Below are 57671 nucleotides of genomic sequence, written 5' to 3' on the forward strand. Positions count from 1 at the left end.
TCTGGGAAGACCACCACCATTGGCAAGCTGGCCGCCCAATATGTACTGGAGCACGGGCCGGATTCCCTGGCGTTGGTCACCACCGATCGCTACCGGGTGGCAGCCCATGAACAGCTGTTTGTGTTTGGCCGTATCCTCAATGTTCCGGTCCGGGTTGTGGACGAGAGTCATTCCCTGGATGACATTCTGGACGAATTGTCAGACCGGCACCTGGTTCTGATTGATACTGCCGGGCTGACCAGCTCGGATCGCGGTTATCAGGAACAGCTGGCGGAGTTGGCCCGGAGCGATCACAATATCCGTACCCATCTGGTCGTGTCTGCCACCAGCCAGCCGCGCATCATGAAATCCGTGTGGCATTGCTATAAGATGGCAAACCTTGCAGGCTGCGTCATGACCAAGATTGACGAAGCGCTGACACTGGGTGAGTCTTTGGGCTTTGTCATGGAAACTGGCCTGCCAGTGGCATGGTATACCGATGGCCAGAAGATTCCCGAAGACCTGCACCGGGCAGAGGCCATTCCTCTGGTGCGGTTGGGCGTAGAACGCCTGAAAACAATGCAGCACGGCCAGGCCGTTGCAGAAGGGGCCTGAGGCCCGGTGGTACAGCCGGTGCGCTGCCGTTTGTGCCCACACAAGAACGCAGTAAGAGACTGATAACAGTATGAGCAGACCACATCCGGTTCAGGTGATTGCGGTTACCGGCGGCAAGGGCGGTGTCGGCAAGAGTAATGTGTCCGTCAACCTCGGTATCGCGCTGGCCCAGAAAGGCCGGCGGGTGGTGTTGCTGGATGCAGACCTTGGCCTTGCCAATATCGACGTGCTGTTGGGCATTACCGCCAATCGCAATCTGCAGGATGTGCTCAGTGGCGAGTGCGACCTCAAGGACGTTCTGGTCAACGGCCCGGGTGGTATCAAGATTGTTCCCGCATCATCCGGCACCCAGCGCATGACCCAGTTGAGCCCGATGGAACATGCAGGGCTGATCAACGCCTTCAGCGAGCTGGGTGACCAGATTGATGTGCTGATTGTTGACACAGCAGCCGGTATTTCCGAGTCCGTCGTCAGCTTCCTGCGGGCCTCCCAGGAATTACTGCTGGTGGTGTGCGACGAGCCTACCTCGATTACTGACGCCTATGCCCTGATCAAACTGATGAATCGCGACTACGGCACCAACCGATTCCGTATTCTGGCGAATCAGGTGCGAAATGAGCAGGAAGGCCGGCATCTGTATGAAAAACTGACCCGTGTCACCGAGCGTTTCCTTGATGTAGCACTACAATATGTAGGTATCGTGCCTTACGACGAAGCCGTCAAAAAAGCCGTTCAGCGGCAGCGGGCCGTTCTGGATGCCTATCCACGGGCTAAGGCGTCGCTGGCGATCCGTGCCCTGGCAGAGAAAGTGGACAGCTGGCCGCTGCCATCATCGCCAAGAGGGCATCTGGAGTTTTTCGTGGAGCGGCTCGTCGAAGTCTGATCTGAATCCAGTCCTATAAGAAAACCGGATACATGACATTGGCGAAAAACCTGGGAATCTACCATCAGGCTGGCGCAAAAGGCCCCTCTCAGCTGATTGAGGAGCATGCGCCGCTGGTCAAGAAAATCGCCCTTCATCTGATGGCCCGTTTGCCGGCCTCGGTTCAGCTTGAAGACCTCATGCAGGCCGGCATGATTGGCCTGCTGGAAGCTGCACAACGCTATTCCACCGGCAAGGGTGCCACCTTCGAGACATACGCGGGTATTCGAATCAGAGGCGCCATGGTGGATGAAATCCGCAAGGGCGACTGGGTGCCGCGCTCTGTTCATCGCAATGCCCGCCGTATCGCGGCAGCCATCAAAACCGTGGAAGACCGCACCGGGCGCGAGGCCCAGGATGTCGATGTTGCCGAAGAGCTGGGCATTGACCTGTCGGAATATCATGCGTCCCTGGCAGACGCCAACAGTGGCCGACTTTTTAGCCTTGATGAGCTCAATGAATCCGGAGAGCTGCCGATAGAAGAAACAGAGGCCAGCGATAATCCCCTGGATGGCATTGCATCAAATGCATTCCAGAAAAGCCTGGCAGAGGCAATCGAAGAGCTTCCTGAGCGAGAAAAGCTGGTGTTGAGCCTCTACTACCAGGAAGAGCTCAACCTGAAGGAAATCGGCGCGGTGCTGGGCGTCAGCGAGAGCCGGGTCAGCCAGATTCATAGCCAGGCGGCCCTTCGTCTCAGGGGGCGGTTGTCCGATTGGCGGGAAGACGAGCCAGAATAAACCGGGCCGGCGCTGACCGCGCGGCGCGTAACTGTGTAGATTTTGGTAACCGGCGCTTTACAACGCGGCCAAACACCACACAATAAGCGGTTAAAGCAGCGGCCTGCTAGACTTTCAAAAGGCTTAATGAAATCCGGGTGTTACTGACTGGAGGTCCCATTGGACAAAAACATGAAAATTCTCATTGTGGATGACTTTTCCACAATGCGGCGAATCATCAAGAATCTGCTGCGTGATCTTGGCTTCACCAATACGGATGAAGCGGACGATGGCAACACTGCATTGCCCATGCTCAGGAGCGGCAAGTACGACTTCCTGGTGACCGACTGGAACATGCCTGGCATGTCGGGTTTTGATCTGCTCAAGGCGGTGCGGGCAGACGAGAACCTGAAGAACCTGCCGGTGCTGATGGTAACCGCGGAGGCCAAGCGTGACCAGATTGTGGCGGCGGCGCAGGCCGGCGTTAACGGGTACGTCGTCAAACCGTTTACCGCTGCCGTTCTCAAGGAAAAGATTGAGAAGATCTTCGAGCGAATCCAGTAACCAGAGGTCGGATGGCTGTCATGACTGACAAGAACGAGAACCATCAGGGCCTAGACCCGGAGGTAACCGAAAAGCTCCAGCAGCAGAGTTCGGAGTTGGCCCAGTGCATCAGTTCCGGTGACTACGCCCGGGCAATGTCGGTAATTAATGACCTCAGTGAGGTTCGCGACCAGAGCCTCTACCGGGAAGTGGGGCGGTTGACCCGAAGCCTGCATGAAGCTATCCGGAATTTTCAGATAGACGCCCGCAGTGCCGAGCAGAAAGAAGCCTTGTCCAAGATGTCCGATGCCTCGGATCGGCTGGCCTACGTTGTCCAGATGACCAGCCAGGCAGCCAACCGCACCATGGACCTGGTGGAAGAAAGCATGCCGGTGGCGCATACCATGCGCGACGAGGCAACGGCTCTGAGAGACGAATGGCAGCGGTTGCGCCGTCGTGACATGGAGCCGGCAGAATTCCGGGAGCTGTACGGTCGTATTGATCGCTTCTTTGCGGGCCTGGCCACAGATTCCGATACCCTGTACAGCAACCTGTCAGAAATCCTTCTGGCCCAGGACTTCCAGGATCTTACCGGGCAGGTTATCCAGAAAGTCACGGCTCTTGTGAAAGAAGTCGAAGAGAACCTGCTTGGCCTGGTGGTGATGGCCAGCCATGTGGACCAGCTCACCGGCACTGTGCACCAGATTGAAGAAAAAGAAGAATCGGCCGAAAAAGGGGTAGGGCCTCAGATCAAGGCTGAGGAGCGTGATGATGTAGTTTCGGGGCAGGATGACGTTGATGACCTGTTATCCAGTCTCGGTTTCTGAACGATTATAGAGGGTGACGCATGGCGTTTGATGCCGACGAAGAGATTCTGCAGGACTTCCTGGTTGAAGCCGGCGAGATTCTCGAAAAGCTGTCCGAACAGCTGGTAGATCTTGAGCAGCATCCGGATGACAGCAACCTGCTCAACGCCATCTTCCGTGGTTTCCACACGGTCAAGGGCGGTGCCGGGTTCCTGCAGCTCGAAGCGCTGGTCAACTGCTGTCACTCTGCGGAAAATGTGTTCGATATCCTCCGCAACCACAAGCGCAAGGTCACCTCCGAATTGATGGACGTGGTGCTGGAAGCTCTGGACCACGTCAACGCCATGTTTGATCAGGTTCGTAACCGTGAAGAGCCGACGCCGGCTCCGGACGAATTGATCGCTGCGCTGGATGAACTTGCCAAGCCGGAAGGCGACACGGCAGCGCCGGCACCGGCAACGCCAGAACCCGAACCTGCCGCCGGTGCGGGCAATGATTCCGGAGATATTACCGACGAAGAGTTTGAGCAACTGCTGGATGCCCTGGCCGATGAAAAAGGTGCAGAGCAACAGCCGGCGGCCGCACCGGAAAACACCTCCGCCAACGACGCCGGGTCAGACGGCGACGAGATCACCGACGACGAATTTGAAGCCCTGCTGGACCAGTTGCATGGTAAAGGCCAGTTTGCTGGCCCCCCGGTTGTTGATAACGACACCCCGCCGGAGCCGGAACCAGAAGAGCCGGCAAAATCATCCACTGGTGATGATCTGATCACCGATGACGAGTTTGAAAACCTGCTGGATGAGCTGCATGGCAAAGGCAAGAGCCCTGGTGCGGCCCCCGCAGCGGAGGCCAAACCTGAGCCTGCGGCCAAGCCTGAGCCAAAGAAGCCGGAACCAAAACAACCGGAACCCGCCAGGCAGGACGCCAAACCGGCAGCCCCCGCCGCCCCGGCAAGAGATGCGGCGCCCGCAGCCGAGACCACTGTGAGGGTGGATACCAAGCGCCTTGACGACATCATGAATATGGTGGGCGAACTGGTGTTGGTCCGTAATCGCCTGCAGCGCCTGGGCTCCGAGAGCGAAGATGAACATATGCACAAGGCGGTCGCCAACCTCGACGTGGTGACCACCGATTTGCAGGCGGCGGTCATGCAGACCCGTATGCAACCGATCAAAAAGGTATTCGGGCGCTTCCCACGGGTGGTACGAGACCTGGCCCGAGGGCTGAAGAAAGAAATCAACCTGGTGATGCACGGGGAAGAAACCGACCTGGACAAGAACCTGGTCGAAGCGCTGTCCGACCCGCTGGTTCACCTGGTAAGAAACTCCGTTGATCATGGCATTGAAATGCCGGATGTGCGGGAAAAGGCCGGTAAGCCCCGGGCAGGCACTGTGACCCTGTCAGCGGAACAAGAGGGGGATCATATCCTGCTTTCCATCTCTGACGACGGCGCGGGTATGAACCCTGATGTTCTGCGCCGAAAAGCGGTGGAGAAAGGACTGTACGACCAGGACGCCGCAGATCGACTGACTGATAACGAGTGTTTTAACCTGATTTTTGCCGCCGGTTTCTCGACCAAGGAACAGATATCCGATGTTTCTGGCCGGGGCGTGGGCATGGACGTGGTGAAAACCAAGATCGGCCAACTTAACGGCCAGATCAACATCGTGTCTGAACAGGGCAAGGGCACCAGCATTATTATCAAGGTGCCGCTCACCCTGGCGATCATGCCTACGCTGATGATCATGCTGGGCGATCAGTCCTTCGCCTTGCCCCTGGTGAACGTGGTTGAAATTTTCCATCTGGATCTGTCGAAAACGAACATCGTCGATGGCCGGGAATGCATTGTGGTACGCGACAAGGTATTCCCGCTGTTCCACATCAAGCGCTGGCTGGTACATGGCGCGGCTGGCCAGAAAGAGCCGGAAAACGCCCATGTGGTGATTGTGGCCATGGGTACAAAGCAGGTCGGGTTCGTGGTAGACCAGCTGATCGGCCAGGAAGAGGTGGTGATCAAGCCCCTGGGGCGGGCGTTACAGGGTACGCCCGGTATGGCCGGGGCCACCATCACCGGTGACGGCCGCATTGCCCTGATTATTGACGTACCCAGCCTTCTTCAACATTACGGTTAGCGGTACCGGGGCAGATAACATGCAGGATTGTTTAGGAGAAATGGATGACAGTTTCTGTCCTGGTCGTTGATGATTCAGGGTTCTTTCGCAAACGGCTGACGGAAATCCTCACGGCCTCGGGGCAAATTGAGGTTGTTGGTGCGGCAACCAATGGCCGTGAAGGGGTGGAGCTGGCTGAAAAGCTGCGCCCTGATGTGATTACCATGGACTACGAAATGCCCGTGATGGATGGTATTTCGGCGGTTCGTGAAATCATGAAAAAGCACCCGACCCCGGTGTTGATGTTCTCATCTCTGACGTATGAGGGTGCGCGGGTTACTCTGGATGCCCTGGAAGCGGGGGCAGTGGACTTCCTGCCCAAGAACTTCGAGGAAATTGCCCGGGATACCAGCCAACTTCAGAAAATCCTCATCGATCGGATTCTTGACGTGGCCGGCAGCAAGCCCAGCGGTCGTTCTGCGGCCCCGGCTGCACGCCCGGCAGCTCCGCGTCCCGGGGTTTCGCGCCCGGCTGCCCCGCAGCCTCCAGAGCGGCCCGCCAGACCGGTAACCCGCGACCGCTCAGCCCCGGCCCCAGTCCAGCCAGAGCCGACCCGCGAGCCGGAAACGCCAAGACGGCCCTCCCGGAAAGCCGCACCAAGACATTACAGCGTGGTTGCAATTGGCACTTCCACGGGAGGACCGGTTGCGTTACAGAAGGTCTTGACCGCGCTGCCGGCCTCTTTCCCGGCTCCCATTGTGCTGGTTCAGCACATGCCTGCCAGCTTTACCCCGGCTTTTGCCGAGCGCCTGAACAAACTTTGCCGTATTCAGGTCAAGCAGGCCGAGGATGGCGATATCCTGAAGCCTGGCCATGCCTTGTTGGCGCCTGGCGGCAAGCAGATGATGATCGAAAATCGTGGCGGTCAGGCGCGAGTCAGGATCCTGCCGGGTGACGAACGGCTGAATTACAAACCCTGTGTGGATGTCACTTTCGGTTCTCTCGCCCGCAGCTTCCCGGGGAAAACCCTGGGCGTCATCCTGACGGGAATGGGAGCAGACGGTAAGGAAGGCTGCCGGATGATGAAGCAGTCTGGCTCAGTGGTCTGGTCCCAGGATGAGAAATCCTCGGTCATCTACGGCATGCCCATGGCCGTTGCCAAGGCCGGATTGAGTGACGAAATCCTGCCGCTTGATGAAGTTGGCCCCCGGCTGGTTGAAGGCGTGAGCTGATGGATATCCTGAGCCTGCTGGGTATCATCCTTGCGTTTGTAGCCATCCTGGGTGGCAACCTGCTGGAAGGTGGTGCGGTCGGGTCCCTGTTCAACGGGCCCGCCGGGCTGATTGTGGTTGGGGGCACACTGGCGGCCACCATTCTGCAAACCTCCTGGCCCATGCTCAAGCGGGCCATGGCGCAGATTCGCTGGGTATTCGTACCGCCCTATATCAGCCTGGAAGATGGTATTGGCAAGGTCATCGACTGGAGCGTCAAGGCTCGTAAGCAGGGTTTGCTGGGCCTTGAAGGCCTGGCAGAGCGGGAGCCGGAGAAATTTGCCCGCAAGGGGCTGCAATTGCTGGTTGATGGCGCTGAGCCGGAAGCCATCCGCAGCATTATGGAAGTGGATCTGGAATCCCGTGAGCAGCGGGATCTTGAGGCGGCGCGTATCTATGAAGCCATGGGTGGTTATTCGCCGACGATCGGTATCATTGGGGCGGTCATGGGCCTGATTCAGGTGATGACCAACCTTGAAGACCCGCAGTCTCTGGGTAGCGGCATTGCCACCGCGTTTGTAGCCACCATCTACGGCGTGGCCCTGGCCAACCTGCTGTTTTTCCCTGTCGCCAACAAGTTGCGAAGTATCGTCAAGGAACGTACCCGCTACGAAGACATGATGATCGATGGCATCATCGCCATCGCTGAGGGTGAGAACCCGAAATCCATTGAACTGAGGCTGCGGGGCTTCCTGCAGTAATCAGGACGGACTAGCCTATGCGTCGGCGCAGACAACCCCAGGATGACCTGCACAATAAGGAGCGTTGGCTGATCTCCTATGCGGATTTCATCACGCTTCTGTTCGCTTTTTTTGTTGTCATGTACTCGGTGTCTTCCGTTAACGAGGGTAAATACAAAGTTCTGTCCGAAACCCTGACAGGCGTGTTTAACGCTCCCCAGCGCTCGGTGCAGCCTGTCCAGGTGGGCGACCAGCCAGTGCGGGTACCGACCAGTTCGCCGGAAGACGTCATTCCCCCACCGGTCGCCGAAGCGCCGCGCAATCCTCAACTGGATGCCGAAAGCCGCACACAAGCACTTCGAACCATGGCAGATCAACTGACCATGGAGTTTGATGAACTGATCAATCAGGGCGTGGTCAGCCTGGAAACCAATGAACAGTGGTTGGAACTCAACCTGCCAAACAGCATGTTGTTCAGTAGTGGCGACGCCGAGCCTCACTATGACGCATTCCAGGTGATTGAGAAGATCGCGACGGTGCTTCGTAACCGGGATAATGCCATCAAGGTGGAAGGGTTTACCGATAACCAGCCAATCAGAACCAGCCGGTTTCCATCCAATTGGGAGCTTTCCAGCGCCAGGGCATCGGCCGTGGCTCGTATGTTGATGATGGAAGGTGTAGAGCCCGAACGTCTGGCGGCGGTGGGTTACGGCCAGTACCAGCCGGTAGCGAGAAACGACACCGAAGAAGGGCGGCGCCGTAACCGGCGGGTTGTGCTTCTGATTTCCCGAGACGCCAGTATTCGTGGTGCCGTTCGCTGATCTGTCGGTGGCAGATGCGTATGGCCGAACTGGCACGCTTCCTGTATTACAGTCTTTTTATCATCCGGATCGGCAAAGGCTTGCCGCGTAAAACGGACAGCGGACAGTCAAGTTTCGGGCCCTCGTGCCGATAGGGTCAATAGCGGCCGGTATTTCTGTCGGGCATAGCCAAACTGGAGTGACAAGAGTGCGAATCTGGGCTGTAGCCAATCAAAAAGGTGGTGTAGGTAAGACAACCTCGGTGGTAGCCCTGGGCGGGTTGTTGGCCGAACGCGGCAAACGCGTGCTGGTGGTCGACCTGGACCCCCATGGCTCTCTGACCAGCTGGTTCGGGTATGACCCCGATTCGCTGGCACATAGCGTCTTCGATCTGTTCCAGCACCAGGGCAAGGTGCCGGAGGGCTTGCCTGCCCAGCTGATTACCGAGACCAGTTGTCCGAATCTGTCGTTGCTGCCGGCCAGCACAGCCCTGGCCACCCTTGAGCGACGGATGATTGGCGTGGAGGGGATGGGGTTGATTGTTTCCCGGGCCCTGGCGCAACTCTGGGATGACTTTGACTACGTGATACTGGACAACACCCCGTCGTTGGGCGTGTTGATGGTCAATGCCCTGGCGGCGGCCCAGCACCTGATCATTCCGGTACAGACCGAGTTCCTGGCGATCAAGGGCCTGGAGCGCATGCTGCACACCTTGCAAATGATCATGCGTTCCCAGAAGAACGAATTGGCGTACACCATTGTGCCCACGCTCTACGATCGCCGTACCCAGGCCTCAGTGAAGAGCCTGAATCTGTTGCGTAAAACCTACGGCGATAAGCTCTGGCGTTTTGCCATTCCGGTGGACACCAAGTTCCGGGATGCCAGCCAGGCCGGTGTTATTCCATCGGCACTGGATGCAGACACTCATGGCGTTCGAGCCTACCGGCACCTGCTTGACGATGTTCTGGCGTTAACCGCTACCGCGAAGGAGCGGCGGCATGGCTGACAAAAAAATGGCACAGCTGGCCACGCCTGATGCGGCGATCGCCAGCTACCTCGACGAACTTCTGCACACGGCAACCAGCAGTGCCCAGGTGCAAGAACCCGAAAAGGTTCAGCCTGCGCCGGAACCCAAGACCGAAACCAGAGCCAGAGTCCGGGAAAAAGCGGCCGAGATAGTGAAACGGGAGCCTGCCCCGGTTATCGAGAAGGCGCCGCCCGCGCCGCCGGTGTCCGCTGAGGTTGTGCTGCCTCAGGTGCAAGAGGTTCGGCAGCTGGAGGTCGCAGTGGCAACCACCCCGGAGCCGGTGCCAGCCAGCACGGAACCGCCGACCCGGCCAGAGTGGTCCCATGGGCCGTTTGAGTGCCTGATTTTTACGGTGGCGGGCCTGCAGCTTGCGGTACCCCTGGTCCTGCTTGGTGCCATTCATCGGATTGAAGAAGAAATCCGGCCCATTCCCGGCAGCCCCCGGTGGTACATGGGCATTCGCCCGGATCGTGACCATAATCTGCGGGTGGTCGACACCGCAGAATGGATTATGGCTGGGCGGGTTCCTGCCGGTGCCCGTGACAATTATCGGTTTGTGATCCGGCTGGATGACAGCGATTGGGGCCTGGCCTGTGACGATGTTGCCCAGTCGTTCACCCTCAAGCCAGATGAGGTTCGCTGGCGCACCGCGCGTAGCAAGCGGCCCTGGCTGGCGGGAACCGTGATTGATCACATGTGCGCGTTGATTGACGTCAGAACCATGGCGCATCTGTTGGTGAGAGCCGAGCGGGAGCACCATCTGGATTTGAGCTGAGTTGAGGTGACCGCACAGGCGGAAACTGTACAGATTGGTTACTGAAAGAAACCGTGCAAGGCTGGCACGGTTTGTGCCCTTAACTATAGTATTGGGCACTGATGATGAATTTTTGACGATCAGGTTGCCCGCCGGGCAGCCGAGAAGGAGAGAGCGCTATGGCATCCCCGAGCGGACAAGTAAATCAGGCCCAGGATGATCAGGTACTGCAGTACGTGACCTTCCGCCTGGATGATGAGACCTACGGCATCAACGTGATGCAGATCCAGGAAGTACTTCGGTATACCGAGATTGCTCCGGTACCGGGTGCCCCGGATTACGTGCTGGGCATCATCAACCTGCGGGGCAACGTGGTTACGGTTATTGACACCCGTCGGCGCTTCGGCCTGGCGGACGCAGAAGTGACGGATGCCACGCGAATTGTAGTGATGGAATCCTCCAGCCAGGTCATGGGTATTCTGGTGGATTCAGTGGCGGAGGTGGTCTATCTCAAGGCCAGTGAAATTGAAACTGCACCGAACGTGGGTAACGAGGAAAGTGCCAAGTTTATCCAGGGCGTGTGCAACAAGAATGGCGAGCTGATTATTCTCGTCGAGTTCGACAAAATGTTGTCAGGCCACGAGTGGGCTGAAATCGCATCGCTGTAAGGGCCTCTCCTTCCAGCGCTCCCGATGGACGTCTTCCGTGGTGACACACAAGGGAGACGTCTGTCATGAGTTATACCATTCCTTCCTGGCTCCCCTGGGGCCTGACTGCAGTCGCGATTGGCCTGGTCCTGGTTCAGGGTGTCATCCACGGGCGTCAGATCAGCGCATTGCGGGCTTCAACAAAACAGCGATGCGACACCCTGGGCCGTGAATTGCACGCTACGACCAGCGGCAGCATGGGCGTCGGCCAGCGCCTGGTGGCCTGCGAACGGCAACTGCACGAATTGCGTAATGCCCTGGATGAAATGCGCCAGAACGACCCACTGAGAATTTCCTACGACGAAGCAGCGCGCCTGGTTGATCTTGGTGCAGATATCGACGATCTTATGAATACGTGCGGAATATCCCGCCCCGAGGCCGAACTGGTGTCAGCACTGAAGAAACGTCAGGCGGCCTGATCCAAAGCTGTCACAGGCGCTGGTGGTCGTTTTGTAGGATGGCGGCAAACCGGTGTGCCTGGAAGGCCGGGCGGACATCGGTTTCAGCTTTGCCGATGCCATGCGAGCGTTGGTACGGGAAGAGCCGGATGTCATTCTGGTAGGCGAAATCCGGGGCCGGGAGACGGCTCTGGAAGTTATTCGGGCCTCCGGCCCCGAATATGGAACGCGAAAGCGAGTATTTCTGCAATCACCCGGTAAAGTTCTTCCGGGATTTCTTCGTTCAACGACAGTCTGGCGAGAATGCTGGCCAACTCGGCATTTTCATACAGCGGCACGCCGTGCTCCCTGGCGATGCGGATAATCTCTTCCGCCAGTTCCCAGGTCCCGGTTGCTGCGATAACCGGTGCCCGCTCGCCATCGTATTTCAGGGCGACGGCTGCCGGTATGGCTGTGTCAGTCTGTTTGTTCTTCATGCCTTGGTGTCCACCAGTCGGTGTTCCAGTCGGGTTTGTGTGCGCTGGGGGCTGCCGCGCCGGCAATCCAGGCCTTTTACCTCCAGCCCCAGGTCGGTCAGGCTCTGCCGAAGCAGCGGCAGTTCTTCGTGTACCTGGCGCAGGGTGCTCTGCTTTTCCGCCCACACCTGTGCACTGACCGATGGATACCGGAAAGAAACGTCGAAGTGAAGCGGCCCGGCTTCGTCCAGATCCATGGACAGCGCCAGCCGCCATTCACTGACAGTGGCATGACCGGTGGCTTTGGCAGACTCCTCGTCTCTTTCATATTGTTCCAGCCGCAGTTGAGCCGTTCGTGGTTCCTGATGCGGCGTCAGCCAGGGCAATTCGATCAGTAGCGTGTTGGTGGGTGTGCCGGGTTCGGCACCGGCCCTGGCAGTAAGCACCTGGCTATGGAGCTGATTGACGGTAATCCGGTTCAGCATGCCGGCCAGCAGTCGCAGGGCTTGTGCCACCGACAGCGGTTCGGCCGTGCTGGTTGATGAAGGGCCAGTGGTATTCGGGAATTGCAGAGGTGATTGAACCAGGTCGTGGCTGGCAAGCGGTGTCAGCCGATTGAAGTGTTCAGGCCCCTGGCCCTGTGCAGCCAGGAGTGCACCTGCAACCCGAGCCAGGGCCAGCTTCAGATCGGTCGGCGAACCCTGGGCCGGGCTGGAATGCAACAACCTGGATTCTGCGAAAACTCCACTTTCGGTTAGCCATTGCCGGACCTGTTGGGCAATACCATCGGTCTTGCCCACGCCGGGTGCCAGGGCATCCGAGCGGGGCAGGCTGGCAAGCAGGTTCTGCAGTTGTTGCTGGGCCAGGGCAGGCAAGGGCTGGGTGGCATTTCCGGCCGGTGGTTGGCCAGGTTGCAGCGCAGGCTTCAATCCACTGGTCAGACTTTGCAGCAGTTGCCCGAGCCCGGCCTGCAAATTCTGTTGCCAGGGCAGCCTCTGGGCCAGTGCCCGCGCAATACTGGCATCTGGGCCCGGGGCCAGTTTGCCAAGCAGTCGCAGCTCGTTGCCGGCCCGCATCACCTTGATCAGATCGCCTGCGGACAGGCCTGCGGAATCCGGGCCGGTCGACACCGCCAGGGCACGGCCACGCAACTCCAGAAGCAGCTCATGGCCACCACCTTTCTGTTGAATAATGTCGGCCACCCGGGCCAGGGCGGTTTCGTTATTGCTGAGCCGGAGTTGCATTAGCTGCTGCTGTGCAGATTTGAGCGGGTCTGCCCGGGGTACAGACGATGCGCCGTCCCGAAGTTCAGGGGTAGCCTGCCCGGAGGAGCCCCGGGCCGCTGGCGCGTCCGGTGTTTTGACTGGAGGTTGTCCGCCGTTCAGCTTCATTGTCATGGATTTGATGTCGGGCAAGAGTAATCCTGGAGCGCTTTCGTTATAATACGCCGCGCTGGCAACCAATGCCTTGAATTCATGTTGGCACCTGCGTGACCTTCGTCCATACACCTGATGCCTGTTGAGCATCCTTCGTCCTGAACGGGGCCCTGATGTCCGAGCCGTTGCTACAGGCGGTTGATCTCGAGTGTGAACGGGATGAGCGCCTGTTGTTCCAAAACCTGTCTTTCTCCATAGTGCCCGGTACGCTCACCCGTGTCGAGGGCCCCAATGGCTCAGGTAAAACAACCCTGTTACGTATTCTGGCGGGCCTGAATGGTGCCTGGTCCGGTGAGATTCGATGGTGCGGACAACCCCGAGGGCATGATCGCGAGTCGTTTCTCCGAAACACTCTGTATCTGGGTCATCGCCCCGGAATCAAGCCGTTGCTGACACCGCTGGAGAACCTGCGGGCATTGATGGCGGGCCGTCGCCCGGTCAATGATGAGGTTTTGGTACAAGCCCTGGCTGGCACTGGCCTGGCGGGGTATGAACATGTTCCCTGTCGCAATCTCTCGGCAGGCCAGCAGCGGCGGGTCGCGCTGGCCCGGTTGCTGATTGCTGACGAGCCCCTGTGGCTGCTGGACGAAGTATTTACCGCCATCGACGCGGATGGCGTTCAGGCGATCGAAACCCTGCTCAAGCAGCGAGCGGCAGAAGGCGGCGCCATTCTGGTCACCACCCATCATGACCTTCAGGTTGAGGGAATGGGGCGTATTACCCTGGGTGGGGGGCAGTGTGATGAATAGTTCGGCTCACCCTTTGATAAAACCGGTGGAACAGGGCGTTGGGCCGCTAAGTGCCATGGTGGCGGTGTTTGCTCGCGACGTAAGAGTGGCGTTCCGGCAACGCCAGGATCTGCTGAACCCCCTGCTGTTTTTTGTCATGGTTGTCACCCTGTTTCCACTCGGTGTCAGTCCTGAGGTGGGGTTTCTGAAACAGTCTGGTGCGGGCATTCTCTGGGTGGCAGCGTTGTTGTCAGTGTTGCTGTCTCTTGATCATCTGTTCCGGCACGACTTTGATGACGGCACTCTGGAACAACTGGTGCTGCAGCCACAGCCCCTGTTCCTGCTCATCCTGGCAAAAACACTGGCGCACTGGATGCTCACAGGCCTGCCGCTGGTGATATTGACCCCGGTTTTGGGTGTTATGGTGCATCTGGACGGGAACTCTGTTGCAATTCTGTGTCTAACGCTGCTGATCGGCACACCGGTGCTCAGCCTGATCGGTTCCATTGGTGCGGCATTAACACTTGGGCTGCGCTCTGCTGGCGTGCTCTTGTCATTACTGATTATTCCGCTGTACATTCCCGTGCTGATTTTCGGTACCGGCACGGTGGCGGCAGCGGCTGAGGGTGCGCCGGTGGCCGGTTACCTGGCCCTGATGGGGGCATTTCTGGTGCTGGCCCTGACGCTGGCCCCGTTCGCGTCTGCGGCAGCGCTACGGATCAGTATGTCCAACAGTTAAACGCCCCGGGCACGCCCGCTGGCAAAATGAACAGTAAGACGGTGACCAACTGATGTGGCAATGGTTTCACAAATTGGGTTCCCCAAAGTGGTTCTTCGGGATTGCGACCCGGTTTATGCCCTGGCTTCTGGCCGGTGGCTTGCTCCTGCTGGCGGCGGGGTTGGTTTGGGGGCTGGCATTTGCGCCGAAGGACTACTTACAGGGTAACAGCTACCGGATTATCTTCATTCATGTGCCCAGCTCCTTCCTGGCCCAGTCCATCTATGTCTCTATGGCGATCGCTGCGGTGGTGACTCTGGTATGGCGTATGAAACTGGCAGATGTGTTTGTTAAAGCCATAGCGCCGGTTGGGCTTGTGTTCACGTTCCTGTCGCTGTTTACCGGCGCTGTCTGGGGCAAGCCTACCTGGGGCACCTGGTGGGTGTGGGATGCCCGCCTGACCTCCATGCTGATACTGCTGTTCCTTTACGGTGGCGCCATTGCCCTGGACCGGGCCATTAACGATGAAAAGTCTGCTGCCCGTGCTGTTGCCGTTCTGCTTCTGGTGGGGGTCGTAAATATCCCGATTATCCAATACTCCGTGGAGTGGTGGAATACACTGCACCAGCCTTCTACGTTCAAGCTGACCGAAAAGCCCGCCATGCCCATGGAAATGTGGATGCCGTTGCTGCTCTCTGTGTTGGGCCTTTACCTGCTGTTCGGCTGGTTCGCCTGTATCAGAATGAAAACCGAGATCCTGATTCGGGAACAGAAAACCCGGTGGGTAAAAGACATGGTCCTGGCAGGAAGGAAATAACCGATGGCGTTTGATTCGTTCTCAGCATTTATGGCGATGGAAGGCCACGGACCCTACGTATGGGTATGTTATGCGGTCTTTGCCGTTCTGCTAGGTGGTTTGATGATCTGGTCAGTGAAGCGAAATCGAGTGGCCCTCGAGGACTGCCAGCGCAGGCATGAGACAGAAAGCCGGGCATCTGCCAGGGCACCGGGCAAAGCATCGGCCACCTTTACCCGAGTTGAAATTCCCCAAGACTGAAGAGCAGGTAATTCATGCATCCGATTCGTAAGAAGCGACTGACCATTGTGTTGTTCCTGTTGGCCGGGCTTGCCATCGCTGTTGGCCTGACCACCTATGCATTGCGCCAGAACATCAATCTGTTCTACGACCCCAGTGAAATCGCCGATGGCAAGGCGCCAGTGGATGTTCGCATTCGGGCTGGCGGCATGGTCGAAGAGGGCAGTGTGGTGCGCGATCCGGAAAGCCTGAAGGTGGAATTCCGGGTGACTGATTATTCCGCCTCGGTGGCCATGGAGTATGTTGGTATTTTGCCGGACCTGTTTGCTGAGGGGCAGGGCGTTGTTGCCATGGGTCGGATTAACGCGGATGGCCGGTTTGTTGCTGACCAGGTCCTGGCCAAGCACGATGAAACCTATATGCCGCCGGAAGTTGCCGAAGCCCTGGAGCGGGCGTCGAAGGGCAGGCACCAGGCTGCCGATGTAGAGAAAGCCGCGGAATCCACCGCTTACTAACCATTCACCCCGAACCCCTGTTGCTGGAGGAACCCGATGTATCCGGAACTCGGACAGCTTGCACTGATTATCGCGCTGCTGCTGGCAGTACTCCTTTCTGTTGTCCCGTTAGCCGGGGCATTGACTGGCCGTGACAGCCTGCAGGCGTTTGCCCGCCCGCTGTCGACCGGTATGTTTGTTTTTACCGGCCTGGCTTTTGCCGTTTTGACCCATGCGTTCATGGTGGATGACTTCTCGGTTGCCTATGTCGCCAACAACAGCAACAGCATGTTGCCCTGGTACTACAAGTTCAGTGCGGTTTGGGGGGGGCATGAGGGCTCCCTGCTGCTGTGGATTCTGATGCTGGCGGGCTGGACACTGGCCGTTGCGGTATTCAGCCGGAAGTTGCCGTCTACCATGGTGTCTCAGGTATTGTCGGTGATGGGCATGATCTGTGTCGGGTTCTTCCTGTTCATTATCGTTACCTCCAATCCGTTTGACCGACTTTTGCCGAACATTCCGGCTGATGGCAGCGATCTTAACCCGTTGCTGCAGGATATTGGTCTGATTCTTCACCCGCCCATGCTGTATATGGGATATGTGGGCTTCTCCGTTGCGTTTGCCTTTGCCATCGCGGCACTGATAAACGGTAAACTGGATGCCGCCTGGGCCCGCTGGTCCCGCCCGTGGACAACGGTGGCCTGGGCGTTCCTGACCCTGGGGATCGCATTGGGAAGCTGGTGGGCCTATTACGAGCTCGGCTGGGGCGGCTGGTGGTTCTGGGACCCGGTTGAAAATGCCTCTCTGCTACCCTGGTTGTCCGGCACGGCGCTGATGCATTCGCTGGCGGTCACCGAAAAGCGCGGCGTGTTCAAAAGCTGGACCGTGCTTCTGGCCATCGTGACCTTCTCGCTGAGCTTGCTGGGTGCTTTCCTGGTCCGCTCCGGTGTGCTGACTTCGGTCCATTCCTTTGCTAATGATCCCGAGCGGGGTACGTTCCTGTTGGCCTTGCTGGGCATCACTGTGGTTGCCAGTCTGACTCTCTATGCCTTCCGTGCACCGGTGGTGCACGTTCGCTCCCGCTATGGCTCACTGTCACGGGAAATCTTTCTGTTGTTGAATAACGTGTTGCTGGTAGCGGCAACCATGCTGGTGGCGATCGGTACCCTGTATCCGCTGGTGCTGGATTACCTGAACCTGGGCAAGCTGTCGATCGGTGAACCGTTCTTCAACGCCACGTTTAGCCCTATGGCTGTGGCCACTGGCCTGTTGTTGGGCGCCGGGATCTTCTCACGCTGGAAGCGCACCGACGGTGGCTGGTTGGCCCGTAAGCTGCTCTGGCCCCTGGCGGTCAGTGTGCTGGTTACCACCGCAGTGATGCTGGTGTATGGCGGCTTTGCCCCCTGGGCCTTTGCCGGCGTATTCACCGCGGTCTGGGTAACTATGGCCACGGCTTGGGATCTATGGGACAAGTCCGCATCGAAAATGGGCCGCTGGTACGGTCTGAAGCGCCAGTCCCGCAGCTATTACGGCATGGTCTTCGGGCACCTTGGCCTGGCAATGGTCATTGCAGGGGCCACCGTGGTGTCCAACTATGGCATCGAGCGGGATGTACGCATGGTGCCAGGTGGTTCCGCTGAGGTCGGCGACTACACCGTGGTGTTCAACTACATCGGTGAGCGCCAGGGGCCAAACTTCAGGGCTGAGTATGGTGAGTTCGATGTGTTCCTGGATGGCAAGCAGGTTGCCAGCCTACACCCCGAAAAGCGTCATTACCCGGTGGGCATGAGTGTGATGACCGAGGCGGCAATCGACGCCGGACTGTTCCGCGATGTCTTTATCGCCATCGGTGAGCGCATCAGCGATGAAGCCTGGGCCATCCGCCTTCAGTACAAGCCCCTGGTTCGCTGGTTGTGGCTTGGCTCTTTGGTCATGGCTATTGGTGGCTTCCTGGCCATTTCTGACAAGCGTTACCGTATTCGAGTCCGCTCAGAGGCCAATGACCCCGCATCGACTGGTGAAACCGGCGCTGCGGGCAGTAAGCCTGCGGAGGCCAACGCATGAGACGGGTAATGCTCTTCATGCCCCTGGTGGTTGCCCTGGTGGTGGGAATCTTGCTGGCCTCCGGCATTGGCAAGGATCCCTCGGAACTGGAGTCGGCCCTGATCGGCAAACCGGTACCGGAATTCAACCTGGAAAACCTGCGGGAGCCAGGGGAAATGCTGGACCAGTCCCTGTTCCGGGGTGACGTTTCCTTGCTGAACGTCTGGGCCGAATGGTGCCCGGCCTGCTGGGATGAGCATGAAGATCTGATGTGGCTGGCCAACGAAAAGGGGATTCGCATCATCGGGTTGAACTACAAGGACCAGAAAGAAAATGCGTTCCGTTTTCTTGGTCGCCTGGGCGACCCTTACCAGACCATTATTTTCGACCCACGGGGTACCCTTGGGTTTGATCTCGGGGTGTACGGCGCTCCGGAAACCTTCGTTATTGACGCCCAGGGAGTGGTTCGTTACCGCCACGTGGGCGTAGTCAACGAGCGGGTGTGGGAAGAGATCCTGTTACCTGTGATCAATCAGGCCAAGGGGAATAGCTGATGCGATTTATGCCTGTGATCCTGGCGGCACTGCTGGCGTTTGCACTCCCTGTCTACGCAGAGGCGCCACCCGAATTCTACGATTTCGATACCCAGGCTGAGGAGCAGCGCTTCAGAAACCTGATTGCTGAGTTGCGTTGTCCCAAGTGCCAGAACCAGAACATAGCGGATTCCAACGCGCCTATCTCCAAGGATATGCGTGACCAGGTCTACCTGATGATGCAGGCAGGTGCCACCAATGACGAGATTGTTGGCTCTCTGGTTGACCGCTTCGGTGAGTTCGTCAAATACAAACCACCGGTTGATCGTCGAACCATCATACTTTGGGCATTTCCTGCCATTGCGGTGATTGGTGGCCTGCTGATTGTTGCGGGTGTGGTGCTCAGGTCCCGGGGGCGGGATTCGAACGAGCCGCCGCTGAGCCCGGAGGAAAAAGCACGAGTCGAACAGATGCTGGCTGACAAGGATCAGTCGTCACGTAGCTGATTCCGGTAATACATTTTCAACTGTGATGATATCTCCATGACCGAAACATTCTGGATTGCCGCAACGGTACTCATTCTCCTGGCTTTGGCGTTTGTACTGTACCCGGTCTTTTTTCATCGTTCGAAAGCGAGACTGGAAACCGATCTGAGAAACCAGAATCTGCTTGCCTATCGCAGCCGGCTGAAAGAGCTGGATAACGAGCATGAGTCGGGTGTTCTCGATGACGAAACCTATGGACTGCTCAAAGACGAGCTGGCAGGTGCCATGCTGGATGACGTGCCGGAGAATGCGGTGCCGGAGAAACGCATTCCGGGGCGCCGAAGCGCGATGGTGGTGGGCTTGGCGACAGTCCTGTTGCTGCCTGCGGGTACGTTTCTGGCCTATGATCGCTGGGGAGCCATGGAGCAGCTTGAGCAGTACCTGACCATGCAGGAGATGAATGCGTCTGATGGTGAGCAGGTGGCCCGGGTATCGGAACTGGCCGAGCAGTTGCGCACCCGACTGGAGGCCAATCCGGATAATGCTGACGGTTGGGCTATGCTGGGCCAGACCTACATGCGCATCGAACGCTATGAAGATGCGGCCCGAGCGTTCCAACGGTTGGCGTCGGTTGTTGAAGAAGACCCGGCATCCAGCGCTGTCGCCCACGGTCTTGCCGCACAAGCTCTTTTCTTTACCACCCAGGGTGAGCTGACTCCGGAGGTTCTGGAATCTATTGAGGCGGCGCAATCGCTCAACCCGGATGAGGTGAACTCTTTGGGATTGCTTGGCATAAGCGCATTCAGCCAGCAGGACTATCGGGCGGCGATTGACTACTGGGAGCGGATTGTCGAGGTAGCGCCGGATCACCCGCAGATTGCCTCAATTCGCGGTGGCATTGACGAGTCCTACCGGCGCCTGGGGCAGCGGTCCCCAGCGTCAGAGCAACGCTCCGAACCAGAGGTGGCTAGTGGCCCGGGTGTTTCTTTGCGGGTATCGCTGGATGAAGATCTGCAGGACCAGGTCCCTGCCGATACTGCATTGTTCATTTTTGCCCGGTCAGCGGGTATCAGCCAGGGCGCACCGGTGGCGGTTGCCCGCCTGACCGCCGGCGCCTTGCCTGCAGATATCCGGCTGGATGATCGTTATGCAATGTCACCGGAAACCACCATTTCGGCCGAGCAGGACGTGGTGATTATTGCCCGGCTCAGCCGAACCGGCAGTGTCAATCCGCAGCCGGGCGACTGGCAGGGTAGGGTAGAGGCGCAGGTGCTGTCACCTGAGGCCCAAGGTGAGCCAGTGCAGCTGGTGATCAACCAGGAACTGACAAACTGAGTCAGTGAAACTGCTTCGGCTGGCCAGTCAGTGTGACAGGCCAGCCGGATACAGAGGCGGCAAACCTGCTGTGTCGGTCGGGACCGCCTGACGGTTTCTCAGGTCTTCCAGGCACCTGGTCAGCTCTTTGGTTACAAGGTCGCCATGGGATGGTGAATGATTGGAGAACAGCCTTTCCTGAAACCGCCCAACCGCTTTTGCCAGGCCCGGGTCCCCGCTAAAGTCGATGACATCCTCCACAGTGACAAAGCCCTGACCGGGAAATCGCAGTCTTGCCCATGTCACCATAAGCCCGGTGGTCTGGGCTGAGAGGCCATCAATGGCCGCCTTGAGCTTGGCGAAAGCCTGTCGTTCGCTTGCATCCTCCGGATGACTCTCGTGATGTGCTGGAGCCTGCCGCTTGCGGGAGTACCACCACAACCCCGCCGTGGCCAGCCACAAGCCTGCCAGAACGAGGCTGGAGATGAACCACGGTGACACCCCGGCAGCGCCAGATGGCGTAGTCACAGTTGCCTCCGGCAGCGAGTCCGGCGTTGGTCCGGACTCAGATAAGGGCGCGGCGACCACGGCGCTTCCACCGGCGATGGCGTAACGGCGTGTTGGCAATTCCGCGTATTCGAGCTCGTCGGTCTGGGTGTTCCACCAGGGGATACGGATTGCAGGCAGCACGGCTTCGCCAGATTGCACCGGCACCAGGGCAGCGACCTGCTGCAGGGTCGAGCGCAGGCCGTCTGTGGTGGTTTCCGTGTTTCTCAGTGGCTGTTCCGGGTAACTGCGGATGGCATCGGGTACCGCCTGGGGCAGTGCCGGCAGGGCTTCGGACGGCAGGCCAACGGCTTCCAGTGTCAGTTTTCGGTTCAGGTTGGTGCCCGCCTGAAGTTCACCGGAGGGTGGCAGTCCTTCATCGGTCAGGTTCAGTTGGCTGGCAGGTAGCCAGGTTTGATTGGCGGGATAGCTGTCGGGTACCGGCTTCACCCGTACGTCGAAAAGCTCCTGGCGGTCCCGCAGAAAGCGGAGCTGGCCGGAGGCGTCACGGGCTTGTCCTTCAAAACGAATGGGGGGTAGTGTCAGCTCACCCGGTTGTTGCGGGAAAATGGCGTAGCGTCGCTCTACCACCCGGTAGCGAATACCATCGCGGTAGCGAGCGTATTCCCGCTGTTTGCCCAGGGGCTCGATGATTGCGTCGGGATGTTCGGGCTCTGAAAGCTCGCCTCGAATCAGGTTTCCGGAAAAAAACAGCTGGATGGTCAGCACCAGCTGTTCCTGAACATACACCTCGGCTTTGTCCGCTGCCAGCTCAATAAAACTGTCCCTGGCCGCGGCGGGTTGATTGGGTGGGGTGCCGTCGGTCACTTCAACGGTGACAGGGGATGAGCTGGTGTCCTTGAAGGTCAACGCCGGGATGGTCAGGGTGCCGGTGCGGGTGGGCGCCAACTGGTAGGTCCAGGTAATCTCGCCAACCATGTCGTTATTGACCGTTTGCACGCTGTAACGCTGGTTCCGGGCAAGAATTTCGAAATCCGGTTCAACCTTCTCGATATCCGGTGATGGCAACTGAGAAAGATCGAAGTTGAACAGGTTGTTCAGGTTGATGTCGATTTTCATCGAGCCTTTGACCGTCAGTGTAAGGACTTCCCCCTGATACAGTTGGGTGCGGTCTGGCTCCACCGACAGGGTGTCTGCCAAGGCCGAAGAGGCTGTCAGCAACACGAGCAAGCCCAGACGGCTGATGGTTCTTAGAAAGCGTTTTACCATGGTGTGTCGCCCTCGTCCGGTGTGGTCTGACGTTGTTGGTGTTGCTGCAGGAATTTGCGCTGCAGTAGTCCGCCCGGGTTGTCTGGAATCCGTCTGAGCCATTGCTCCTGGCCTTGGGTGAGGGGCTGCTCAGAGATGGCTGCTGGTGCCTCGGCGGTCTGCTCGCCGGTGTCCTGCTCTGTGTTGTCAGACGGTTCCTGCGGCTCGCCCTCGGCTGTGTCCTGTTCGGGCTCTCCATCGCTTTGATCGGTGTCATCGGGCTGATCAGCATCTGGCTGCCGGGACTGGCCGGGGTCATTGCCCTGATCGTTCTGTTCCGATTCTGAACCTTCGCCCTGCTGTGAATCCTGGCTCTGGTCACCGGAACTGTCCTGCTGGTCCTGATTATCCTGGTTCTGATCGCCGTTCTGCGAACTTGAGTCCTGTTGTTGTTCCAGCAACTGCTTGACCAGCTCATGGTTGGCCCGGGCATCTTCGAAGTCGGGATGATCATCCAGGGCCTGTTGGTAGGCATCAAGAGCCTGCTTCAATTGTCCGGCTCTGGCCAGGGCATTGCCTCTGTTGTAATGGCCAACAGCGCCCGGTTGGTCTGCGAAGGCCTGGGCGGCGTCATCGAATCTGCCATCCCGGTACAGGGCGGAGCCCCGCCAGCCTGGTTTCTGAAGCAGATCAGCGGCCCGCGCCGGGTTCTGCTCGATCAACTCCGGACCTCTCTGGTCCTCTCGCTGCCAGAACCCGCCCCAGTCAAATGCCATTGCCGGGCGGGGAGTCAGGGCCAGTGGCAGTATGGCCATTGCGCAGACGGCAAACGCCCCTTTACGCCAGCCCAGCAGTAACAGGGGCAGTGCAAGCCACAACAACCAATAACCATCATCCTGCCAGCGGTTAACGGTCAGACCATCCTCACCCCGGGACCAGTCATCACTAACCTCGGGTTGCAATCGCAGTTGCCGGATGTCGGTGTCACCCAGAGTCAATTCGTGGCTGAACCCACGGTTTTCCCGGGCCAGTCTGGCAAGGCTGTCCGGATCGGCCCGGGTGATGACAATATTTCCGTTATCCCTGATGAAGCCTCGCTTGGCCAGGGGAATGGGACCGCCCTCCCGGGAGCCCACTACCAGAGTGTTCAGGCTGTACGGGGTGCCTTGCAACCGGGCACGGATATCGTTGTGGTGCCGAGCCGGTACGTCATCAGCAATAAGCAGAATCCGGCCCCTGCCCGGCGCACCCTGTTCCAGCAGCTCGACAGCGCGCTTTATTCCGAGGTCAGCCCGATTGCCCTGGGCGGGCATGATGGTTGGCTCCAGCACGTTGAGCATGGCCTCTATGGTGCGGCGATCTTCGGTCAGAGGTGTCACAACATGGGCATCACCAGAATACACCAACAGGCCGGTCAGGCCTCCTTCCCGGACACTCAGGATGTCCCGGATCTTGCGCTTGGCCAGAGTCAGACGGTCTGGTTCAACATCCGTTGCCAACATGGATAACGACAGGTCCAGTACGATCACCAGGCTGTCTTCGGGCTGTTTCAACGGCGTTGGTGCATGGCGCCAACTTGGGCCTGAAAGTGCTATCGACAGGGCGAGGATGCCGAGGCTGAGTGGTAGCAGGGGAGAGATGGTCCGGGCCCCTGGTTGCTGCCCCTGACGCCGGATCAAAGGGTTCAGCAACGCTGGTGGGATATAGTGTTCCCAGCCGGTGCCACCGTGCCGCAGCCGGTGGCGCATCAGGTAAAGCAGGGGTATGGTCAGCGCCAACAGCAGCCACAGCGGCCGGATCAGGTGAAAATCAGCCATGGTCTGCCTCCGGGTCGTCTGCCTTGCGCCGGATCCCACCGCCAAGCCGTGTCGCCAGCAGGATAAGCCATAAGCCGACCGCTGCGCTGGCAGGCCAGACATAGAGTTCGGTGACCGGTCGGTAGAACTGTCCTTCCTGTTCAATGGGCTCCAGTTGGTTGATGCTGTCGTAGATCATTTCAAGTTCCGGCAGGCTGCGAGCCCGGAAGTACCGCCCGCCAGTCTGCTCGGCCATTCGGGTCAGCAGGTCTTCGTCCAAGTCGCGGGAGGGGTTGACCCGTCGGGTTCCCAGCAGGCCTCGCTGGACCATGGAATCCGCTCCGATGCCGACGGTATAGACCCTGACGCCTGCTGCCTGGGCAATCTCGGTGGCTTTGTCCGGCGTGATCTGGCCTGCTGTGTTGGCGCCGTCTGTCAGCATTACCACCACCCTTTGGTCGTGGGGCCGGTCGCGCAGTCGTTTGACCGACAGTCCGATGGCATCACCAATAGCGGTGGCCCGTCCCGCCATGCCGATGCCGGATTCGTGGAGCAAGGTGCGCACGGTTTCCCGGTCAAAGGTCAGGGGAGCCTGCACATAGGGCTCGGTACCGAACAGGATAAGCCCAAGCCGGTCACCCTCCCGGTGGTCAATAAATTCATCCAGTACCCGTTTTACCGCCTCCAGCCGGTCGATGCCACGACCGTGCAGGACCATGTCTTTCTCATCCATACTCGGGGAGATATCCACCACCAGCATCAGGTCACGACCACTGACCGGCATCTGGATCTGCTCGCCAACATGTTGGGGCCTGGCGATGGCCACAACCAGACACAGCCAGGCCAGCAACAACAGCAGTTGCCGCCATCGGGGTGTCGCCTGACCACTGCTGCTGACTCCAGGTAACCCGGAAAGCCAGTGGCCGACAGGAATCACCGGTGCATCGGCTGCCTGATTGCCGTGTCGGCGGATCAGAAACAGCAAAGGCAGAAGTGCCAATAGCAGAAGCCAGGGATAAGCAAGGCTCATGATATCTGTGCCTCCAGCCAGAGGGCTGCGAAATCCAGCGCCTGGTTTGGATCGGCGGTTGGTCTGGGTTGCCAGGTGCTGGCGACCATGGCTTCCACCACCGGGCGGGAAGCGATCCGGTTGTCAGGTGCGGTTGCCAGCAAAAAGTTTATCCACTGTTCGCCAGACATGGCTTGCGGATTCTGCTTGGGGTGCACTTGCCGAGCCACCCGTTTCAGGAATGTGTTGAGTTTACCAAACCACTCAGGGGTTTTGCTGGCGCAGGCCTCAAGTTCCGTCAACAGGCTCCGGGCGTCACGGCGCCACGCGGTTTTTCGGCGCTGCCGCCGCCACAGCGTTACCGCGACCGCAAGACCGATGGCGCACACGATTGCCAGAAGCCACCAACCGGGCGCCGGTGGCCAGATTCCGCCCGTGTCCGGAAGGTGGATATCCCGCAGTTGGGCCAGTGGGTCCTGTCCGTTCATCCGATGCGACCTCCCGGGCCCAGCAAAATACGTAGTGCGGCGGCAGGTTCCTGTTGAGTCAGTACCGTGGCTGCCTGCACCCCGGAGGTGCGGAAGCAGTCAGCCAGCTGCTGTTCATGGGTGGCTACTTTTTCACGCCATGCCCTCTGGAAGGCCGTGTTGGAGGCATCGAACCAGATGGGGCCATCCGGGCCGGCAACGGCGAAACGCCCGCTAGGTGGTAACTCGTTTTCCAGAGGGTCAAGAATACGGATGGCGCTGACGCTGTTGTGCCTGGCCAGTGCACCCAACAGGCTGGTTGTTGTGTCTGTGACCGTCATGAAATCGCTGATCACAAAAATCCGACTGCCGGTATGGGCCACCCGGCGGGCCTCTGCCAGTGCGGTATCAAGCCGGTGTTCGTTAGCGGCGGACGGGGCGGGCGGTGAGTCAGACCGGTGCTGCAGGCCGGCCACCTGGTCCAGCAGGCGCAGTACCGATTTCTGACGCCGTGCCGGGCGCAGTACTTCCAGTTTCTCACTGTTGAACACCAGTCCACCTACCTGGTCACCGGCCCACAACGCAAGCCAGGCGAGCAATGCTGTGAGCTGGGCACAACGTACCTGCTTGTAGGCGCCGGCACTGGCGAAAAACAGGGTTGGGCCCAGGTCAGCGATCAGCAGAACCGGCCGCTCCCGTTCTTCTTCATACAATTTGGTGTGGGGAGCCTGACGCCGGGCGGTTACCCGCCAGTCGATACTCCGGATATCGTCCCCGGGCTGATACTGACGAACTTCGGAGAAGGTCATTCCACGGCCTCGCTGGCGAGATTGCCGGAGGCCAGACTGGCGGGACCGCACCGGCCGTGCCGAAGGCAGCTTCAGTGCCCGGGCGTCAGCCTGCAGTCTCACCAGCTCTTGCAAGGTGATGTGGGTGGCGGGAATTGCGTTAGCCATGCTGTCGTTACTGCCTCCTGCTGCAGGTAACTTCAGGCTGTCACCGGAACCTGGTCAATCAGTCGCTGGAGCACGGTGTCTGCGGTCATGCCTTCAGCCTCGGCTTCAAAGGTCAGCAAAATCCGGTGCCGGAGCACATCAAAGGCCATGGTCCGGACATCGTCCGGTGTGACGTAATCCCTGCCGTCCAGCCAGGCCAGGGCGCGGGCGCAACGGTCCAGCGCAATGGTGCCACGGGGGCTGGCGCCGAATGCGGTCCAGCGGGCCAGTTCCGGGTCCAGGCTGGCGGCATCCCGGGTGGCGAGAATCAGGGCTAACAGGTACTGCTCAACCGGTTCTGCCATGTAGATATCCGATACCGCCTGACGTGCAGACATCACCTGATCCTCTGTTAGACGAATGTCTACGTTCGGGATTCCCTGACGGTAGTCGCTGCGGGCAAGGTGCAGAATCTGTCTCTCGGCATCGGCAGACGGGTAGTGAATCACCACATGCATCAGGAAACGGTCGAGTTGGGCTTCCGGCAGCGGGTAGGTGCCTTCCTGCTCGATCGGGTTCTGGGTGGCCATCACCATGAACAGTTTGGGCAATGCGAAGGTCTGCATGCCAACACTGATCTGGCGCTCACCCATGGCTTCCAGCAGGGCGGACTGAACCTTGGCCGGTGCGCGGTTGATTTCATCGGCCAGCACGAGGTTGTGAAAGATGGGCCCGCGCTGGAACTCGAACAGGCCGGTCTCAGCCCGATAGATCTCGCTGCCTGTGACGTCGGAGGGCAGTAGATCCGGGGTGAACTGGATACGGTGAAAATCACCCTCAAGGTGGTCGGAGAGTGCTTTTACGGCGGTGGTTTTGGCCAGGCCGGGGGCACCTTCCACCAGTAAATGGCCATCAGCCAGCAAGGCAATCAGCAGCCGGTCTACCAGTTTCTCCTGGCCGATGATGCGTTTTGCCAGTTGTGCTCGGAGGTCACCAAACGTTTGCTGTAACGACATGAAATTCTTTGCTCTTGGTTCTTGATAGTCCAGCGGGCGCGGGACGAAATTCTGCGTAAGTAGTTGCCGCAGTTTTGGTGTCTGGCCGGCAAAAATCAAGGGCTTGACTATGCTTATGTGACGATACCCTGATTACGTTTATTTCACACAAACCAGAGGTTGGATATGAATGCGCTGACAATCGCCAGCAAGGATCAGTTTTTTGAACAGTTGGCCGATGCGTTCTCAGAGAAGATTGCGAAGACCGAGGCAAAAAAGATCGCGGAATTCGCCCGACAGCATTATGCGCATGTTCCTCTCGAGGAATTGGTGAGTCGCCGGTTTTCGGATACCTATGGTGCGATGCTTTCGGCGTGGCAGTTTATCCAGAAACGTAATGCCGAGGCGACACCTGTTTCAGTATTCAATCCCGATCTGGAAAGCGACGGATGGCAGTCCACTCATACCGTTATTTTCATCCTGCACCCTGACATCCCGTTCCTGATTGATTCGCTACGAATTGCCATTAATCAGCGTGAGATCGGGACGCACTCGATTCAATACTCGATCCTGAATGTGCAGCGGGACAAGGATGGCAAGCTCAAGAAGTTGTTATCCACTAAAAAGGCGACGGCCGGCGCCGCCTACGAGTCGTTTATTGTCCTGGAGATAGACCGGCACAGCGCGCCGGAAGATCTGCGTAACCTTGAGGATGCCCTGCAGAATGTGCTCCACGAAGTGCGGATTGCCGTGGAGGACTTTCCGGTTGTCAAAAACAAGGTGAGTGAGATTCTTTCCGAACTCGAGGCCACGACGGCTGGCATCAGTGACGAAGGAAAGCAGGAGGCGAAGGCCTTCCTGCAGTGGTTGGTGGAAGATCACTTCACGTTCCTGGGCTATGACGAGTATGACTTCGCGAAGGACAAACAGGGCATGGTGGTCCGCCGGGTGGAAAATTCGGAGCTGGGTATTCTGCGGGTTAACAACGAGCGCCCTGACAAGGTTCGCCTGAATGAGCTGCCCCAGCGAACCCGGCACGAGATGACCCGCACGGACGATATCTTCATCTTTGCCAAGTCGGCCCAGCGTTCCCGGGTACATCGCCCGGCGTACCCTGATTACATCGCAGTCAAGAAATTCAACAGCAAAGGGGAAGTGGTTGGCGAGCGGCGGTTCCTGGGGCTGTACACGGCCCGGGTTTACAACGAGCGGCCGGATGAAATCCCCCTGCTGCGTCGGAAGTTCCAGAGTGTCATGAAACGTTCCGGTTTCCTGACCGACGACTACGCAGGCAAGGAGCTGGAGCAGATACTCACTCTGTATCCCCGAGACGAACTGTTCCAGATTGAAACCGACGAACTGTTGCGGGTGGCCAAGAGTATCCTGTACATCCAGGAGCGCCGTCGAATTGAGCTGTTCATGCGCGAAGACGTCTACGGCCAGTTCGTGACCTGTCTGGCGTTCTTCCCCCGTGATATCTACAACACCGAGCTGCGCTTGAAGGTTGAGCAGGTACTGCTGGACCGGCTGGAAGCGGAAGACATCGAATTCGTTACCCACTTCTCCGAATCGGTGCTGGCCCGTGTGCAGTTCACCATCCGGGTGCCACAGGTTGAAAACCGGCAGTTGCCGCTGGCGGAAATCCGGGACAAGGTCATTGAACTGGCGCAATCCTGGCGTGATGGCCTGTATGAGGCGCTAAGTGAAGCCTACGGAGAGGAATACGGTAACGAGATGTACCGGGTATGGGCCGGTGGCTTCCCGGCGAGCTATACCGATATGTTCTCTCCCCGGCGGGCGGCTATTGATTTGGAGCACATTGTCGCCTCGGCCCGTAACGATGACCTGGCCATGAGTTTTTACCGGGCGCTGGAGGAAGACGAGAGCACCCTGCACTTCAAGCTGTTCTATCCGGATGAGCCGCTACCCCTCTCGGATGTGATGCCGATTTTCGACAATCTTGGCTTCCGCGTCATCGGAGAGCACCCCTTCGAAGTCATCGACCGTACCGGCAAGACGGTATGGATTCACGATTTCACCCTGCAGGCCCATTCCGGCAGCGTGGTCGACATTCATCGCATTCGTCCGATCTTCGAGGAGCTTTTCCGCCGGGTATGGCACGGTGAGGCGGAGAACGACGCCTTCAACCGGATGATGCTGTCGTCCTACATGAGCTGGAGGGAAATCGCGCTGTTGCGGACTTATGCCCGCTATATGCGCCAGATCCGCTTCTCCAATAGCCAGACCTTTATCTCCAACACCCTGGTGAACCACGTCAGTCTGACCCGGACACTGTTGGAGCTGTTTGAGATCCGTTTCAATCCGGACCGGTTCCAGAGCCGGGGTAAGTGCGAAGCGGCCCAGCAGAAGCTGGAAATTGAGTTCAATGCCGGCCTTGATGAAGTTGAGAACCTCAGTGAAGACCGGGTGCTGCGGCTGTTCATGGAACTGATGCAGGCCACGTTACGCACCAATTATTACCAGCCCGATGCCGACGGTCAGCCGAAGCCTTACATCAGCGTGAAGTTTGACCCAACCCGGATACCGGACATGCCGTTGCCCATGCCCATGTTCGAGATCTTCGTTTACTCGCCGAGGGTTGAGGGTGTGCACTTGCGTGGCGGTAAAGTGGCCCGTGGTGGCCTGCGCTGGTCCGACCGTTTCGAGGACTATCGCACTGAGATTCTGGGCCTGGTCAAGGCCCAGCAGGTGAAGAATGCCGTCATCGTGCCTGTTGGCGCGAAAGGTGGTTTTGTGGCCAAGCGCCTGCCAGATCCTTCGGACCGCGAGGCGTTCCAGGCGGAGGGTATTGCTGCCTACAAAACATTCATTCGCGGGTTGCTGGATATCACTGACAATCTGGTGGATTCGGCCATTGAGCCGCCGCAGCGGGTTATTCGTCACGATGACGATGATCACTATCTGGTGGTTGCTGCGGACAAAGGCACGGCGACCTTCTCGGACATTGCCAACGGATTGGCGGCCGAATACGGCTTCTGGATGGGCGATGCGTTCGCCTCTGGTGGCAGTAATGGCTATGACCACAAGAAAATGGGCATCACCGCCCGGGGTGCCTGGGTGTCGGTTGAGCGGCACTTCCGCGAAATGGGCATCAACCCCGCGGTAGACGAATTTTCTGCCATTGGTATTGGCGACATGGCCGGCGACGTTTTCGGTAATGGATTGCTGTGCTCCGAGAAAACACGACTGGTAGCGGCGTTCAACCACATTCACATTTTCATCGATCCCAACCCGGATGCTGAAAAGAGCTTCAAGGAGCGTAAGCGGCTGTTTGAGTTACCCCGTTCAGCCTGGACCGATTACGATGCCAAGCTGATTTCCAAGGGGGGTGGCGTATTCAGCCGGAGCGCCAAGTCCATTCCGGTCAGCCTGGAGATGAAAAAACTGCTGGGTATCAAGGCCGACCGTGTGCCGCCCAATATGCTGATTAGCCACATTCTCAAGGCGGAAGTGGATCTGCTTTGGGTGGGTGGTATTGGCACCTATGTAAAATCTGCCTCTGAAAGCCACTCCGATGTAGGCGACAAAGCCAACGATGGCCTTCGAGTCAACGGCGGTGAGCTGCGCTGCAAGGTGGTCGGAGAGGGCGGTAACCTGGGCTTTACCCAGCTCGGGCGCATCGAATACGCCTTGAAAGGCGGTCGGCTGAATACCGATTTCATCGATAACTCTGGCGGTGTGGATTGCTCGGACCATGAAGTGAACATGAAGATCCTGCTCAACCGTGCGGTCGCCATGGGCGATCTCACCGGCAAGCAGCGCAATATCATGCTCGAAGAAATGACCGACGATGTTTCCGCATTGGTGCTCAAGAATAACTACCGCCAGACCCAGGCCATCAGCATCGCCAGTATCGATACGGCGCCACGCCTGGAAGAGTATCGCCGGCTGATGAATACCTTCGAAGGTCAGGGCAAGCTGAACCGGGATCTGGAGTTTCTGCCGGACGACGAAGCGTTGTCGGAACGCAAACTGGCCAAGAAGGGCCTGACCCGACCTGAATTGTCGGTGCTGATTTCCTATGTCAAAGGCGACCTGAAACAGACCTTGATTGACAGCGACCTGCCGGATGACCCGCTGCTGGCCGGGGAAATGTACAAGGTGTTCCCGAAGGAACTCACCAAGCGGTTTTCCTCAGAGCTTGGCGAGCACCAGTTGCGGCGGGAGATCATCGCGACGCAGATTGCCAACGATATGGTTAACCACATGGGTATCACCTTTGTCGAGCGGCTGAACCAGTCAACGGGCGCGGATGCGGCATCCATTGCCCTGGCCTGGATTATTGCCCGCGACGTCTTCCGCATTGACAACTGGTGGGACCGCATTGAAGCACTGGATTACCATGTGTCGGCCAGTTTGCAGATAGAACTGATGCAGGACCTGATGCGCCTGATGCGACGGGCTGTGCGCTGGCTGCTTCGCAATCGCCGGGCAGAGCTCAATATCCAGAGCCATATGGAACGCTTTGCCGACAGTGTCTGGGCGATCACGTCCAGCCTGCCAGAGTACCTGGGTGAGCAGGCGTGTGCCGTCTGGGAAAAACGCCATTCGGATTTGGCCAGTGCGGGCCTGCCAAAAGACCTTGCCCAGGTACTGGCTGGTACCGGGTATCTGTATTCATCCCTCGGCATTATTGAAGCTCAGGAGGCAACCGGTATGCCACTCAAAACCGTGGCCAACCTATACTATGACCTGGGTGAGCGGCTTGATCTGAACTGGTTCGCCAACTCGATTGCGGTGCTGACACCGAATTCCCATTGGCAGGCGCTGGCCCGTGAGAGCTTCCGGGAAGATCTGGATTGGCAGCAACGGGCCCTGACGACGGGCGTTCTTAAGCTGGCCAGAAAACCCGAGGATGTCATGGTCAGTGTGGACGCCTGGCAGGTGAAGCATCAGCCCATGATTGATCGCTGGAAAGCCATGCTGGCCGAGCTGAAGAGTGCCCGGGAGCCCGAATACGCAATGTTTTCAGTGGCTTTGCGGGAGCTGTTGGACCTGGCCCAGAGCACCATGCATCAGTCGCCCGAAGACGCCAAGACCAACTGACTATTGCGTTATGCCGTTGATTCCCGTTCAATCCCGGGCGGGAATCAATGCCGGGAGACGTGTGAATGCCACACCTGCAACATCTATTGGAGAAAAACCGTGCCTGGGCAGACGGCATCAAAGCGGGCGATCCGAAGTTTTTCGAGCGCCTGAAAAACCAGCAGGCACCGGAATATCTCTGGATCGGGTGTGCAGACAGCCGGGTGCCGGCCAACCAGATTGTCGATCTTATGCCGGGGGAATTGTTCGTACACCGCAATGTGGCGAACGTGGTGGTGCATACGGATTTTAATTGCCTGTCGGTGCTTCAGTTTGCGATTGACGTGCTGAAGGTCAAACACATCATGGTTGTTGGCCACTATGGTTGCGGTGGGGTGCGTGCAGCGCTGCTGAACGAGGGCTTTGGCCTGATTTCAAACTGGCTGCGCCATGTACAGGATGTTCGGGACCGCCACCAGTCCGTTCTGGATGCCTTGCCGACGGTTGAGGACCGGGTGGACCGCCTGTGCGAACTGAATGTGTTGGAACAAGTAGCCCACGTGTGCCAGAACAACATTCTCCTGGAGGCATGGCGCCGTGGCCAACCCCTGACCGTCCACGGGTTTGTCTACGATGTGGCCGATGGCCTGCTGCGTGACATGGGGCTGGCGATCACCGGTGAAGAGGAGCGGGAGAAGGTTCGTCAGAAAAATCTTCAGGCGCTGGTGGAGCGACCGGTTCGGTCAGGTCGTCAAAAAACATGACACCTTAAATGTCAAAAAGTGTCAAAGAATCGTGACGAGCGTCACTTGTTGACCCTTGGCGTCATCACAGATGGTCACCCCTGTGTTTGGTACAGTAGCTACTGTAGTAATGAGGGAGGTGACCATGAAAGAACTGATGCAAAAGGCCCTGAGTGCAATCGAAGCTCGCAGAAACGCGGGCACGGCTATGAGTCGCAATCGGCAGGACAGCAAGCGAAGCGAACCTCGCCCCCAGGAAGACTGGGGAATGTCACCGGAAGATGCACTGCGTGTTGGCACGGTTGCTCGATACAAGTAAGGCCTTCACCAGGTGCCCACTGGTGTTCTGATTTACCGTTCCGTTTCCCTTTCTGATAAAGCCCTGATGTGCCGCGATGGCAGACTCAGGGCTTTTTTCCGGTTAGCATAGCGCCTTTTACGATCTCCAACGGGCTTGCTATCCATGTCTGCACTGACCAATACCCACGACGTTCTTCTTCGTAACCGCGATCTGTTGCAGGGGCGGCTTGCCTTACTGGGTGTTACCGAGCCTCTTGTACTGTCTCAATGCGGTGACAGTGGTCTGGCCATGAGTGAGCATGCGGGCGTATACAGCGCACTGGCACAGCGGTCTGGCTGGCAGGCCTGTTTTGGCTACGACACCGATGGTCTGGCCGCTGCAGATTACGACACGGTTGTGGTTTTTCTGCCCAAGGCCCGGGCGGAGCTGGCTTTGCGCCTGACAATGGCTCGGTTTCTGGGTTGTGAAGGTGCCAGGTTGGTGTTGATTGGCGAGAAGAAAGAAGGCATCGGTGGGGCGGTCAAACAGTTCAACGAAGTGGCTTCCGATACGGGCAAGGTGGACAGTGCCCGGCATTGTCAGGTCTGGGTCGGCACAAATAGTCAGCCCCTGTCGGTGTTTGATATTCGTGAATGGATTAGCTGGAGCCAGCTCGAGTGTGCAGGCGTTGAAATCGCTGTGGCTGGGCTGCCGGGGGTATTCAGTGACGGGGAGCTGGATGCGGGCACGCGGATGCTGCTTGAAACCCTGGCGGAGTCGCCCTTGAAGGCGGAGCGCGTGCTCGACTTTGCTTGTGGTGCGGGCGTGATCGGTAGCTGGTTGCAGGGCTTTGCCAATCGGCATGGGCGCTCACCGGTGACGGTTGACGGCGTGGATGTCCAGGCCCAGGCTGTGCTTTGTGCCGAGGCCACCTATGCCAAGGCAGGCTCGCATGGCCAGATCTACGCTGCCGACGGGCTTTCGACCCTGGAAGGGCGGTGGCAGGCGGTAGTGACCAATCCGCCGTTCCACAGCGGGGTTAAAACCGACACGTCCATGACCGAGCAGTTTCTCCGGGATGTGGCCGGTCACCTGATGCCCGGAGGGGAGTTGCGACTGGTGGCAAACAGTTTTCTGCCCTATGAGGGTGACATCCAGCGGCATATCGGGCCGGTAGAGCGGCTGGCTCAGGATCGTCGCTTTACGGTTTATCGGGCTTTTCGCCGCGCCAGTGCCGGGTTGCGCCCATAAAAAAAGCCCCTGGGGTAAGGGGCAAAAGTGAATCTCCGGAAAAGTGCCGTTCGTCCGGGCATTAAGAGCCGGACGACGTAACCGGAAAGGGTGTTCGGCGTGAACAGCTCTAACTTAGGATTATTTTCTAGAGTAAACAGCCTAAAACCGGTCATTTTCATCAAACCTGAAACAGAGTGCCCAAAATGACAACCGCAACGTTAGAGTTCTCTGCTGGTCAGCGAGTGCTCTGTCGCCCCGGCGTGAGTGACCCGAACTTACGTGCCTGGGATGCAGCGGATGAGCTGCTTCTGGATGAAGCCCTACGCCGAGTGCACGCCGGCGATCGTGTGTTGGTGGTGGATGACCAGTTTGGCGCACTCACGCTCGGGTTGTCTGACTACGCACCGGTATCGGTGGCAGACAGCGCAGTTCTGGGGGGCGCATTGAGCGCTAACATCTCTTTGAATCCCGATATACCTTCCGCGGTACAGCTGGCCAGTTGGCTGAATCCACCGCAGGGGCCCTTTGACCTGATCGTCATGCGTGTGCCCCGTCAAAGCGAATACCTGGCGTGGCTGCTGCGCTGGGTGAATTCCGCACTGGCCGATAATGGCTGCCTGCTTGCCGGGGGCATGATCAAGCACCTTCCAGATCGCAGTGTTGATGTATTTGCCGAAGCCATGCCCACCGAAGCCGTTCTGCCGGCGCGCAAAAAGGCGCGTGTTGTGGTTTGTCGCCGGGGAGAGGCAAGCCTGGCGGGCTGGTCAGGGCTCTGGAAAGGTTATTCCGTTCCGGACGTTCCAGTCGCCGTGGAGGCCATGCCTGCGGTGTTTGCCCGGGACCGTCTGGACATTGGCACCCGTGAATTACTGCCACTTGTAGCCCCTGCCGTTGCCCGGCTCCCAAGTGGTGCCCGGGTACTGGATTTGGCTTGCGGCAACGGTATTCTAGGGTTGGCGGCACTGGCCTGCCGCGACGATATCCGTGTGGAATTTGCCGATGTGTCTGCCCAGGCTGTGGCGAGTGTACGGCATAACCTGAAGCGTTGCGGGTTTGAGGCAAGGGCCAGCGTCTGCCATGCCGACGGCGTCGACAGAGGCGCGGGAAACTATCAGCTGATTTTGCTCAACCCACCGTTTCATGAGGGTGGGGTAGTAAGCGATCACATTGCCTTGAGGCTATTCCGGGATGCTGCCCGGCACCTGGAACCCGAGGGCACCTTATTGATGGTGGGGAATCGCCACCTGGGCTATCATCGCTCCCTGAAACGCTATTTCAGCAGCGTGGTGCAGCGGGCGGCAAGCCCGCGTTTCGTCGTTTTTGAAGCCTGCCTGTGACCCCCTAGCTCCTTGCTGTCGGCGGCCGGTCGTAGCCAAGCCGGGCCAGGGTGTCTACGATGGTCTGGGTCTGGCTGTCTACCTCAATGTTCACCCTTTGCCCTTGTTCTGCGCTCCCGAACGTTGTGGCGCGCAGGGTTTCCGGAATCAGGTGCACGTTGAACCGGTTCTCCCGCACCTCGCCGATGGTCAGGCTGGCGCCGTTGATGGCAATGTAGCCCTTTGGGAACACATATTTTTCCCACTCGGCTGGAATCTCAAACCACAGTGTCACGTTGTTCTCCGGTCGGGCGATGTCGACCAGGGTGGCCGTGGTATGAATGTGGCCGCTGAGCAGATGTCCGCCGATTTCATCGCCAATGCGCGCTGCCCGTTCAAAGTTTACCGTATCTCCGGGGGATAACTCCCCAAGTGTGGTCAGGCGCAGGGTTTCCTGCATGGCGTCAAAATAAAGGCGGGTTCCGTCCTGGCGAGTGACTGTCAGGCAGGTTCCGTTAATGGCGACCGACGCCCCGATAGTTACTCCTTCAACCCGTGCCCCCGGAAAATCGATAACCAGAGTATTCAGGCCCGGTGATGCAATAATCTCGGTGACTTTGGCGATACCCTGAACAATACCGGTAAACATAGTGGTGCTCCTGAACCCTGTATGATGGAGCAAGGATACCGGTGGCCGGTGCGGTTGCCAAGGAAGCCCGGTGAACAAGGGTCGGCAAACAGGACATTCAAGAAGCGGACGCAATGGCCGATACTTGCAAAAGGAACGAACCGATAAGGTGGCCTCATGGCTGAGCAAACAGCACAGAATCTGACAGACGATGCCAATGCCCCGGGCGCGGTCCTGAGGCAGGGCCGTGCGGCTGATCCTGTGCCTGACGCCGCCGGATCTGCCTTGAATGCTGCTCAGCGTACCGCAGCTCTGCAGGCATCAGAGGCGGCGCGGGCGGAGTCTGATCGCCCCCCGGAGCCCGACGAGCAGGAGGCGGGTGATGATCAGGAAAACGAGGCAGAGCGCGAGCCACAGGGCGACATAGAGAAAGCGCTGGCAGAATCAAAGCAGCGCAAGCTAAGACTGATGCTGCGCCAGTGTGATCGGGTGCTGCTGATGGATTTCGACCTGTTGTCCATGTCTGACTGGCCAACCAACTATCAAATGGCTGCCGCCCGCCGGAGTCGCGACCTGTGGGTGTTCAGTGCACTGGTGGCCGCAACCATTTTTCTCTCCGGGCTCACCGGTTTCATCCCGGCCTGGATTGCCGGTGGTGGCTTTGGGGCCTTCGTTATCATCCTGTTGCTGGGCGTGCCGATTATTCGGCGGATCTACACTGAGAAGCCGTCCTATCTGGACCTTGTGGTTAAGCGGCAGCGCCTGCTGCGTGATGCCCGGAAGCACGTGGAGCATCTGGAAGGCAAGGAGGGGCTGGTTTGGCAATGCGCCAGAATGGCGGAGTATAACCCTGCACTGAAGCATCCCAGGTTCAGCGATATTATCCGCTTGAGTGAACAGCGGGTTCTGGCCAGGCAGCTTGTCCGACGGGAGTATGTGCGCCTGTATCTGATTTACATGCTGGAAGCGGAAAAGGCATACAGCCGGGTTCAGCAGGCGTTTTTCGATGGTAATCAGGAAGCCATCGATAGGGGTTGGCAGTCTGTTGCCGCGGTGCCCGCCGAGCGAACTTGACATGGCGAGTCTTCAAACGTATGTTTCAAACAGACGTTTGCTAGAGGCACTGAAAACAACATGGCGCAGTCTGATACCGTTGACCGCATACTCGACGCTGCTGAGGAGCTGTTTGCCGAGCGGGGGTTCTCCGAAACATCACTCCGGATGATCACCAGTAAGGCTAAAGTAAATCTGGCCGCTGTCAATTATCACTTTGGGTCTAAAAACGCGTTGATCCACGCGGTTTTCGCCCGATTTCTGACGCCATTTTCGGCGACTCTGGAAACCGCCTTCGACGACCTGGAAGAGCGGTGTGACGGCAATCCCCCCACGCTAAACCAGACCCTCTGGGCGCTTACTGAGAGTGCCATACGGATGCCACAGCGCAATGAGCGTGGCATTTCCATCTTCATGCGCCTGTTGGGCCTGGCCTACACCCAGTCCCAGGGCCATCTGCGAAAGTTTCTGGAGCAGGAATACAGCCAGCCGTTTGGCCGGTTCATGCGACTGCTCAAGGAAGCCACTCCGGAGCTCACCGCGGTAGATCGTTATTGGCGCATACAGTTTATGCTGGGGGCCACTGCGTTCACCATGTCCAGCAGTGATGCCTTGCGGGATATCCTGCAGAACAAACTGGGCGTTGAAACCTCCGTGCAGGAGATTGCTGCCAGGCTGGTGCCATTCCTGGCAGCCGGCATGCAAGCACCCGATAAATTGCTGACTCCGCCACCTGAGAGCAAAGTCTCTGTTGCCTGAGGTTCCCCGCCTCGGGTAGGCTTCCCTCTGGTTTTTAACCGGAGGGAGCCGTGCCCCCTGTACACACACCATCCAGCCCGATCTCGCACATTGAGATTTCCATCACCGACCAGACCCTGGTGCTGGTGGATTCCGGCGGGCGGGCGTTGGCCCGTTACCGGATATCCACTGCCCTGAATGGACCCGGAGAGCGTAACGCCAGCGGTTGCACGCCTCGCGGTGAACACTATGTGCGGGCCATGATTGGCCGCGGCCTGCCGCTGAACACGGTGTTTATCGCGCGCAGGCCCACCGGTGAACGTTATTCGCCGGAGTTGGCCGCGGCGCACCCGGACAGGGACTGGATCCTGTCCCGCATTCTCTGGCTGTGCGGCCGTGAATGGGGGCGTAATCGTGGGCTAGGGGTCGATACGTTTCGCCGCTTTATCTACATCCATGGCACTCCGGATACCGAGCCTATGGGCGTTGCCCGCTCCCATGGATGCATTCGCATGCGCAATCAGGACGTTGCGGACCTGTTTGAACGCGTTGCGCCGGGCACACGGGTCTTGATTCTTTAATTACTGACGTTCAGAGGGATACGATGATCGGAGAAACATTAAGCATTTTGAACAGCTGGATAAAAGATTTCGGAATGCTTTCGGAAGGGTGGCGTGCCGGTATTCTGATCTTCATGCTGGTGTTTGCGACGGCCACTGCCGCATTCATTGCATCCCGCGTGATCGTTGCCCTGGAGAACAAATTCAGTGCCACCCGTAATCTCTGGGACGACGCTGTGCTCCATGCCGCCCGCAAGCCGGTTGTGGCGTTTATCTGGCTGCAGGGGGTCTATTGGGCAGCAGAGGTTGCCCACCACTTCTCCGATGCTGAAATCTTCAAGGCGAACGGTACGCTGTTGCAGATCGGATTTGTCTGGGTCTTGGTCTGGGCCATGCTCAGGCTGGTCAAAGAAGCGGAGAAGATTCTCACCTCGCCCATGAAAATGCGCAAACCGATGGACTACACCACGGTGAACGCAATCAGCAAACTGCTGAGGGCGGTGGTCATCATCACGGCGGTTCTGACCGCATTGCAGACCCTGGGCTTCAGCATCTCCGGGGTTCTTGCCTTTGGTGGTGTGGGTGGTATTGCCGTGGGTTTTGCGGCGAAAGACCTGCTGGCCAACTTCTTTGGTGGCTTTATCATCCATCTGGACCGCCCCTTTAAAGTGGGCGACTGGGTGCGTTCCCCGGACAGGAATATTGAGGGTACGGTGGAGCACATCGGCTGGCGCCTGACGACCATTCGTACGTTCGACAAGCGCCCGCTCTACGTTCCCAATGCGGCCTTCACTACCATTGCGGTGGAGAATCCGTCCCGGATGACCAACCGCCGTATCTCGGAAACCATCGGCATTCGCTACGCAGACGTCCACTCCATGAAGAAAATCGTGGATGAAATACGTGACATGCTCAAGAATCATGAAGACATTGCGGCCGATGAGACGCTGATTGTGAATTTCCTGGCCTTCAATGCGTCATCGCTCGACATTATGGTTTATGCCTTTACCAAGACTACCCAATGGGTCCGGTTCCACGAGGTCAAAGAGGATGTTCTGCTGAAGATCAGTGACATCATTGAAAGCCATGGCGCCGAAGTGGCCTTCCCGACACGTACCCTGCACCTGCCAGACGGCGTGAAAGTCAGCGGCGACAATCAGGAGCAGTCAGCGTCTGAGCCAGCCAGAGAGGATGGCCGGGGGCAGGATTCAGGAACACAGGCGGAGAAACAGAATGACAGCAGTCGCTGATAGCAAGCCGGTTGGTATCATTGGTGGGACCGGGCTGACCAGTCTCAGTGATCTCACCATTGTGGGCGAGGAAACCGTCTCCACCCGCTGGGGGGAGCCGTCTTCCGCTCTGGTTCATGGCGTGCTGGGGCAACAGAAGGTGATTTTTCTGTCCCGACACGGTAACCCGCACCGGATTCCGCCCCATCAGGTGAACTACCGGGCCAATATCCAGGCGCTCTATGATGCCGGCGTCCGAACCCTGGTGGGTGTCAACGCCGTTGGCGGTATTCACCCTGACATGGGGCCGGCCCATGTGGTTATTCCCGATCAACTGATTGACTACACCTGGGGGCGGCCGAGTACCTTCTTTGAAGGCGAGCTGGAGCACGTCACTCACATTGATTTCACCTGGCCTTATGACCGGGAAGCCCGGGAGCTACTGGTTGCCACGGCACGGGAGGCGGCCGTGCCGTTCTCGGACTTTGGTGTGTATGGCGCCACCCAGGGGCCGCGGCTTGAAACGGCAGCAGAGATACGCCGAATGGAGCGTGATGGCTGTGATATCGTGGGTATGACCGGCATGCCGGAAGCGGTGCTGGCGGCGGAACTGGGGATGCGTTACGTGAGTCTGGGCCTGGTGGTGAACTGGGCGGCGGGCAAATCCGACCACATCATTACCATGGCCGAGATTGAAGAGGCCATTGAGCAGGGGATGTCCGGGGTTCGGTTGATCCTTGAGCGCTCAATGGCCGGTCTTGGTCAGCTTGAGGTGCTCATTCCACCCGCTTGAAGAACACCAGTACGCCGATCGTGGGGGAGTCGATGAAGTGGATTTCCTCACTGCGCATGCGGCGGGTTTCCCTGATCCAGGTGACCAGTTGAAGTGGAGAAGCCGGCGTGGTTGCCTCGGACAGGCCGAAGCTTGCGCCGCCTTCTGTGCCTGGCCATGAGTCTGATGCTTCGGAGGCGTCAGGTTCCATGGCGTCTTCTGAAACATTCTGTGTTACTTGTCTAACTCGCGGCGTGCTCTCGTCAATCATCCAGTGATTCAGATGAATGCCCACGTGCAGGAATCGTTGCCGGTCAATGGTGATATGGCCTTCCACGGCTCGCTGGCCCGCGTCCGGCAGCCAGTCTCCCAACGCAATCTCAAGGGGCTCGCCGTCGTAATTGGGCGGAAACGTCTGGTACCAGCCGGTGGCTGCCAGTACCCGATAGTTGCCGCTGTTTTCAAGGCGTCGGGCCGCCTGATTCAGGTGCAGCTCGCTCTGCGGTACCAGTTGCAGATCGGATTGCCGGCGGCCGTCGGCCTGATCCACCCACAGGGCTTTGTCGGGCCGAATGGTGGGCTCAACCGGTTTGCCAGCCATCTTCTCTTCAATACCGGACGGGTCAACCAGCCGCTCCAGAATAATGAACTCGGCCCGGTAGTAGTCGCGGGGTGCGTTGCCTGACTGGCTTTGGGCCATCAGGACGGTCGGGGCGAGCATGAAGGCCGCTGCCAGAAGGGCACCGATCACTGTGTGCCGTAAACAGAAATGCTGGGCTTGCAAGAGTCTTACTCCACCTGAGTCATTGTTTGCTCACGACGCCTTGGCTGGCTTGTTGCCCGGCGTCAATTCCGTGAGCATGGCTGCAATGGCGTCGAGTTTACCACTGGTTGAATCATCATTCAGCCGGAAGCGGAAGCTGTTGGCGCCTTCCAGCCTGTAGGTGTCCGGTGCGGATTGCACTTTTTTAACCAGCACCAGAGGGTCCACCGGTGTGGTTGCACCGAACTCCAGTCGCACCCATTCCTTGCCAGCGTCCACTTTTCCGATGCCCAGAGCCTCGGCTTTCAAACGCAGCCGGGTCTGGTTGATCAGATTCTTGGCCGGTTCCGGTAATAATCCGAAGCGGTCGATCATCTCAACCTGAAGTTCTTTTAATTCATCTTCGGTCTGCACGCTGGCAATGCGCTTGTACAGCATCAGGCGGTTGTGCACATCGGGCAGGTAGTCGTCGGGAATCAATGCCGGGATGCGCAGGTTCATTTCGGTGCCGTGGCTCAACGGCAGTTCCGCATTCGGGGTACGGCCCTCGCGAATGGCTTTTACCGCCTCATCCAGCAACTGCATGTAGAGGGTGAAACCAATACTTTCAATTTGCCCGCTCTGTTCCTCGCCCAGCAGCTCGCCGGCGCCCCGGATTTCCAGGTCGTGGGTGGCCAGCATGAAGCCGGCGCCCAGGTCCTGGGCTTCGGCGATGGCGTCCAGGCGTTTCTTGGCATCGTTGGAGATGCTTTTCGGTGGTGGCGTCAGCAGGTAGGCGTAGGCCTGGTGGTGGGACCGGCCAACCCGGCCGCGCAATTGGTGCAGCTGGGCCAGGCCAAACTTGTCGGCTCTCTCGATGATGATGGTGTTGGCGCTGGGAATGTCGATGCCGGTTTCCACAATGGTGGTGCACACCAGCACGTTGAAACGCTTGTGGTAAAAGTCTGACATGATCTGTTCCAGCTGCCGTTCTCGCATCTGGCCGTGGGCCACGCCCACCCTGGCTTCCGGGATCAGCCGGCGCAAGTCTTCGGCGGTTTTCTCGATGGTCGACACATCGTTATGCAGAAAATACACCTGACCGCCCCGCAGGATTTCCCGCAGGATGGCTTCTTTTACCATAGCCTCTTCACGCTGACGTACGAAGGTTTTCACCGACAACCGGCGGGCCGGGGGCGTGGCGATGATCGACAGGTCCCGCAGGTGCCCCATGGCCATGTTCAGGGTTCTCGGAATTGGCGTAGCGGTCAGCGTGAGCATATCGACCTCCGCCCGCAGGGATTTAAGCCGTTCTTTCTGCTGAACACCGAACCGGTGCTCCTCATCAATAATGACCAGGCCCAGGTTCTTGAACCTCACATCGCCTTGCAGCAATTTGTGGGTGCCGATCACGATGTCTGCCTTGCCTTCCTCAATAGCAGCCATGGCTTTAGTGGTCTGGCTGCCGCTTCGGAAACGGCTGAGCAGTTCCACGGTGACCGGGGTGTCGGAAAAACGATCCCGGAAGGATTCGTAATGCTGCTGGGCGAGCAGGGTAGTGGGTACCAGCACGGCCACCTGCTTGCCGGACCAGGTGGCCAGGAAGGCCGCACGCATGGCTACCTCGGTTTTGCCGAAACCCACATCACCGCACACCAGACGGTCCATGGGGCGTTCGCCTGTCATGTCGTCGAACACCGACTGAATGGCCACTTGCTGGTCCGGCGTTTCCTCGAACGGGAAGCCTGCGGCGAACGCCCGGTAGGCCTCTTTCGGGTCTTCAAACTGGAAGCCTTTGCGGGCTTCGCGGCGGGCGTAAACGTCCAGCAGCTCGGCGGCGGTATCGCGTATCTTCTCCAGGGCCTTTTGTTTGGCATTGCTCCAGCGGTCGGTGCCGAGCTTGTGCAGGGGCGCGTGCTCTTCGTCGGTGCCGGCGTAGCGGGAAATCAGGTGCAGGCTGGAAACGGGAACATAGAGTTTTGAGCCACCGGCGTATTCCAGGGTCAGGAACTCGTCGGCCTGGCCGCCGGCGTTGATGGTTTCCAGGCCTTTGTAACGGCCCACGCCATGGTCAATATGCACCACCGGCGAGCCGATACGCAGTTCGGACAGGTCCCGGTAACCGTGGTCGTCCACTTCCGTGGGCTTTTCACGCCGGCGTCGCTGCAGAACCCGTTCGCCGAACAGGGCGGTTTCGGTAATCAGGGCGAGGTTCTGCTCCGGTAGCACCATTCCCTGTTCCATCGGCGCGATGGTGATGGCCAGGGTCGCGCTGTCACTTTCAGTGAATGCCTGCCAGCCGCTGAGGGTGACAGGCTTTAGCTTGTGATCCCGCAGGTTCTCGATCAGGGCTTCGCGCCGACCGGAAGATTCGGCGCAAATCAGCACGCGGCCCGGGAATTCCTTGATAAAGCGTTTGAGCCGCCCGGCCGGGTCCGCGGCCCGGCCATCCATGGCCACGTCCGGTAGCGGTGTGGCGCCGCAATTGGCAGTACCGGCGCCGTCCATGGCGTCGGGAGTGCAGGTGATGCGCGGGTATTGCTTGATCTGGCCAAACACTTCGTCCTGTAGCAGGAAAAGCTCGGCCGGTGGCAGAATCGGTCGCAGCCGGTCGTGCCGGCGGTCCTCGTGCCTGGCGCGGGTTTCCGCATCGAAAGCCGCAACAGCATCGTTCAGGCCATCTGCGGTAAACACCAGTGTGGTGGCCGGCAGGTAATCGAACAGAGTGGCGGTCTGGTCAAAGAACAATGGCAGGTAATACTCGATGCCTGGCGGGGTAATGCCGTTGCTGACGTCCTGATAGACCGGAGCGTCTTTGTCGGCATGGGGGAAGTGTTCAAACCAACGATTGCGGAAGCCGGAGCGGGCCTCCTTGTGCCAGGGGAACTCATGGGCTGGCAGCAGTTCGATCTGTTCGATTCGGTCAATGGAGCGCTGGGTTTCCGGGTCAAACGTGCGCAAGGTTTCGATTTCGTCGTCGAACAGGTCAATCCGGTAGGGCAGGTTGGAGCCCATGGGGTAGATGTCCAGAATCGCCCCGCGCACGGCATATTCACCGTGCTCATACACATTTTCAGCGTGGTGATATCCCGCAGCCTCCAGTTGCATTCGCCAGCTGTCGATATTTAGGCTCTGGCCTACTTTTAATAGCAGGGTGTTGCCTTGTAGGTAACTTGGCGGCGCCAGCCGATGCATCAGGGTGCGGGCGGGCACCACCAGAATACCGTGGCGTGTGGATGGCAACCGGTGCAGGGTGCGGATACGCCTGGAAGTAATGTCCTGGTGGGGTGAAAACAGGTCGTAGGGCAGGGTTTCCCAGTCCGGCAGCGACAACAGTTCGAGGCCGTCTGCGGTCACCGTAGCGCCGTCTTCTTCCGGTGGCAGGTTCAGGAAAAACCGGATGGCTTGCTCCAGGCGGATGGCCTCATCGGTGCTTCGGGTAACCACTAGCGTTAGCCCTTTATGCAGCTTGGCGCTCTCGCAGATGGCCAGGGCGTCACTGCAACCGTGAAGCTGGCCCCATTTGCGGTGGTCGGCGCTTTTATCCGGCAGCGTCGGGGCAATCAACGGGGCGGGTGAGGCCGCACGGGCGGAACCTTGGGGCATGAGCTGTCAAATCTCCTGAGTTAGCGCGTCTGGAACCGAGCGGCGCTATTCTAGCGTTCGGGGGTTTCAGTGTCATGGCTGGTACCGACAAATCGCTATTTGCCGTCGGGCGTCTTAAGTTGGATAATGTGCGCCTTAAAATTATTCCCAGTGCTATACGAGGTTCCAACCGTGAGTCACGAACAAATCAACCAGCACCTGTCCAACTGGACAGAAAGAGAGTCCACCGCCGAAGCGATGATCCCGCTGATTGGCCGCCTGTACCGCAAAAACAACGTTGTTACGTCGGTATACGGCCGGGCGATCATCAACCAGTCGGTGATCGACATCATCCGTGCCCATCGTTTTGTTCGTCAGGTTGAGAACAGCGAGCTGTCCGTTCACGACACGCTGCCGATCCTGCAGGCCATGGACAAGCTGGATCTTGGTCGCGCCCACGTGGACATCGGCAAGCTGGCGGTCAAGTTCAAGGCTGAAGGCGGTGACCTCACCGAATTCCTGAAGCGTGAAATCGGCCCGGTGGTTGGCCAGTATGCCAGTCAGTCAGAGCAGGACGCCCAGAACGAAACCAAAGACGTAGTGCTCTATGGTTTTGGCCGTATCGGCCGTCTGCTGGCCCGAATCCTGATTGAAAAAGCCGGCGGTGGTAACAATCTCCGCCTGCGAGCCATTGTGGTTCGCCAGGGCGGTGCCGAAAACGATCTGGAAAAGCGCGCCAGCCTGCTGCGCCGTGACTCCGTGCATGGTCCCTTCGATGGCACCATCACCGTTGATGAAGAAAACTCCGCCCTGATCGCCAATGGCAACTTTATCAAGGTGATCTATTCCGATGGCCCCGACAAGGTCGATTACACCGCCTACGACATCCACAATGCCATTGTGATCGACAACACCGGCAAGTGGCGTGACGAAGCCGGTCTTGGCCTGCACCTGAAGTCCAAGGGTGTCAGTCGCGTGATCCTGACCGCGCCGGGCAAGGGTGATATCAAGAACATCGTGTATGGTATCAACAACGACTGGATTACCGACGAAGACAAGATCCTGTCCGCGGCTTCCTGCACCACCAACGCCATTACCCCGGTGCTGAAGGCCATCAACGACGAATACGGCATTGAAGATGGCCATGTTGAGACCGTTCACTCCTACACCAACGACCAGAACCTGATCGATAACTACCACAAGGGTAGCCGTCGTGGCCGTAGCGCAGCACTGAACATGGTTATTACAGAGACAGGTGCGGCCAAGGCTGTTGCCAAGGCGCTGCCGGAGCTCAAGGGCAAGCTGAGCGGTAATGCTATCCGGGTGCCGACGCCGAACGTGTCCATGGCCATCCTGAACCTGAATCTGAAGTCAGACGTAGATGTAGAGAAGGTGAACGATTACCTCCGCGACATGGCTCTGCACTCTGAGTTGCAGAAGCAGATCGATTTCGTGAATTCCCCGGAAGTGGTATCCACAGACTTCGTAGGCTCCCGCCACGCGGGTATTGTCGATGCCCAGGCCACCATCGCCAACGGTAAGCGCCTGATTCTGTACGTATGGTACGACAACGAGTTTGGCTACAGCGCTCAGGTTATCCGCTGTGTCAATCAGATGGCCGGCGTAACTTACCCGATCTTTCCGAAGCGGGCACGTGACTAAAGTCTAAGCCTGTTTCAGTCAAGTCGGATCAAAAAGGCCCCGGTAGCGTGAGCTGCCGGGGCTTTTTTACTACTTTGGAGGGATAAAACCATTTTCCTTACCGGTGGAAATAGGTTTCCTTAATCTCTATAATTGGCGCGATTTTGGGTATGTCTGGCACCCATATTCTCACCCCCGAGCGGCGGGGCCGGGCGTTAAAATCCACAGAAAAGTTTCTGATGATTGGATGAGGCTAATGATCAAGATCAAAAAAGGCCTGGATCTTCCCATCAGCGGCGCTCCCGAACAGACCATTACTGACGGCAAACCGATTCGCCACGTGGCATTGATCGGCTTTGACTACAACGGCATGAAGCCGACGATGGCTGTGAAAGAGGGAGACCGTGTCAAGCGCGGTACGCTGCTGTTCACGGACAAGAAGACCGAAGGCGTTCGTTATACTTCACCGGCAGCCGGTGTAGTGAAAGAAATCAACCGCGGTGAGCGTCGCGTGTTCCAGTCTGTTGTCATCGAAGTGGATGGCGATGAGGCGGAAACCTATGCCCGCTACAACGATTCCGATCTTGCCGGCCTGGAACGCCAGCAGGTAGTTGATAACCTGGTTGAATCCGGTCTGTGGACAGCGTTCCGCACCCGGCCTTACAGCAAGGTTCCGGAAATCGACTCCGCACCGAACTCCATCTTTGTTTCTGTCATGGATACCAATCCGTTGGCAGCAGACCCTACCGTTATTATCGGCGAGAACAGCAAGGCGTTCGAAAAAGGCCTGACCATCATCTCCCGCCTGACCAACGGTAAGGTATTTGTGACCGGCAAGCCCGGCTCCGACGTGTCTGTACCAAAAGCAGACAACATCGAAGTACACCAGTTCGATGGTGTGCACCCTGCCGGTAATGTGGGCACCCATATCCACCACCTGGACCCGGTTTCAGCCAGCAAGACTGTCTGGAGCATCAATTATCAGGACGTGATCGATATCGCCAAACTGTTCGAGACCGGTGAAGTGCCGGTTGAGCGCATTGTGGCTATCGGTGGCCCTAAAGCCCTGAAGCCCCGCCTGGTTCGTACCCGCCTGGGTGCCAGCCTGCCGGAACTGCTGGATGGCGAGATCGCCACTGATTGCGACGTCCGTGCCATTTCAGGCTCGGTATTCGGCGGTCGTCGTGGTGACGGCCCCTGTGCCTACCTGGGCCGCTTTGCCAATCAGGTGTCGGTGCTGGAAGAAGGCACCAAGCGTGAGTTCATTGGCTGGCTGTCTCCGGGCACCAACAAGTTCTCGGTGCTGAACATCTACCTGTCCAAGCTGACCGGTGGCAAGCTGTTCAACTTCACCACCACCACCAACGGCAGTGAGCGGGCCATGGTGCCTGTCGGTGCCTATGAGCAGGTGATGCCGCTGGACATCCTGCCGACTCAGCTGCTGCGAGCACTGATTGTTGGCGATACCGAAGTGGCACAGAAACTTGGCGCCCTGGAGCTGGATGAAGAAGATCTGGCGCTGTGCACCTTTGTGTGCCCCGGCAAATATGAATACGGTCCGATTCTCCGCGAGAACCTGACCCGAATCGAGATCGAGGGATAATACGATGGCTATCCGACAGTTTCTCGATGGAATCGAGCATCATTTTGAAAAGGGTGGTAAGTACGAGCGCTGGTATGCCCTGTACGAAGCCGTTGATACCATTTTCTACACCCCTGGCAAAGTAACTTCCACCACGGCCCATGTGCGTGACGGCGTAGACCTCAAGCGCATCATGATCACTGTGTGGTTGTGTACTTTCCCTGCCATGTTCTTCGGTATGTGGAACATTGGTTTTCAGGCCAACAATTTCCTGGCAGCCAACCCGGATGCCATGATTGCCGATGGCGGCCTGCGTGAAGCCTTTATCACCGCCCTGGCCGTGACCGGCGCCGGTGCCGGCTGGTGGGACAACTTCGTCTACGGCATGGCCTACTTCATTCCTATCTATGCCGTCACCTTTGTGGTGGGTGGTTTCTGGGAAGTGCTGTTTGCCACCGTGCGTCGTCACGAAGTGAACGAAGGCTTCTTCGTAACCTCCGTACTGTTTGCTTTGATCTGCCCGCCCACCATTCCGCTGTGGCAGGTGGCCCTGGGTATCACCTTCGGTGTGGTTATCGGTAAGGAAGTGTTCGGTGGTACCGGCAAGAACTTCCTGAACCCGGCCCTGACTGGTCGTGCCTTCCTGTACTTTGCCTATCCCGCGCAGATTTCCGGCGACACTGTCTGGACTGCAGTTGATGGCTTCAGTGGCGCAACGGCTCTGAGTTGGGCTGCCTCTGGCGGCCTGGAAGCACTGGAAACCCAGATCGGCTGGATGAATGCCTTCGTGGGTAACATTCAGGGTTCCATGGGTGAGACGTCCACCATTGCCATATTGATTGGTGGTCTGATCCTCCTGGCCATGAAGATCGCCTCCTATCGCATTGTCGGCGGGGTGTTGATCGGCATGATCGGCATGTCGTTGCTGTTGAACATTGTCGGGTCCGAGACTAACCCGATGTTTGCCATTCCGGCTCACTGGCACCTGGTTATGGGTGGCTTCGCCTTCGGCATGATGTTTATGGCGACAGACCCGGTATCGGCTGCGATGACCAATACCGGTCGCTGGATGTTTGGCATCCTGGTCGGTGTGATGACCATCCTCATCCGTGTGGTCAACCCGGCCTTCCCGGAAGGCATTATGCTGGCCATTCTGTTCGCCAACCTGTTCGCCCCGCTGATGGACCACTACGTGGTTCAGGCCAACATCAAACGGAGGCTCGCACGTGGCTAAGAAAAAAGAGACGGTCGGAAAGACCATTCAGGTCGCTTTCGCCCTATGTATCGTTTGCTCCGTGATTGTGTCTGCTGCAGCTGTATCCTTGCGCCCGCAGCAGGCCCTGAACCAAGAGCTGGACATCAAGTCCAATATCCTTCAGGCCGCCGGCATGGCTGAGCCTGGCGCCAATCGGGCCCGTATCGAAGAACTGTTTGGTCAGTTCGAGCCGCGCCTGGTTGACCTGCGTACTGGCCGGTTCACCACCCCGGAAGAGCTTGGCGTGCCTGATGTACTGAGCTACAACCAGTACCGCGCTGCCGGTGATCCGAACATGTCTACCCGCCTGTCGGGTGAGCAAGACACCGCCAATCTGCGTCGTCGTGCCCACGCAGCCACGGTTTACATCCTCGAGGAGGATGGCGAGCTGGTTCGTGTGGTGTTGCCGGTTCACGGTCCTGGTCTGTGGTCCACCTTGTATGGGTTCATTTCACTGGAAGGTGATCTGAACACCATCGAAGGCCTGGGCTTCTATGACCACGCGGAAACGCCTGGCCTTGGCGGTGAGGTAGACAACCCTCGCTGGAAAAGCCAGTGGGTTGGCCAGAAGATCTACGGTGACGACAAGAGTGAGCCCCAGATCCGCCTGATCAAAGGCGGTGCCAATCCGGACAGCGAGCATCAGATTGATTCCCTGTCTGGTGCAACGCTGACGGCTCGCGGTGTCGAGAACCTGATCAACTTCTGGATGGGTGAGAACGGTTTCGCGCCGTTCCTGAAAAATCTGCGCGACGGGGAGGCCTGATCATGTCTGACGTATCAGCCAAGAAGGTTCTTTTTGAACCGATTTTCAGTAACAACCCCATCGCCCTGCAGATTCTTGGGATCTGTTCGGCGCTGGCGGTTACCACCAGCCTGAGCGTTACGCTGGTTATGTGTGCTTCGGTTATTGCGGTAACCGGGTTTTCAAACCTGGCGGTATCTCTGATTCGTACCCAGATTCCCAACAGCATCCGGATCATCGTACAGATGACCATCATTGCGTCGCTGGTAATCGTGGTCGACCAGGTGCTGAAAGCCTATGCCTATGAAATCAGCAAGCAGCTGTCGGTATTCGTTGGTCTGATCATCACCAACTGTATCGTTATGGGCCGGGCCGAGGGCTTTGCCATGCAGAACCCGCCGATGCTGAGCTTCCTGGATGGTATCGGTAACGGTCTGGGCTACTCCATTGCGATCCTGTTCGTGGCGTTTTTCCGTGAGCTGTTCGGTTCTGGTGAACTGCTTGGTTTCACCATCCTGGCCTCGGTTAACGATGGTGGCTGGTATGTGCCGAACGGCATGATGCTGCTGCCGCCGAGCGCGTTCTTTATCATCGGTCTGGGCATCTGGGCACTGCGTACCTGGAAGCCGGATCAGGTTGAAGAGCCTGATTTCAAGATGTCAGCCCATAAAACCCGGGAGGCCTTCTAATGGATCATTATCTGAGTCTTCTGGTTACGGCCATTTTCGTTGAAAACCTGGCGTTGGCGTTCTTCCTGGGGATGTGTACCTTCCTGGCGATCTCCAAAAAGGTAGAAGCGGCGATTGGCCTGGGTATTGCGGTGGTTGTGGTACTGACTCTGTCTGTGCCGGTGAACAACCTGATCTTCAATACCGTTCTGCGTGAAGGTGCCCTGTCCTGGGCGGGACTCCCAGATGTTGATCTGAGCTTCCTGGGACTGCTGACCTACATCGGTGTTATTGCGGCACTGGTGCAGATTCTTGAGATGGTTCTCGACAAGTACATCCCGTCGCTGTACGCAGCGCTGGGCGTGTTCCTGCCTCTGATCACCGTTAACTGCGCGATCCTGGGTGCGTCACTGTTCATGGTTGAGCGTGACTACAACTTTGGTGAGAGTGTGGTGTACGGCTTTGGCGCTGGCGTGGGCTGGGCCCTGGCCATTGGTGCCCTGGCAGGTATCCGCGAGAAGCTCAAGTACAGTGATGTGCCCGATGGCCTGCGTGGTCTTGGTATTACCTTCATCACTGTCGGCCTGATGTCACTCGGCTTTATGTCGTTCTCCGGCATCTCGCTGTAATGCGCCCCCGGATCATCGGATAACTACGAGAAGGCGAGACCATGAATACAGAAATTATTCTTGGCGTGGTCATGTTTACCGTCATCGTGCTTGCACTGGTGGCGGTGATCCTGGCAGCGCGCTCAAAACTGGTCAGCACCGGCGACGTCACCATTGAAATCAATGACGACCCGGAACACACCATGAAAACGGAAGCAGGTGGAAAACTGCTGAACACCCTGGCGGGCAACGGCATCTTCCTGTCGTCTGCCTGTGGTGGCGGTGGCACCTGCGCCCAGTGTAAATGTAAGGTTCTGGAAGGTGGCGGCGCCATGCTGCCCACCGAAAAGACCCACTTCACCAACCGTGAAGAAAAAGAAGGCTGGCGCCTGTCGTGCCAGGTTCCTGTAAAACAGGACATGAAGATCGAAGTACCGGAAGAGTTCTTCGGCGTGAAGAAGTGGGAGTGCGAGGTGGTGTCTAACCACAACGTGGCCACCTTCATCAAAGAACTGGTACTGAAGCTACCGGAAGGTGAGGAAGTGGACTTCCGCGCTGGTGGCTATGTGCAGTTGGAGTGCCCTCCCTACGAAATCGATTTCAAGGACTTCGATATCGAGGAAGAGTTCCACGAAGACTGGGACAAGCACGATATCTGGCGCTATAAGGCGATCAACAAGGAAGACACCATCCGTGCCTACTCCATGGCGAACTACCCGGAAGAGAAGGGACTTCTGAAGTTCAACATCCGTATTGCGACACCGCCTCCGGGCACCAATCACCCGCCAGGCATCATGTCCAGCTACGTGTTCAACCTGAAGCCGGGTGACAAGGTCACTGTAATGGGGCCATTCGGTGAATTCTTTGCCAAGAAGACCGACGCGGAAATGGTGTTCATCGGTGGTGGTGCGGGTATGGCGCCCATGCGTTCCCACATCTTTGACCAGCTCAAGCGCCTGAATTCCAAGCGCAAGATCAGTTTCTGGTATGGTGCCCGCAGTGTGCGCGAAATGTTCTATGTGGAAGACTTTGATGGTCTGGCCGCAGAGAACGAGAACTTTGAGTGGCATTGCGCCCTGTCAGATCCGCTTCCGACTGACGACTGGGATGGCCCTACCGGCTTTATCCATAACGTGTTGTACGAAAACTATCTGAAGGACCACCCGGCTCCGGAAGACTGTGAGTTCTACATGTGTGGGCCCCCAATCATGAACGCGTCCGTCATCAAGATGCTGAAAGATCTTGGTGTTGAGGACGAAAACATCATGCTGGATGATTTCGGAGGTTAACAGGCTCAGATGACATCCCGCATGTTTGGACCCGTCAGGGTGGTTGTGGTCGGCGTCTTTATGACGCTGATCATGGCTGCCCTGGCGGGTTGCTCGTTTCAGGAAAAGGAAAAAGTCTGGGAGATTTCCGGAGGTATCTTCGGAACGACCTATCACATAAACGTCGTATTGCCAGAAGACAGGGAACGCCTGCAGACTCTGGCTCAGGGTATTCAGAAAGAGCTGGAAGCGGTGGATGCGTCCATGTCGACCTGGAAGCAGGATTCCGAGTTGTCACGGTTGAATCGCAAACAGGACCAGTCGGAGTGGACGGAGCTTTCTCCGGCCTTGTTTGAAGTGATACAGCGTTCCCAGGAAATTGCCGAGCTGACCGACGGGGCGTTTGATATCACCATCGGTCCCGTGGTCAATCTCTGGGGCTTTGGGCCGGATGCCCGGCCTGATACCGTGCCGTCTGACGCGGCCCTTGAGAAAGCGCTTGCAGATACTGGCTACCGCTATATCGAGTTGAACGCAGAGGCCATGGCGTTGCGTAGCGAAAAGCCCCAGTACATTGATTTGTCCGGGATTGCCAAAGGCTATGGTGTCGATGTGGTGGCCCGTTACCTGGACCGTGAAGGTGTGCAGGCGTACCTTGTAGAGATCGGTGGTGAGGTGAGGGTCAATGGGCGGAAACCTGACGGCGGTGCCTGGCGCCTGGCCATTGAAGAGCCATCGGAACAGGCAAGGCAGGTCAGCAAGATAGTGGCCATGGATCAGCATGCGATGGCAACCTCCGGTGACTATCGTAACTATTACGAATCGGATGGACAGCGTTACTCGCATACAATAGATCCATCGACTGGTAAGCCGATCACCAACAGGATAGCGTCTGTGACGGTGATTACCGAAGACAGTATGACTGCCGACGCTCTAGCCACCGCATTCACCGTGATGGGTTATGAGCGGGCACGGGCGCTGGCAACGCGGGAAAATATTCCTGCTTATTTCATCGTGCGAGGCGAGGGCGGCTTTGAGGTGCATGAAACACCGGCTTTCTCTTCCTTCGTGGTTCAGTAAAGGAGGGCAGTATGGGTACCTTTCTTCTCGTTTTGTTCATTGTGGGCATTCTGATTGCCGGTATGTCGATCGGCGTGATCTTTGGCCGTAAGCCGATCAGCGGCACCTGCGGTGGGATTGGTGCCCTGGGCATCAGCCAGTCCTGTGATATTTGTGGCGGTAACACGCAGAAGTGTGAGGAAAGCCGCAGCGAGACCGGGGCCTCTGAGAAAGGTGAAGATCTGGCCTACGACGCCTCGCGCACAGAAAAGTAAGCGACACTCATCAATAAATAGAACTACGCATTTTATGGCGTAGATAAGGAGTCACTGCGCACATGGCAGAGCATCACTACGACGTCGTCGTTATTGGCGCCGGCCCTTCCGGTGAAGGGGCGGCAATGAACGCGGCCAAGCACAACAAGCGAGTCGCCATCATTGAAGACAAACCGACGGTGGGCGGTAACTGCACGCACTGGGGCACCATTCCATCCAAGGCGCTGCGTCACTCGGTGAAGCAGATCATCACCTTCAACACCAATCAGATGTTCCGGGATATCGGCGAGCCGCGCTGGTTTTCCTTCCCGAGGGTGTTGCAGAATGCGCAGAAGGTCATCGGCAAGCAGGTAAAGCTGCGCACCCAGTTCTATTCCCGTAACCGGGTAGACCTGATTAACGGTCGTGCATCGTTTGTAGACACCCATCGGTTGGAAATTCGTGGGAACAAGTCGGTTGAGACTATCCACTTCAAACAGGCCATTATTGCTACTGGCTCCCGTCCGTATCTGCCGCCCGATGTGGATTTCCGCCATCACCGGATTTACAACTCTGACTCCATCCTGAACCTGTCCCACACCCCGCGCACCCTGATTATCTATGGCGCCGGCGTTATCGGTTCCGAGTACGCCTCCATTTTTGCCGGGCTGGGTGTAAAGGTTGACCTGATCAACCCGGGCAGTCGCCTGTTGTCATTCCTGGACGACGAAATCTCCGATGCGCTCAGCTACCACCTTCGCAACAACGGTGTGCTGGTTCGCCATAACGAGCAGTACGAATCGGTGAAGGGCGACGACCACGGTGTGGTGCTTTCCCTGCAGTCTGGTAAGAAAATTCGCGCCGATGCCTTCCTCTGGTGCAACGGGCGAAGTGGCAACACGGAAAACCTTGGGTTGGAGAATGTGGGCCTGGTGCCCAATGGCCGCGGCCAGTTGGCAGTGGATGACCACTACCGTACCGAGGTGGACCACATCTACGCGGCGGGCGATGTGATTGGCTGGCCGAGCCTGGCCAGTGCAGCCTATGACCAGGGCCGTGCGGCTTCGTCAGATATCACCCAGGACGAGTATTTCCGATACGTGGATGATGTGCCCACGGGTATCTACACAATTCCTGAAATCAGCTCCGTCGGTAAAACCGAGCGGGAGCTGACAGAAGCCAAAGTGCCATACGATGTTGGTCAGGCTTTCTTCAAGGACCTGGCGCGGGCACAGATCACGGGTGAAGCGGTGGGCATGCTGAAGATCCTGTTCCACCGTGAGACTCGGGAGATTCTGGGTATTCACTGCTTCGGTGACCAGGCGGCTGAGATTGTGCACATCGGCCAGGCGATCATGAACCAGAAAGGGGAGGCGAACTCCCTGAACTACTTCATCAATACCACCTTCAACTACCCGACCATGGCGGAAGCCTACCGGGTGGCGGCATTGAACGGCCTGAACCGGATCTTCTGATCCGGTCAGTTCCGTACCGGCGCCGGTATTATGCCGGCTCGGGCATTCCTTCCTTTGCTGGCAAGCTCAGAACGGCTCTGGCGCGGTTGTCGAAGAACATCCGTGTGCTTGTCGGGTAGTCGGTAATAATGCTGTCTACGCCCATCTCTTCCAGCTTCAGCATGTCGTGAATGCGGTTCACCGTCCAGGTGGACACATGCATATTACGCTTGTGGGCCTGGGCAACCATGTCGGCATTCAGAATCTTCCAGTTCACACAGAAATACTCACAGCCCAGGCGGGTAGCCAGGTTCAGCGGCTTCGGGAACTTTCGCTCAGCCACAAGGCCAATCCGGAGGTTCTTGTCACGGCGTCTCAGTTCCCTGAGGAACCAGGGATCGGATGAGGTAACGGCGGCGGTCTGGTAAAGGTTCCGGCGCTGGATAACTTCTGTCAGGCGGTTGCAAAGTATGTTCAGGCGGGCCCGGTTGTCCTTCTTCACTTCCAGCTGCAGGTGCTCCAGATCGTCGAACTGGTCGAGCAGGTTTTCGAGAGTCGGAATGCCCGCTTTGCGGGGCCAGGCGCTGGTGTTGCGCCGAGCGTCCATGTCGGCCAGCTCGGCGGCCGTGTAATGGCCGACATTGCCCTTCTGCCCGGTAGTGCGATCTACTGTCAGGTCGTGCACCAGCACCGGCACGCCGTCTTTTGACAGCACCAGGTCCAGCTCGAAGTGCCGGATACCATGCCGATAGGCATGGATAAAACCGGGCATGGTATTTTCTGGAGCCTCACCTTTGGCCCCGCGGTGACCATAAACGATCATTCTGCAGTACTATCCTTGAGAGTCTGGTAAATAGCCTGGCGTTTCTTCCAGGTGTCGTGGCACAGGCGAATATCTTCCAGGTACGCCGGCAACTCTTTCATCAGCAGGGCCTGGGGGCCGTCAACCAGAGCTTTCTCCGGCTTCGGGTGGAAGTCTACCAGCACCATGTTGGCGCCGGCGATCACGCCCTGGGCGGTGGCGTGCATCACGTCCAGAATACCATCCGGTGAGCGGTCCCGGCTGCCCACGGAGTGGGACGGGTCTACACACACCGGCATGCGAGTCAGGCGCTTTACCGCTGGTACGTGGGCGAAATCCACCATATTTCGGTGCGGCTGGCCGGCCTCGGTTTTCATGCCCCTCAGGCAGAAAATCACGTTGGCGTTGCCCTCACTGGCCAGGTACTCCGCGGCGTTCAGCGACTCGTTCAGGGTAATACCAAAACCGCGCTTGAGCAGTGCCGGGTAGGTTTTCTGCCGGCCTATGGCTTTGAGTAGCTCGAAGTTCTGGGTATTCCGGGTGCCAATCTGCAGCATCACACCGGTGGGCCGGCCCAGTTTCTCCAGGCAGGTGTCGATTTCTTCGATATGGCTTTCGTGAGTAATCTCCATGGCAATAACCTTGATGCCATGCTTGCCGGCTTTCTCGAAGACCCAGGGCAGGCAGCCCTTGCCGTGCCCCTGGAACGAGTATGGGTTGGTGCGGGGTTTGTAGGCGCCCATGCGGGTGCAGACCTCGCCATTGTCCTCAAGCGCCTGCATCATCTGCTCAACGTGCTCGGGCACGTCTACCGCACATAGCCCGGCAAAGATGTTCAGGTTGTTCTGGCTGAACTCGACGCCGTTGTAGGTGAAACCG

Annotated in this window: 55 protein-coding genes (2 of these 55 cut by a window edge); 42 read left to right on the plus strand and 13 right to left on the minus strand. The window is 58.1% G+C overall.

What is annotated here, in order from left to right; genetic code table 11:
• From flhF to J122_RS08380, 13 genes are all read left to right on the plus strand, one after another.
• Window positions 1-594, plus strand: partial view of a flagellar biosynthesis protein FlhF gene (flhF, locus tag J122_RS08320; protein WP_061331816.1) — the 3' portion only. The gene continues 723 nt to the left of window position 1, outside the view; 594 of the gene's 1317 nt are visible here — the last part of the coding sequence; its start codon lies beyond the left edge, outside the window; the stop codon is at window positions 592-594.
• Window positions 595-664: 70 nt separating this feature from the next.
• Window positions 665-1477 (plus strand): MinD/ParA family protein, encoded by an 813-nt coding sequence (locus J122_RS08325; RefSeq protein WP_058090155.1) that lies wholly within the window; start codon window positions 665-667, stop codon window positions 1475-1477.
• Between the two features lie 32 nt (window positions 1478-1509).
• Window positions 1510-2253 carry an RNA polymerase sigma factor FliA gene (locus tag J122_RS08330; protein ID WP_061331817.1) on the plus strand — a complete coding sequence of 248 codons (744 nt, stop codon included), beginning with the start codon at window positions 1510-1512 and terminating at the stop codon, window positions 2251-2253.
• Between the two features lie 159 nt (window positions 2254-2412).
• Complete coding sequence (gene cheY, locus J122_RS08335; protein WP_011785448.1) at window positions 2413-2796, plus strand: chemotaxis response regulator CheY; 384 nt, start codon at window positions 2413-2415, stop codon at window positions 2794-2796.
• A gap of 20 nt (window positions 2797-2816) precedes the next feature.
• Window positions 2817-3602, plus strand: a complete 786-nt coding sequence (locus J122_RS08340) for a protein phosphatase CheZ (RefSeq protein WP_061331919.1) — start codon at window positions 2817-2819, stop codon at window positions 3600-3602.
• A gap of 20 nt (window positions 3603-3622) precedes the next feature.
• Entirely contained in the window at window positions 3623-5716 is a 2094-nt protein-coding gene (locus J122_RS08345; RefSeq protein WP_061331818.1) for a chemotaxis protein CheA, read from the plus strand.
• Between the two features lie 44 nt (window positions 5717-5760).
• Window positions 5761-6927 carry a protein-glutamate methylesterase/protein-glutamine glutaminase gene (locus J122_RS08350; protein WP_061331819.1) on the plus strand — a complete coding sequence of 389 codons (1167 nt, stop codon included), beginning with the start codon at window positions 5761-5763 and terminating at the stop codon, window positions 6925-6927.
• On the plus strand, window positions 6927-7667 hold the full coding sequence (locus tag J122_RS08355; RefSeq protein ID WP_061331820.1) for a flagellar motor protein: 741 nt from the start codon (window positions 6927-6929) through the stop codon (window positions 7665-7667). Before J122_RS08350 ends, J122_RS08355 begins: the two co-directional genes overlap by 1 nt.
• Window positions 7668-7684: 17 nt before the next feature.
• A complete protein-coding gene (motD, locus tag J122_RS08360; RefSeq protein ID WP_061331821.1) occupies window positions 7685-8467 on the plus strand; it encodes a flagellar motor protein MotD in 783 nt (260 codons plus the stop codon).
• Window positions 8468-8654: 187 nt separating this feature from the next.
• Window positions 8655-9452: a ParA family protein gene (locus J122_RS08365; RefSeq protein WP_061331822.1), complete on the plus strand. Its 798-nt coding sequence runs from the start codon at window positions 8655-8657 to the stop codon at window positions 9450-9452.
• The gene (locus tag J122_RS08370) at window positions 9445-10248 is read left to right on the plus strand and encodes a chemotaxis protein CheW (protein ID WP_061331823.1); all 804 of its coding nucleotides are present in this window, start codon (window positions 9445-9447) and stop codon (window positions 10246-10248) included. The genes J122_RS08365 and J122_RS08370 overlap by 8 nt, the downstream gene beginning before the upstream one ends.
• Before the next feature lie 158 nt (window positions 10249-10406).
• A complete protein-coding gene (locus tag J122_RS08375) occupies window positions 10407-10895 on the plus strand; it encodes a chemotaxis protein CheW (RefSeq protein ID WP_061331824.1) in 489 nt (162 codons plus the stop codon).
• A gap of 65 nt (window positions 10896-10960) precedes the next feature.
• Window positions 10961-11353, plus strand: coding sequence for a DUF2802 domain-containing protein (locus J122_RS08380; protein ID WP_061331825.1), 393 nt, complete (start codon window positions 10961-10963; stop codon window positions 11351-11353).
• A gap of 176 nt (window positions 11354-11529) precedes the next feature.
• Here the strand turns inward: J122_RS08380 and J122_RS08385 are convergent, their stop codons facing one another.
• Both J122_RS08385 and J122_RS08390 read right to left on the minus strand, forming a co-directional pair.
• Complete coding sequence (locus J122_RS08385) at window positions 11530-11808, minus strand: EscU/YscU/HrcU family type III secretion system export apparatus switch protein (RefSeq protein WP_061331826.1); 279 nt, start codon at window positions 11806-11808, stop codon at window positions 11530-11532.
• Window positions 11805-13202 carry a flagellar hook-length control protein FliK gene (locus J122_RS08390; RefSeq protein WP_227510141.1) on the minus strand — a complete coding sequence of 466 codons (1398 nt, stop codon included), beginning with the start codon at window positions 13200-13202 and terminating at the stop codon, window positions 11805-11807. The genes J122_RS08385 and J122_RS08390 overlap by 4 nt, the downstream gene beginning before the upstream one ends.
• Before the next feature lie 134 nt (window positions 13203-13336).
• On the opposite strand from J122_RS08390, the gene ccmA reads away from it, so the two are divergent.
• From ccmA to ccmI, 9 genes are read left to right on the plus strand one after another with little or no spacing between them, the layout of a single operon-like run.
• Entirely contained in the window at window positions 13337-13972 is a 636-nt protein-coding gene (ccmA, locus tag J122_RS08395; protein WP_061331827.1) for a cytochrome c biogenesis heme-transporting ATPase CcmA, read from the plus strand.
• Window positions 13965-14690, plus strand: a complete 726-nt coding sequence (gene ccmB, locus J122_RS08400) for a heme exporter protein CcmB (RefSeq protein ID WP_061331828.1) — start codon at window positions 13965-13967, stop codon at window positions 14688-14690. Before ccmA ends, ccmB begins: the two co-directional genes overlap by 8 nt.
• Window positions 14691-14742: 52 nt before the next feature.
• A complete protein-coding gene (gene ccmC, locus J122_RS08405; protein ID WP_061331829.1) occupies window positions 14743-15486 on the plus strand; it encodes a heme ABC transporter permease CcmC in 744 nt (247 codons plus the stop codon).
• Window positions 15487-15489: 3 nt separating this feature from the next.
• Complete coding sequence (ccmD, locus tag J122_RS08410) at window positions 15490-15726, plus strand: heme exporter protein CcmD (RefSeq protein ID WP_061331830.1); 237 nt, start codon at window positions 15490-15492, stop codon at window positions 15724-15726.
• Window positions 15727-15740: 14 nt separating this feature from the next.
• Complete coding sequence (gene ccmE, locus J122_RS08415) at window positions 15741-16220, plus strand: cytochrome c maturation protein CcmE (RefSeq protein WP_061331831.1); 480 nt, start codon at window positions 15741-15743, stop codon at window positions 16218-16220.
• A 36-nt stretch (window positions 16221-16256) separates the two neighbouring features.
• Window positions 16257-18263, plus strand: coding sequence for a heme lyase CcmF/NrfE family subunit (locus tag J122_RS08420; protein WP_061331832.1), 2007 nt, complete (start codon window positions 16257-16259; stop codon window positions 18261-18263).
• Window positions 18260-18796 (plus strand): DsbE family thiol:disulfide interchange protein, encoded by a 537-nt coding sequence (locus tag J122_RS08425; protein ID WP_061331833.1) that lies wholly within the window; start codon window positions 18260-18262, stop codon window positions 18794-18796. Before J122_RS08420 ends, J122_RS08425 begins: the two co-directional genes overlap by 4 nt.
• Window positions 18796-19281, plus strand: a complete 486-nt coding sequence (locus tag J122_RS08430) for a cytochrome c-type biogenesis protein (protein WP_061331834.1) — start codon at window positions 18796-18798, stop codon at window positions 19279-19281. Before J122_RS08425 ends, J122_RS08430 begins: the two co-directional genes overlap by 1 nt.
• Window positions 19282-19317: 36 nt before the next feature.
• Complete coding sequence (ccmI, locus tag J122_RS08435; protein ID WP_061331835.1) at window positions 19318-20595, plus strand: c-type cytochrome biogenesis protein CcmI; 1278 nt, start codon at window positions 19318-19320, stop codon at window positions 20593-20595.
• Between the two features lie 27 nt (window positions 20596-20622).
• On the opposite strand, the gene J122_RS08440 is transcribed toward ccmI, so the two are convergent.
• Genes J122_RS08440 through J122_RS08465 form a run of 6 tightly spaced genes read right to left on the minus strand, consistent with a single transcriptional unit; the run spans window position 20623 to window position 27552 of the window.
• Window positions 20623-22350, minus strand: coding sequence for a BatD family protein (locus J122_RS08440; protein ID WP_061331836.1), 1728 nt, complete (start codon window positions 22348-22350; stop codon window positions 20623-20625).
• Window positions 22344-24146: a VWA domain-containing protein gene (locus J122_RS08445; protein ID WP_061331837.1), complete on the minus strand. Its 1803-nt coding sequence runs from the start codon at window positions 24144-24146 to the stop codon at window positions 22344-22346. The genes J122_RS08440 and J122_RS08445 overlap by 7 nt, the downstream gene beginning before the upstream one ends.
• On the minus strand, window positions 24139-25158 hold the full coding sequence (locus J122_RS08450) for a vWA domain-containing protein (RefSeq protein WP_082780538.1): 1020 nt from the start codon (window positions 25156-25158) through the stop codon (window positions 24139-24141). The genes J122_RS08445 and J122_RS08450 overlap by 8 nt, the downstream gene beginning before the upstream one ends.
• Window positions 25152-25622 carry a DUF4381 domain-containing protein gene (locus J122_RS08455; protein WP_061331839.1) on the minus strand — a complete coding sequence of 157 codons (471 nt, stop codon included), beginning with the start codon at window positions 25620-25622 and terminating at the stop codon, window positions 25152-25154. The genes J122_RS08450 and J122_RS08455 overlap by 7 nt, the downstream gene beginning before the upstream one ends.
• The gene (locus J122_RS08460) at window positions 25619-26557 is read right to left on the minus strand and encodes a DUF58 domain-containing protein (protein ID WP_061331840.1); all 939 of its coding nucleotides are present in this window, start codon (window positions 26555-26557) and stop codon (window positions 25619-25621) included. The genes J122_RS08455 and J122_RS08460 overlap by 4 nt, the downstream gene beginning before the upstream one ends.
• Before the next feature lie 32 nt (window positions 26558-26589).
• Window positions 26590-27552 (minus strand): AAA family ATPase, encoded by a 963-nt coding sequence (locus J122_RS08465; RefSeq protein WP_061331841.1) that lies wholly within the window; start codon window positions 27550-27552, stop codon window positions 26590-26592.
• Between the two features lie 165 nt (window positions 27553-27717).
• Here J122_RS08465 and J122_RS08470 point away from each other — a divergent pair, with 165 nt between their 5' ends.
• From J122_RS08470 to J122_RS08485, 5 genes are all read left to right on the plus strand, one after another.
• Window positions 27718-32598, plus strand: a complete 4881-nt coding sequence (locus J122_RS08470) for an NAD-glutamate dehydrogenase (protein WP_061331842.1) — start codon at window positions 27718-27720, stop codon at window positions 32596-32598.
• 65 nt (window positions 32599-32663) lie between these two features.
• A complete protein-coding gene (gene can / locus J122_RS08475; protein WP_061331843.1) occupies window positions 32664-33341 on the plus strand; it encodes a carbonate dehydratase in 678 nt (225 codons plus the stop codon).
• Window positions 33342-33465: 124 nt separating this feature from the next.
• Entirely contained in the window at window positions 33466-33639 is a 174-nt protein-coding gene (locus J122_RS23645; protein ID WP_171040020.1) for a hypothetical protein, read from the plus strand.
• Between the two features lie 144 nt (window positions 33640-33783).
• Window positions 33784-34851, plus strand: a complete 1068-nt coding sequence (locus J122_RS08480) for a class I SAM-dependent methyltransferase (protein ID WP_061331844.1) — start codon at window positions 33784-33786, stop codon at window positions 34849-34851.
• A gap of 185 nt (window positions 34852-35036) precedes the next feature.
• Complete coding sequence (locus J122_RS08485) at window positions 35037-36170, plus strand: class I SAM-dependent methyltransferase (protein ID WP_061331845.1); 1134 nt, start codon at window positions 35037-35039, stop codon at window positions 36168-36170.
• Window positions 36171-36174: 4 nt separating this feature from the next.
• Here the strand turns inward: J122_RS08485 and J122_RS08490 are convergent, their stop codons facing one another.
• Window positions 36175-36798: a riboflavin synthase gene (locus J122_RS08490; RefSeq protein ID WP_061331846.1), complete on the minus strand. Its 624-nt coding sequence runs from the start codon at window positions 36796-36798 to the stop codon at window positions 36175-36177.
• 156 nt (window positions 36799-36954) lie between these two features.
• Here J122_RS08490 and J122_RS08495 point away from each other — a divergent pair, with 156 nt between their 5' ends.
• From J122_RS08495 to J122_RS08515, 5 genes are read left to right on the plus strand one after another with little or no spacing between them, the layout of a single operon-like run.
• Window positions 36955-37851: a hypothetical protein gene (locus J122_RS08495; protein ID WP_061331847.1), complete on the plus strand. Its 897-nt coding sequence runs from the start codon at window positions 36955-36957 to the stop codon at window positions 37849-37851.
• A gap of 60 nt (window positions 37852-37911) precedes the next feature.
• Window positions 37912-38589: a TetR/AcrR family transcriptional regulator gene (locus J122_RS08500; RefSeq protein WP_061331848.1), complete on the plus strand. Its 678-nt coding sequence runs from the start codon at window positions 37912-37914 to the stop codon at window positions 38587-38589.
• Window positions 38590-38639: 50 nt separating this feature from the next.
• Window positions 38640-39149, plus strand: a complete 510-nt coding sequence (locus tag J122_RS08505; protein WP_061331849.1) for a L,D-transpeptidase — start codon at window positions 38640-38642, stop codon at window positions 39147-39149.
• A 23-nt stretch (window positions 39150-39172) separates the two neighbouring features.
• Entirely contained in the window at window positions 39173-40378 is a 1206-nt protein-coding gene (locus tag J122_RS08510; protein ID WP_061331850.1) for a mechanosensitive ion channel family protein, read from the plus strand.
• Window positions 40362-41150, plus strand: a complete 789-nt coding sequence (locus tag J122_RS08515; protein ID WP_061331851.1) for an S-methyl-5'-thioinosine phosphorylase — start codon at window positions 40362-40364, stop codon at window positions 41148-41150. Before J122_RS08510 ends, J122_RS08515 begins: the two co-directional genes overlap by 17 nt.
• On the opposite strand, the gene J122_RS08520 is transcribed toward J122_RS08515, so the two are convergent.
• Window positions 41134-41913 (minus strand): CsiV family protein, encoded by a 780-nt coding sequence (locus J122_RS08520; protein WP_061331852.1) that lies wholly within the window; start codon window positions 41911-41913, stop codon window positions 41134-41136. The genes J122_RS08515 and J122_RS08520 overlap by 17 nt on opposite strands.
• Before the next feature lie 30 nt (window positions 41914-41943).
• On the minus strand, window positions 41944-45477 hold the full coding sequence (mfd, locus tag J122_RS08525; protein ID WP_061331853.1) for a transcription-repair coupling factor: 3534 nt from the start codon (window positions 45475-45477) through the stop codon (window positions 41944-41946).
• A 171-nt stretch (window positions 45478-45648) separates the two neighbouring features.
• On the opposite strand from mfd, the gene J122_RS08530 reads away from it, so the two are divergent.
• The 10 genes from J122_RS08530 to sthA all read left to right on the plus strand — a co-directional run bounded on the left by J122_RS08530 (window position 45649) and on the right by sthA (window position 56011).
• Window positions 45649-47118 (plus strand): glyceraldehyde-3-phosphate dehydrogenase, encoded by a 1470-nt coding sequence (locus tag J122_RS08530; protein ID WP_061331854.1) that lies wholly within the window; start codon window positions 45649-45651, stop codon window positions 47116-47118.
• A gap of 235 nt (window positions 47119-47353) precedes the next feature.
• Window positions 47354-48700 carry a Na(+)-translocating NADH-quinone reductase subunit A gene (locus J122_RS08535; RefSeq protein ID WP_061331855.1) on the plus strand — a complete coding sequence of 449 codons (1347 nt, stop codon included), beginning with the start codon at window positions 47354-47356 and terminating at the stop codon, window positions 48698-48700.
• Window positions 48701-48704: 4 nt separating this feature from the next.
• Window positions 48705-49913 carry an NADH:ubiquinone reductase (Na(+)-transporting) subunit B gene (locus J122_RS08540; protein ID WP_061331856.1) on the plus strand — a complete coding sequence of 403 codons (1209 nt, stop codon included), beginning with the start codon at window positions 48705-48707 and terminating at the stop codon, window positions 49911-49913.
• Entirely contained in the window at window positions 49906-50700 is a 795-nt protein-coding gene (locus J122_RS08545) for a Na(+)-translocating NADH-quinone reductase subunit C (RefSeq protein WP_061331857.1), read from the plus strand. The genes J122_RS08540 and J122_RS08545 overlap by 8 nt, the downstream gene beginning before the upstream one ends.
• A gap of 2 nt (window positions 50701-50702) precedes the next feature.
• A complete protein-coding gene (locus tag J122_RS08550; RefSeq protein WP_058090112.1) occupies window positions 50703-51368 on the plus strand; it encodes an NADH:ubiquinone reductase (Na(+)-transporting) subunit D in 666 nt (221 codons plus the stop codon).
• Window positions 51368-51976, plus strand: a complete 609-nt coding sequence (nqrE, locus tag J122_RS08555) for an NADH:ubiquinone reductase (Na(+)-transporting) subunit E (RefSeq protein ID WP_058090111.1) — start codon at window positions 51368-51370, stop codon at window positions 51974-51976. The genes J122_RS08550 and nqrE overlap by 1 nt, the downstream gene beginning before the upstream one ends.
• A gap of 41 nt (window positions 51977-52017) precedes the next feature.
• Window positions 52018-53244, plus strand: coding sequence for an NADH:ubiquinone reductase (Na(+)-transporting) subunit F (gene nqrF, locus J122_RS08560; RefSeq protein WP_061331858.1), 1227 nt, complete (start codon window positions 52018-52020; stop codon window positions 53242-53244).
• 9 nt (window positions 53245-53253) lie between these two features.
• A complete protein-coding gene (locus J122_RS08565) occupies window positions 53254-54303 on the plus strand; it encodes an FAD:protein FMN transferase (RefSeq protein ID WP_061331859.1) in 1050 nt (349 codons plus the stop codon).
• An 11-nt stretch (window positions 54304-54314) separates the two neighbouring features.
• A complete protein-coding gene (nqrM, locus tag J122_RS08570; protein WP_061331860.1) occupies window positions 54315-54557 on the plus strand; it encodes a (Na+)-NQR maturation NqrM in 243 nt (80 codons plus the stop codon).
• Between the two features lie 62 nt (window positions 54558-54619).
• Window positions 54620-56011, plus strand: coding sequence for a Si-specific NAD(P)(+) transhydrogenase (gene sthA / locus J122_RS08575; RefSeq protein WP_061331861.1), 1392 nt, complete (start codon window positions 54620-54622; stop codon window positions 56009-56011).
• Window positions 56012-56039: 28 nt separating this feature from the next.
• Here sthA and J122_RS08580 read toward each other — a convergent pair whose 3' ends face one another.
• Together J122_RS08580 and J122_RS08585 are read right to left on the minus strand one after the other, a co-directional pair.
• Entirely contained in the window at window positions 56040-56813 is a 774-nt protein-coding gene (locus tag J122_RS08580; RefSeq protein ID WP_061331862.1) for a glycerophosphodiester phosphodiesterase, read from the minus strand.
• On the minus strand, window positions 56810-57671 hold the 3' portion of the coding sequence (locus J122_RS08585) for a 3-deoxy-7-phosphoheptulonate synthase (protein ID WP_061331863.1). The gene runs 266 nt beyond the window's last position; the window shows 862 of its 1128 coding nt (coding positions 267-1128); the start codon falls outside the window, past its right edge; it ends in the stop codon at window positions 56810-56812. The genes J122_RS08580 and J122_RS08585 overlap by 4 nt, the downstream gene beginning before the upstream one ends.

Origin of the sequence: Marinobacter excellens LAMA 842 (genome assembly GCF_001574445.1) — a bacterium.
GTDB classification, from domain to species: Bacteria; Pseudomonadota; Gammaproteobacteria; order Pseudomonadales; family Oleiphilaceae; genus Marinobacter; species Marinobacter shengliensis.

Excerpts from the sequence above, each read along its gene's own strand:
- J122_RS08325 (WP_058090155.1), top strand. The coding sequence starts at position 665 with ATGAGCAGACCACATCCGGTTCAGGTGATTGCGGTTACCGGCGGCAAG.
- J122_RS08330 (WP_061331817.1), top strand. The coding sequence starts at position 1,510 with ATGACATTGGCGAAAAACCTGGGAATCTACCATCAGGCTGGCGCAAAA.
- J122_RS08340 (WP_061331919.1), top strand. The coding sequence starts at position 2,817 with ATGACTGACAAGAACGAGAACCATCAGGGCCTAGACCCGGAGGTAACC.
- J122_RS08345 (WP_061331818.1), top strand. The coding sequence starts at position 3,623 with ATGGCGTTTGATGCCGACGAAGAGATTCTGCAGGACTTCCTGGTTGAA.
- J122_RS08350 (WP_061331819.1), top strand. The coding sequence starts at position 5,761 with ATGACAGTTTCTGTCCTGGTCGTTGATGATTCAGGGTTCTTTCGCAAA.
- J122_RS08355 (WP_061331820.1), top strand. The coding sequence starts at position 6,927 with ATGGATATCCTGAGCCTGCTGGGTATCATCCTTGCGTTTGTAGCCATC.
- motD (WP_061331821.1), top strand. The coding sequence starts at position 7,685 with ATGCGTCGGCGCAGACAACCCCAGGATGACCTGCACAATAAGGAGCGT.
- J122_RS08370 (WP_061331823.1), top strand. The coding sequence starts at position 9,445 with ATGGCTGACAAAAAAATGGCACAGCTGGCCACGCCTGATGCGGCGATC.
- J122_RS08375 (WP_061331824.1), top strand. The coding sequence starts at position 10,407 with ATGGCATCCCCGAGCGGACAAGTAAATCAGGCCCAGGATGATCAGGTA.
- J122_RS08380 (WP_061331825.1), top strand. The coding sequence starts at position 10,961 with ATGAGTTATACCATTCCTTCCTGGCTCCCCTGGGGCCTGACTGCAGTC.
- J122_RS08385 (WP_061331826.1), bottom strand. The coding sequence starts at position 11,808 with ATGAAGAACAAACAGACTGACACAGCCATACCGGCAGCCGTCGCCCTG.
- ccmA (WP_061331827.1), top strand. The coding sequence starts at position 13,337 with ATGTCCGAGCCGTTGCTACAGGCGGTTGATCTCGAGTGTGAACGGGAT.
- ccmB (WP_061331828.1), top strand. The coding sequence starts at position 13,965 with ATGAATAGTTCGGCTCACCCTTTGATAAAACCGGTGGAACAGGGCGTT.
- ccmC (WP_061331829.1), top strand. The coding sequence starts at position 14,743 with ATGTGGCAATGGTTTCACAAATTGGGTTCCCCAAAGTGGTTCTTCGGG.
- ccmD (WP_061331830.1), top strand. The coding sequence starts at position 15,490 with ATGGCGTTTGATTCGTTCTCAGCATTTATGGCGATGGAAGGCCACGGA.
- ccmE (WP_061331831.1), top strand. The coding sequence starts at position 15,741 with ATGCATCCGATTCGTAAGAAGCGACTGACCATTGTGTTGTTCCTGTTG.
- J122_RS08420 (WP_061331832.1), top strand. The coding sequence starts at position 16,257 with ATGTATCCGGAACTCGGACAGCTTGCACTGATTATCGCGCTGCTGCTG.
- J122_RS08425 (WP_061331833.1), top strand. The coding sequence starts at position 18,260 with ATGAGACGGGTAATGCTCTTCATGCCCCTGGTGGTTGCCCTGGTGGTG.
- J122_RS08430 (WP_061331834.1), top strand. The coding sequence starts at position 18,796 with ATGCGATTTATGCCTGTGATCCTGGCGGCACTGCTGGCGTTTGCACTC.
- ccmI (WP_061331835.1), top strand. The coding sequence starts at position 19,318 with ATGACCGAAACATTCTGGATTGCCGCAACGGTACTCATTCTCCTGGCT.
- J122_RS08440 (WP_061331836.1), bottom strand. The coding sequence starts at position 22,350 with ATGGTAAAACGCTTTCTAAGAACCATCAGCCGTCTGGGCTTGCTCGTG.
- J122_RS08445 (WP_061331837.1), bottom strand. The coding sequence starts at position 24,146 with ATGGCTGATTTTCACCTGATCCGGCCGCTGTGGCTGCTGTTGGCGCTG.
- J122_RS08455 (WP_061331839.1), bottom strand. The coding sequence starts at position 25,622 with ATGAACGGACAGGACCCACTGGCCCAACTGCGGGATATCCACCTTCCG.
- J122_RS08460 (WP_061331840.1), bottom strand. The coding sequence starts at position 26,557 with ATGGCTAACGCAATTCCCGCCACCCACATCACCTTGCAAGAGCTGGTG.
- J122_RS08465 (WP_061331841.1), bottom strand. The coding sequence starts at position 27,552 with ATGTCGTTACAGCAAACGTTTGGTGACCTCCGAGCACAACTGGCAAAA.
- J122_RS08470 (WP_061331842.1), top strand. The coding sequence starts at position 27,718 with ATGAATGCGCTGACAATCGCCAGCAAGGATCAGTTTTTTGAACAGTTG.
- can (WP_061331843.1), top strand. The coding sequence starts at position 32,664 with ATGCCACACCTGCAACATCTATTGGAGAAAAACCGTGCCTGGGCAGAC.
- J122_RS23645 (WP_171040020.1), top strand. The coding sequence starts at position 33,466 with ATGAAAGAACTGATGCAAAAGGCCCTGAGTGCAATCGAAGCTCGCAGA.
- J122_RS08480 (WP_061331844.1), top strand. The coding sequence starts at position 33,784 with ATGTCTGCACTGACCAATACCCACGACGTTCTTCTTCGTAACCGCGAT.
- J122_RS08485 (WP_061331845.1), top strand. The coding sequence starts at position 35,037 with ATGACAACCGCAACGTTAGAGTTCTCTGCTGGTCAGCGAGTGCTCTGT.
- J122_RS08490 (WP_061331846.1), bottom strand. The coding sequence starts at position 36,798 with ATGTTTACCGGTATTGTTCAGGGTATCGCCAAAGTCACCGAGATTATT.
- J122_RS08495 (WP_061331847.1), top strand. The coding sequence starts at position 36,955 with ATGGCTGAGCAAACAGCACAGAATCTGACAGACGATGCCAATGCCCCG.
- J122_RS08500 (WP_061331848.1), top strand. The coding sequence starts at position 37,912 with ATGGCGCAGTCTGATACCGTTGACCGCATACTCGACGCTGCTGAGGAG.
- J122_RS08510 (WP_061331850.1), top strand. The coding sequence starts at position 39,173 with ATGATCGGAGAAACATTAAGCATTTTGAACAGCTGGATAAAAGATTTC.
- J122_RS08515 (WP_061331851.1), top strand. The coding sequence starts at position 40,362 with ATGACAGCAGTCGCTGATAGCAAGCCGGTTGGTATCATTGGTGGGACC.
- mfd (WP_061331853.1), bottom strand. The coding sequence starts at position 45,477 with ATGCCCCAAGGTTCCGCCCGTGCGGCCTCACCCGCCCCGTTGATTGCC.
- J122_RS08535 (WP_061331855.1), top strand. The coding sequence starts at position 47,354 with ATGATCAAGATCAAAAAAGGCCTGGATCTTCCCATCAGCGGCGCTCCC.
- J122_RS08540 (WP_061331856.1), top strand. The coding sequence starts at position 48,705 with ATGGCTATCCGACAGTTTCTCGATGGAATCGAGCATCATTTTGAAAAG.
- J122_RS08550 (WP_058090112.1), top strand. The coding sequence starts at position 50,703 with ATGTCTGACGTATCAGCCAAGAAGGTTCTTTTTGAACCGATTTTCAGT.
- nqrE (WP_058090111.1), top strand. The coding sequence starts at position 51,368 with ATGGATCATTATCTGAGTCTTCTGGTTACGGCCATTTTCGTTGAAAAC.
- nqrF (WP_061331858.1), top strand. The coding sequence starts at position 52,018 with ATGAATACAGAAATTATTCTTGGCGTGGTCATGTTTACCGTCATCGTG.
- J122_RS08565 (WP_061331859.1), top strand. The coding sequence starts at position 53,254 with ATGACATCCCGCATGTTTGGACCCGTCAGGGTGGTTGTGGTCGGCGTC.
- nqrM (WP_061331860.1), top strand. The coding sequence starts at position 54,315 with ATGGGTACCTTTCTTCTCGTTTTGTTCATTGTGGGCATTCTGATTGCC.
- sthA (WP_061331861.1), top strand. The coding sequence starts at position 54,620 with ATGGCAGAGCATCACTACGACGTCGTCGTTATTGGCGCCGGCCCTTCC.
- J122_RS08580 (WP_061331862.1), bottom strand. The coding sequence starts at position 56,813 with ATGATCGTTTATGGTCACCGCGGGGCCAAAGGTGAGGCTCCAGAAAAT.